The sequence below is a fragment of the Microbacterium testaceum StLB037 genome (genome assembly GCF_008763945.1).
GTDB lineage: Bacteria > Actinomycetota > Actinomycetes > Actinomycetales > Microbacteriaceae > Microbacterium > Microbacterium testaceum_G.
The window spans coordinates 614,488-670,945 of the sequence record NZ_VTQH01000003.1 but is presented as its reverse complement, the minus strand read 5'-3'; the positions used below and the strand labels follow the sequence as shown (position 1 = coordinate 670,945).

Below are 56,458 nucleotides of genomic sequence, written 5' to 3'. Positions count from 1 at the left end.
ATGCCGTGACGACGACCGACCAGCCGTCGCCGAGCAGAGCGCCGACGTGAGCGGTGGCCCCTTCGACATTGCCCTGGAAGGACGGAACGGGGTCGGCCTTGATCCGGTGGGCGGAGTCGTCACCGGTGACGAGACCCTCGTCCGCGGCATCCGCGGCCCCGGAATCGAAGGCACTGAGCCGCCACCAGACGCCGCCGCGACCGCTGGCCTTCTCGCGCAGGTCGTCGAGGGTGACGAAATCGCCCGAGCCGAGGTCGACCGGGGTGTCCGCCCCCGCCGTGGCCGCCGACCAGGCCGCCTCGAGGAACTCGCGGTTGGTGTCTCCGAGCGTCGTGGCACGGGCCAGCGAGCGTTCGGGATCGACGAGGGCGACGGCGCTGCCGCCCGGAAGGTAGTCGATCAGGGTGATGAGGTCGTCGATCAGCACCGGGATGAGGGATTCCATGCCCTCGGCGGGAATGCCCTCGGCCATCTTCTCCAGCAGCTGCCGGAGCCCGGGGTAGCCGTCTCGGAGCTCTGCCGCGCGCTCACGCACCTCGGCCGTGAGCAGCAGCTCGCGGCTGGGTACGAGCGTCACCGCGCTGACCTCACCGGGGAGGGATCGTTGGTCGGCGACCGAGAACGAGCGGATCTGATCGACCTCGTCGCCGAAGAATTCGACGCGATAGGGGTGATCGGCGACCGGAGGGAACACATCGAGGATGCCCCCACGCACGGCGAACTCGCCGCGACGCGACACCATGTCGACCCGGTGGTACGCGAGTTCGACCAGCCGCAGGATGACGGCCTCGAGTTCGAGGCCGCGCCCGCCGACGGCGAGCTCGACCGGTTCGACATCGCCGAGGCCGGGGGCCAAGGGCTGCAGGGCGCTGCGGACCGAGGCGGTCACGACGAGGGGTGCGGTACCGTCCCAGGCCGCGATGCGGCGCAGGACGTCGAGGCGACGGCCGACCGTCTCGGGACTCGGGCTGAGACGCTCGTGCGGCAACGTCTCCCACGCGGGGAAATGCAGAACCTGCGCGCCAGGGAGGACGGCATCCAGAGCCGGTCCGAGGGACTCGGCTCGTCGGCCGGTGGGGGCGATCACCAATACGGCGCCGGGCTCACCCGCCGACCGGCGGCGCTCGACGAGGCCCGCGATGACGGGGGCGTCGAGTCCGTCGACGAGGGAGAGAGACAGGTCGGAAGAAGCCGCCGAAGCGGCTTCACGGTACGACTCAGCCTGCTCGAGGGCGCGAACGATCCCGGGAACTGTCACTCGGAAGAGTTTACGCGGGGCCTCCGACATCGGGTCGGGGTGGACAGACGGCGACCGTCGCGGTGTCTCGTAGGCTGGCCGCATGTCGACCCCGAGCGCTCCGAACGGTCCGGTCTTCGCCGCCCCTCATACGGCGCCGCCCGTCGGAACGCTCCTCGCTCCCCCGGAGTCGACTCGCCGCGGTCGTCCCCTGGGCACCTGGGCGCTCGCGCTCTCGGTCGTCGCCTCGGTGCTGGCATCCGCTGTCGGGGGGTTCGCGGCCTTCCGCTCGGCGCGCGGAGCGGCCCCCGGACTAGACACCATGTCGTCGAACGGCTTCGATTGGCGGGTCCTCTCGCCCGTCCGCGACCTGGTGCTGCTGGGCGAAGTCGCGTTCTGGTCGGGGACGGTGATCGGTCTCACCGCGCTGGTGCTCGGGATCGTCGCCATCGCCCGGCGGTCGGGACGGGGTGCCGGCATCGCCGCGCTCGTCATCGCCGTCGTCGGGCCGGCGATCTTCGCCGGGCTCACGCTCGTCGCCATCGTGGCGGGGCTGGCCGGGGCCGCCACCGGCGGTTCCGCCGTCTGAACCCGCCCCGCACCCCCGCCCGCGATACCGAGTGGACGGGCGGGCGTCCACCCCCCGCCACCACGGCCCAGGGGCTTTCTAGACTCCCGGGACGGCGCGCCGCGCCCATCGACGACCAGAGGAGCACTCCGTGAGCACGACACCGCCGCCCCCCGAGCCCTACCAGCAGCCCGTCACGCGCGGCGACGCCTACGGCGCCGACGCGTACGGCACCACCCCCGCAGGCCAGCCCGCTCCGGCGGCCCCGGCCTACGTCGCCCCGGCTTCCGGAAAGCCGAAGGGCTCGAGAAGGCTCGGACTCATCGCGTTCGTCGTGTCGCTGATCGGCGTGGTCGGCGGCTCGATCATCGCCTTCATCGCGGGTACCCAGAGCGCGAGCCTGGCGCCGTACGCCGACGCCGGCCAGCAGATCGATCCCAACACGCTTCCGCCGGACGTCCAGCAGGCGACGGTGCTGTTCGGCCTGCTGAGCGTCGTCGCGTTCGCCGTCTACGGCATCCTCGGCCTGTGGGGCTTCATCCAGGGCATCGTCGCGGCGATCAAGAACCGCGGCCGCGGCTGGGCGATCGGTGCCATCGCCCTGTCGGTCCTCGGTGGCATCGTCGTCGGTTCCGCCCTGGCGGCGGGAGCCGCGGTCGGCGTGACTTCCGGTATGTGAGCATCCCGCACCGTGCGGCCCTGGTCCCTCGGGACCGGGGCCGTTCGTCGTCCGGGCCCGCGATCACGCTCGTGGCCGGCGCGGACGAGTCGCCGACCCGAGGCGCAGGGCTCAGGCGCGGGGGGCGTGGAACCGCTGCTGTGCGGCCATCAAGCCTTCGCCGACCAGGAGCTCCACCGCGTCCGCGGCATCCGAGACGAGAATCGGCAGGGTCTGACGCTCGGTCGGGCTGAAGGGGTCGAGGACCCAGTCCGCAGGGTCCTGGCGGCCGACCGGTCGGCCGATCCCGACCCGCACCCGCGGGAAATCGGGCGTACCGAGTGCCGTCGCGATGTCGCGCACGCCGTTGTGGCCCCCGTGGCCGCCACCGGTCTTGAGCTTGATCGTGTCGTACGGGATGTCGAGTTCGTCGTGGACGACGATGATGCGCTCGGGATCGGTTCCGTAGAAGCGGGCCAGCCCCGCGGCCGGACCCCCGGAGACGTTCATGAAGCTGTTGGGCTTGGCCAGGACGAGCTTCGCGGCGCCCGGCCGGAGCCAGGTCTCAACCACGCGGGCGTTCGCCTTGTGCGCGCGGAACGCCTCGCGACGACGGGCGGCGAGCTCGTCGACGACCATCTGGCCGATGTTGTGGCGCGTCGCCTCGTAGCGCGGGCCGGGGTTGCCGAGACCCACGATGAGCCAGGTGTCTGCCATGGCATCCATCCTTCCGGGTCCGAGTGCGGACCGTGCACGTCGACGCGGAGCGCCCCGCGGAGAAACGAACGAGGGGACGCGAACCCGCGCCCCCTCGTCGTGAACGGACCGTCGGACGGCCCGCGGGAATTACTTGTCGTCGCCCTCTTCGGTCGACTCGGCCTCTTCGGCCTGCTCCTCGGCGACCTCGGCATCGGCCTCGGCGATCTCCTCGTCGGCGGCGATGGTGTCGAGCGGGATCGAGACGCCCACGATGAGGGTCTCGGCCTCGGTGACGAGGGTCGCGCCCTGGGGCAGCTTCAGGTCACCGGCGGTGATCTGGGTGCCGTCCTCGGCGCCCTCGACGTCGACCTCGATGTTCTGCGGGATGTGCGTGGCCTCGACCTCGAGCGACACCGACGCGGTGTCGAGCATGGCCACGGTGCCCGAGAAGGGCTCGCCGGTGATGATGACGGGAACGTCGACCTGGACCTTCTCGCCCTTCTTCACGACGATGAGGTCGATGTGCTCGATGATCTGGCGCACGGGGTCCTTCTGGACGTCCTTGACCAGGACCAGCTGGCCCTTGCCCGCGATGTCGAGGTCGAGCAGCGCGTTGGCGCGACGGATGAGCAGGGCGACCTGGTGGCCCGGCAGCGCGACGTGCTGGGGCTCGGTGCCGTGACCGTAGATGACGGCCGGGATCTTTCCCGCGGCGCGGAGGCGACGGGCGAAGCCCTTGCCGAAGTTCTCGCGGAGTTCCGCGACGACCTTGTTGTCTTCCGACATGATGTTCTCCTCGCGGGCTCGTGTCCCGCAGCTTATGAGCGGACGGTGTCCGCACTTGTGTGGTCTGGATTCGACTCGAACGCGAGCGCGTGAGGAAAGCCGGGAGCCTGCATCACTGCGTCGATCACGGATGTCCTGCGCGCCGTGCGGCGCACGAGGTGGCATCCCTCGCCGAAGTTCCCCGGAAGTCTACCAGCGCGACCACCTCGAGCACGACCCGGCCCCTCCTGGTGGGCGGAGGCAGCCCCGGGGCGACGGTAGGATCGAACGGTCACAACCCACCCGGAGGATCATCATGGACAGCGGCTTCTTCTCTCACGTCGTGCTCTGGGTCATCGGCGGCATCGCCGCGTTCGGCCTGATCGGCACCGTCGGCGCCCTCTTCTCGATGGGCCGCACCACGAACTACAAGAAGCACTGACGACGGGCCTCCCGGTGAACCGCGGACGGCTCAGCTCGTCGGCGTGAGCAGGCGCATACCTGCGACACGGACCTCGATGCTCTCCCCCGGCTCGATCGCAGCCTGCGAGAACGGCGCGCCCGTCATCACGACGTCGCCCGGTCCGAGCCTGCTCCACCCGGCGACGTAGGCGAGGCACTCCCTCAGGGACACGGGCAGTCGCGCCGACGAGGTCTCGGCGCGCACCGCACCGTCGGCGCTCAGGGACAGCGGAAGATCGTCGTCGAGCGACAGGTCGGTGTCGATCCAGGGGCCGAGAGGCGTATAGCCCGCGCCCGACTTCGACTCGAAGTTGCGCGGGTCGACGCTCGCGCGATCGGGACTCGAGAGGTCGTTGACCGCCGTGATCCCGAGCACGTATTCGTGCGCGTTCTCGGCCGTCAGCCCCGTCGTGTCGCGACCGATCACCACGGCCACCTCCGCCTCGGCGACGGTGACCCCGGCGTCGCGACGCAGCCGCACCGCGGCCTCGGGCCCCACGACGGTGCGGGGGCTCTTGAGCCAGGCCTGCACGGGCGAGACGTGGGCGGGTCCGTTCTGGGCGATGCCCACGAGGACCGTGGGCACGCAGGGCGCGAGCAGGCGTCCGGATACCGGGTCGCCGGCATCCCGAACCGTCTCCGAAGAGGCGAATGCGGCGTAGGGGTCGTCGATCGGCACGAACCGGTCGCCATCGACGCGGACGGTGCGCGGGCCGTCCGCGGTGCGGATGCGGGCGATCAGCATCGGCGGACTCCTGCTCCGGCGCGGCGGGTCATCGGATGGTCCGGACGGTGACGGTCGTGGCATCCACGCCCTCTCCGGCCTCTTCGCGGGACACCTTGATGGCGTCGTCGATGCGGGTGAGGTCGCGGCGCAGCGTCTCGGGGACGAGGAAGGTCGAGGCGGTGGTGATCAGCGCGAGCGTTCCCATGTAGATCGCCAGCAGCAGCCAGTTCGCCCCGCTCACGGCGATGATGTAGGCGCCGAGGACTCCGGCGAGTCCACCCGCGAGCACCGCGGAGATCTCGCGGGCCATCGCGACGCCGAGGTAGCGGTGACGGTTGCCGAACAGCTCGGGGAGCATCGCGCACTGGGGTCCGAGCATCGAGTTCACCGCGACGCCGATGCCGATCGCGATGGCGGCGATGGTGATCGGGTAGCTGCCGAGCGAGATCAACCACCACGCCGGGAAGGTGAAGACGAGCATGAACAGCGCGCCCATGCGGTAGACGGTGCGGCGCCCCATGCGGTCGGACAGCGCCCCGGTCAGCGGAACCGAGAAGATGCCGATGAGCGAGCCGAGCGTGACACCCCAGGTGAGCAGGCTGCGGTCGGCCTGACCGCCCACCGAAGCGACGAAGAAGGTCAGCGCGAGGGTGTTGAACATGTAGGAGCCGCCGTTCTCGGCCATGCGCAGGCCGATTCCGACGATGATGCCCGGGAGGCCCCGCGTGAAGATGTCGCGGACGGGGCGATCGGCGATCTGCTCGTTCTTCTCGAGCTCGATGAAGGTCGGCGTCTCGCGCAGGCGCATGCGGATGAACAACGCCAGGAGGATGAGCACGAATGAGGCCAGGAACGGCACGCGCCAGCCCCAGCTGAGCAGCTGGTCTTCGGGCAGCAGCGAGATCAGGCTGAACACGACGGCGGCGAGGAGGGTTCCCGCCTGGATGCCGATGAAGGGCAGCGCCGAGAAGAAGCCGCGGCGCTTGACCGGCGCGTACTCCGCCATGAGCACGGTCGCCCCGGCCTGCTCGGCTCCGGCACCGAACCCCTGGAGCAGACGCATGATGACGAGCAGGATCGGCGCGAGGATGCCGACGGCCTCGTAGGTGGGCAGCAGACCGATGGCGGTGGACGCTCCGCCCATCAGCAGGATCGTGATGACGAGCACCCACTTGCGCCCCAGCTTGTCGCCGAGGACACCGAAGAACAGCCCACCGAAGGGACGGGCGAGGAAGCCGACGCCGTAGGTGGCGAAAGCGGCGACGGTCGCGAGGGCGGGGTTGTCCTGCGAGAAGAACAGGACGTTGAAGATCAAGGCCGTCGACAGTCCGTAGAGCGCGAAGTCGAAGTACTCCAGCGCGCTGCCGATGCTCGAAGCGAGCGTCGCCCGCCGCAGGTTCGCGGCGTATTCGGGATCATCCGTCGGCTGCGGCGTCGGGGTGGATGAAGTGGTCACGGCCATCTCCTTCGATCGGCTGGGGTCTTGCGACGAAGCCGACTGTACCAACGGAGTGGACAGAGTTCAATATGTTGAACAGCTTTCGGGCGTGGGAATCCCCTCGCCCCGCGAGAGGATCGCGGTCAGGCCCTCCGCGCAGCGCTGAACGGGTTCGTCAGGGCGGTGGCCGCCTCGCGCAGAGCAGCGCCGACGCGCGCGATGCGCTGCGCCGTGGCATCCGCGACCGGGATGCCGACCCCCAGGGCCAGCTGCGGGTCGCCCGGCGCCCAGCCCTCGAGAGGTACGGCGACGCCGACGATGCCGCGGAAGGACTCCTCCTCGTCGACCGACCACCCTCGCTCGCGCGCGGCGCGCAGCTTCGCGATGACCGCGTCGACGTCGACCGTGCTGTGCTCGGTGAGCTTCGGCAGCGGCCGACCGTGCGACAGCAGGGCGCGCACGTCATCGTCGGAACGGGTCATGAGCAGGGCCCGGCCCGTCGCCGACAGCGCCGCGGGAAGGCGCGAGCCGAGCGGTGTGCCCAGCCGCACCGACCGCGACCCCTCGTATCGGGCGAGATAGAGCGCGTCGGCGTCGTCGAGCACCGCGACCTGCACGAGCTCGGTGGCGAGCACGGGTGAGGTCTCGCACACCGCGTAGAACTCGCGGACCTGGTTGAACTGAGCGGCGAACGCACCGCCCAGCTCGGCGGTGCGGATACCGAGGCGATACCCCAGCGGCACGCGCTCGATCATGCGGCCGGCTTCGAGTGACAGGCAGAGGTTCGCCGTCGACGACTTCGCCAACCCGAGACCCGCCGCGAGCTCGGTGAGGGTGAGCGCACGCCCGGCGTCGGCGAGCAGACCGAGAAGCCGGATGCCGCGGCCCACCGCCGGAGCCGGATCCCGTGCGATCGCGCCGTCTTCGTCGTCGCCCACCGCGACCTCCTATCGCGTCGACGTCGCCGCAGCGACCGTGTCAGTAGAACTCGACCGTATCGACAACCGCTCGCATCGGCTCGCCATCGAGCAGGCGCGTGGCGTTCTCGGCGAAGCGGCGCGCGATGCGCTCCTCCTCTTTGCTGCTGAGGGCCGCGGTGTGGGGGCTCACGAGGACGTTCGGATGCCGCCACAGCGGCGAATCCTCGGGCAGCGGCTCCACCTCGAACACGTCGAGAGCGGCGAAGGACACGCGCCCGTCGTCGAGCGCGGCGAGCAGGGCCTGCTCGTCGATGACAGTGCCCCGGCCGACGCTGGCGATGATGACACCCGGCTTGGCGGCCGCGAGCACCTCGGCGCTGATCAGGTGGTGGGTCTGGTCGGTGCCCGGGAGCGTCACCACGATGGCATCCACCGTGCGAACGGCCTCGACGAGGTCGTCGAGCGGGATGAGACGGTCGACGCCCTCGACGGGGGCACCGGAACGCGTGGTCCCCCACACCTCCGCACCGAGCGCGTGGAAGCGTCGCGCGCACTCGGCCCCGATGCCGCCGAGACCGACCACGAGCACCGTCATCTCATCGACCTGGCGCATCTCCCACCGGTCGGTCCAGGCCTTCTCGGCCTGCTGGCGCGCGAGACGCGTGAGGTCTTTCGCCCCGGCGAAAACGCCGAAGACGGCGAACTCCGCCAGCGGCCCACCGTGCACCCCGGCGCTGGTCGTGAAGATCACGCGGTCGAGCGCCGCGCGGTCGAGCCCCGCGGCCTTGACCTGACCGCCCCCGCCCGCGGCGGTCGTCATCACCCACCGCAGCCCGGGATTGGCCGCGACCGTCCGCGCGAGGGCGGCGGGATCGACGTCGGGGATGCCGAAGAGCGCGTCGGCCGAGTCGACCATGGCGTCGAACGCACGCTGCTCGTCGGGGGTGCGTTCGTGCGAAGGATCCCCCGACCAGTCGGCGGGCCCGCGCATGGGGTGGGTCAGCGAGGCGTCCCGCACCACCTCGACGCGCGGTTCGAGGCGTTCGATGAGGCGGCAGTGCTCTTCGCTCAGGGGAACCGCGACCACCGCGCGTAAGCTCTTTGTCGTCGACATCGTCGTCTCTTCCCTTCGCCGCGGGTCGCCGAGCGCCGCGGACTGTTTCAAGTGCTGTTCACCATAGTGAACCCTGTTCAACCTGTTGTCCAGCCGGTAGGATCACCCCATGACTCCGCTCGACGAAGAGACCGGTTCCTCCCCCGCAACGCGCCTGGGCGTCTGGGGCCTCGGCGCGATGGGCGAGCCGATGGCCCGGCACCTGCTCACCGCGCACGGCTCGCTGGTCGTGCACGCGCGGCGCGAGCGTCCCGCTCTGACCGCGGTCGGAGCCCGCTGGGCACCGACCGCGCGAGAGCTCGCTGCCGCGACCGACGCGGTTCTGGTCATGCTGCCCGACCTGCCGCAGCTGGAGGAGCACCTCGACGGGCCCGACGGCTTCCTCGCCGGCGTCGAGGGTCGCGACTACCTCGTCATGATCGGTTCGACATCGTCTCCCGTCGGCGTGCGCGCGTTCGCTGAGCGGCTGCCCGACGGCATCCGGGTCGTCGACTGCCCCGTCTCGGGCGGGGAGGACGGCGCGAAGGCCGGCACGCTCTCGATCATGCTGGGCGGCGCACCCGACGACACCGACCGCGCCGCGGAGCTGCTGAGCCCGTGCGGGCGACCCGTGCGCCTGGGTCCGCTCGGCGCGGGCGAGGTGGCCAAGGCGTGCAATCAGATGGTGGTCGCGGCGACGATCCTCGCGCTCGGCGAGGCGACCGAACTCGCGGCGCGCTCCGACGTGGATCCCGGTGCGCTCTGGGAGCTGCTGGGCGGGGGGTACGCCGGTTCGAACCTGCTGCAGAGCCGCCGCGCGAAGCTCGTCGACGGCGACGACTCCCCCAGCGGGATCGCCGGGTACATGGTCAAAGACCTGGGCTTCGCCGCCGACATCGCGGAGGCGACGGGAACGCGTCCGGCACTCCTGCCGGCCCTTCGCTCCGCCTTCGACGAGATCGTGGAGCGCGGCCTCGGCGAGCGCGACATCGCGGTGACCCGCCGGTTCACGGCGGAGCGCAGCGCGGGCTGAAGACGCGCAACGCCCCGGCGGCCGCCTCGAGGGGCGAACGCCGGGGCGTTCGTCACGTCAGAGCGCGAAGACGACCTTGCCCGAGCGCTGCGAGTCGCGAGCGGCGGCGAAAGCCTCTTCCGCATCCGCCAGCGCGAACTCGTGTGTGAGGGCCGTCTCGATCCCGGGGTCGGCCGCGAGCAGCCGCACGGCGTCGTCGATCTCGTGATGGAAGCGGAACGCGCCGAGGTAGCAGACCTCTTTCGAGATGAAGGGGGCGAGGTTGACCGGCCGCGGGTCGTCGGGGAGCATCCCCACCTGTACGACGGTCCCGCCGGGGCGCACCGCCTTAAGCGCCGTCGAGATCGACACGGGCACGCCCGAGCACTCGAGCACCACGGCGTAGGCGTTGGGTTCGACGGACTCGGTCGAGACGTCGATGGTCGCCGCGGCCCCGAGGGCCAGTGCGCGCTCGAGTGGGCCGGCGAGCACATCGGTCGCGGTGACGCGGGCGCCCGCGGCGACGGCCGCCGCCACCGCCATGAGCCCGATCGGCCCCGACCCGGTCACGAGCACCTCGCGCCCCTCGACATCTCCCGCCTTGCCGAGCGCGTGCAGGGCGACGGCCAGGGGCTCGGCGAGCACGGCGCGACGCACGGGAAGGTTCTCGGGCAGCACGCGCACCATGTCGGCCTCGACGATGAGGTACTCGGATGCCGCGCCCTGGGTGTGCGGCCAGGTCGAGGCGCTGCCGAGGTACGAGCCGCCGGGCCAGAGGTGCGGTGCGTTCTCGATCCCCTCGCGCGGCGTGCCGAAGCGCGCCGGGTGCACGGTGACGGGGGTTCCCGCGGCGAGGGCGCCCGAGGGGTCGAGATCGACCCGCCCCGACAACTCGTGCCCCGGAACGAGCGGTTCGCGCACGACGAAGGCGCCGTTCGCACCCTCGAAGTAGTAGTGCAGGTCGGAGCCGCAGATGCCCACGTACTCGACCCGCAGGCGCATCTGCCCCTCCCCCGGTTCGGGGACGTCCACCTCGTGCACGGCGGCGGTGAGGGCCTTCTCGATCAACAGCCTCTGCATCATCGTTCCTCTCCGCGGTCAGACGACCGCTGTCATCCCGCCGTCGACGAAGATGTTCTGCCCCGAGACGAAGCTCGACGCGTCCGACGCGAGGAACAGCAGGGCTCCGCGCAATTCGTCGAAATCGCCCCAGCGCGCGGCGGGGGTGCGCTGGGTGAGCCAGCGCGTGAAGTCCGGGTCGTCGACCAGAGCGCGGTTCATCTCGGTCGCGAAATAACCCGGGCTGAGGGCATTGACCTGGATGCCGTGACGCGCGAGGTCCGCCGCCATACCCGCGGTCAGCTGGGCGACGCCGCCCTTGGTCGCCGAATACGGAGCGATCGTCTGCCGCGCCAAGCGCGACTGCACCGAGGCGACGTTGACGACCTTGCCGGAGCCGCGCTCGACCATTGCCGGGGTAACGAACCGCGAGACGTAGAAGACGCCCGAGAGGTTCGCCGCGACGATGTCGTCCCAGTCGCTGACCGCGAACTCGTGGATCGGCGCGCGGCGCTGGACGCCGGCGTTGTTGACGAGGATGTCGGGGGTCCCCACCTCTGCGAGCAGCTCGCCGACGGCGCTTTCGACCGCCGAGGCGTCGGTGACGTCGAAGACGACGGCACGGGCGGGGCGACCCGACAGCTCCTCCGCCTCGGCGCGGGTCTGCTCGACGGCTTCGGCATCCCGGCCGTGGACGATCAGACGGGCGCCTCCGCGGGCCAGGGTCAACGCAAGGGCGCGACCCAGACCCCGTGACGAGCCCGTGACCAGCGCGAGGCGGTCGGAGACGTCGAACAGGTCGGCGTTCGAGCCGCTCACAGCAGCGCTCCGATTCCGAAGACGAGCAGCGCCGCGGCGAAGCCGAGCACCGACTCGATGGCCTGCTGGACGGTCCAGGTCTTCAGCGTCGTCTTGACGTCCATGCCCATGAGGCGGCCGACGAGCCAGAAGCCGGAGTCGTTGACGTGGCCGGCGAAGACCGAGCCCGCGGCCGTGGCGATGGTGATCGCGACGACCTGCAGCGGCGAGAAGTCGCCCGCCATGACGGCCGGAGCGGCCAAGCCCGCCGCGGTGACGAGGGCGACCGTGGCCGAGCCCTGCGCGAGACGCAGGATGACCGCGATGATGTACGCCGCCACGATGACGGGGAGCCCGAGGTCGCTCAGGCTGCCGGCGAGGGCGTCGCCGATGCCCGAGGCGCGCAGGACCGCACCGAACATGCCACCGGCACCGGTGATGAGGATGACCGAGCACACCGGCCCGAGGGCCGAGTCGACGACCTTCTCGAGGGCCGTGCCGTTCTCGCCGCGGCGGAAGCCGAACACGATGGTGGCCACCAGCACGGTGATCAGCAGGGCGACGGGCGAGTTGCCGAGGAGGATCAGCACCTGGACGACCGTGTTGTCGGTGTCGACGGCCCCGGCCGAGCCGAGGGTGGTGAGACCGGTGTTGAGGAAGATCAACAGCATCGGAAGCAGCAGCACCGCGATGACGGTGAGGGGCTTGGGCGGGTTCGCCGGCTGGTCGGCGTCGACGTCACCGAAGAGCGCGGGCACCGGCAGCACGATGCGGCGTGCGATGAACTTGCCCCAGAGGTAACCCGAGAAATACCAGATCGGGAACGCGATGATCAGACCGACCAGCAGCACCAGGCCGAGGTTCGCGCCGTAGAGCTCGGTGGCGCTGACCGGTCCGGGGTGCGGCGGCAGGAAGACGTGCATCACCGAGAAGGCGGCGGCGGCGGGCAGGCCGAACAGCAGGACGTTGTTGCCCGAGACGCGCCGCGCGATCGCGAAGATGATCGGCAGCATCATGACGAGGCCGGCGTCGAAGAACATCGGGAACCCGAGGATCAGCGACACGATGCCCAGGGCGAAGGGGGCGCGCTTCTCACCGAACACCCGCACGAACGTCTCGGCGAGGGACTGCGCTCCTCCCGAGTGCTCGATCAACCGGCCGAGCATGGCGCCCAGGGCGACCAACAGGGCGACCGTGCCGAGCGTGCCCCCGAATCCCCCGGTCAGCGTCGACACGATGGCCGACACCGGGATGCCGGCGACGAACGCCGTGACGAGCGACACGATGATGAGGGCGAGGAAGGCGTGCACCTTCAGCCAGATGATGAGCACCAGGATCAGCGCGATCGCGCCCGCCGCGATGGCGAGCAGCGGCGCCGTGCCGAGTGTTTGGGTCCAGTCGTCCAAGAGATCTCCGTTGATTCAGGGTGCGCGGCATCGGGCATGCTGTTCGCGAGCCGCGCCCACGGGTGCAGTCAACGCATCCTCACACAATGATCATATTTTTGACAAGATATGGTCGTACCAAACGACCTAAGGAGGGGTCATGGCCCGCGCCTCGCACGACTCCGTGCTGGATGCCATCGGCATCCGCATCGTCGACGGCGATCTGCCCGCCGGGCGCGTGCTGACCCTGGCCGCCCTCGAGGCGGAGTACGGCGTCTCGCGGACGGTCGTGCGCGAGGCCGTCCGCGTCCTCGAGGCGATGGGGATGCTCGCTCAGCGTCGCCGCGTCGGCATCACGGTGCGCCCCGCCATCGACTGGAGCGCCCTGGATACGCGCCTGATCGGGTGGCAGCTCGCCGGCCGCCGCCGCGACCAGCTCATCGTCAACACCACCGAGCTGCGGGCCGCGATCGAGCCCGTCGCCGCGCGGCTGAGCGCTCGCCGGGCCACCGACCTGCAGCGCGGCGAGATCCTGCGCCTCGCCGAGGAGCTCGAGCGTCTCGGAGCACAGGGCCTCGGGAACTCCCCCGAGTACCTCGCCGCCGACATCGCCTTCCACGACCTGATCCTGATCTCGAGCGGCAACCTCATGCTCGCCGCCGCCCGCGCCCCCATCGCCGCCGCCATCGAAGGCCGCGCGATGCACGGCCTGACCCCGGGCGTCCCCAACCCCGACGCCCTCGACAACCACGTCGCGACGGCCGAGGCGATCGGCCGCGCCGACGCCGACGCCGCCGAAGAGCACACGCGCCGGTACGTCGCCGCGGTTCTCACCGAAGTCCGCCGTTCCATCTGACCGCCCGACCGATCGCTTTCGACGAAGAGAGAAGCCATGACCGCTCCCGTCCCCGTCCTCGTCTTCATGGGCCCCGCCGGCACAGGTAAGTCCACCGTCGCCGGCATGCTCGCCGGCCGTCTCGGCTGGGACTTCCAAGAGGGCGACGACCTGCACCCCGCCGAGAACGTCGCGAAGATGGCATCCGGTCACGCCCTGGGCGACGACGACCGGTGGCCCTGGCTCGATCGCGTCGCCGCGTGGATCGACGGCCGGATCGCGGCGGGCCGCCCGGGCGTCATCACGTGCTCGGCCCTCAAGCGCAGCTACCGCGACGTGCTGCGCCGCGACGACGTGACCTTCGTCCTGCTCATGGGCGATCCGAAACTCGTGCTCGAGCGTCTGCTGCGCCGCCAGGGCCACTACATGCCGCCGTCGCTGCTGACCTCGCAGTTCGAAACCCTCGAGATCCCGGATGCCGATGAGCAGGCGATCCGCGTCGACCTCGACCTGACTCCCCAGGAGCAGGTGCAGGAGGTCATCGACCGTCTCCAGCTCACGCACACCCCCTCCTGAAACACGTCCGGGCCGAGCCGATACAGTGGCACCGGCGGCCCGCGCGAGCCCGCCCACCCCCTTCCTCGCACCTGAATACGGAGCAACGAATGACCTCGACCCCCTCCCCGACCGGACCCTCGAGCGACCAGGACCAGGCCCCGCACGAGGCCGCACAGGTGCACGAGGGTGCGCCCGGCATCGAAGAGGTGGACCGCCCCACCGCCGAGGCCGACTCGCGCCCCGAGGGCGAGGGCGACGGCCGCGCCAACATCGGCGTCGTCGGCCTGGCCGTGATGGGCTCGAACCTGGCCCGCAATCTCGCCAGCCGCGAGGGCAACACGGTCGCGATCTTCAACCGCAGCCAGGACAAGACCGAGCACGTGCTCGAGGCCCACCCCGAGGCGAACTTCGTCGCCTCGTTCTCGTACGAGGACTTCGCGGCGTCGCTGTCGAAGCCGCGCACCGCGATCATCATGGTCAAGGCCGGCCGTCCCACCGACTTCGTCATCGACGAGCTCGTGAAGGTGTTCGAGCCCGGCGACATCATCGTCGACGGCGGGAACGCCCTGTTCACCGACACCATCCGCCGCGAGAAGGCCGTGCGCGAGACCGGCATCAACTTCGTCGGCATGGGCGTCTCGGGCGGCGAAGAGGGTGCCCTCCGCGGCCCCTCGATCATGCCCGGCGGCTCCGACGAGGCGTGGGCCACGCTCGGTCCGATCTTGAAGTCGATCGCCGCGGTCGCCGAGGGCGAGCCGTGCGTCACGCACGTCGGACACGACGGCGCCGGCCACTTCGTCAAGATGGTGCACAACGGCATCGAATACGCCGACATGCAGCTCATCGCCGAGGCCTACGACCTCATCCGTCGCGCAACGGGCAAGACCCCGGCCGAGATCGCCGACGTGTTCGCCGAGTGGAACCGCGGCGAGCTGGAGTCGTACCTCATCGAGATCACCGCCGAGGTGCTGCGCCAGACCGACGCCGACACCGGCAAGCCCCTCGTCGATGTCATCCTCGACCAGGCCGGCGCCAAGGGCACCGGCGCGTGGACCGTGCAGACCGCCCTCGACCTGGGCGTGCCCGTCTCGGGCATCGCCGAGGCCACCTTCGCCCGGTCGCTGTCGAGCCACCCCGAGCAGCGCGAGGTGTCGCGCGAGCTCCCCGGTCCCTCGGGCACCGACGTGCTCTCGGGCGAAGACGCCGACGCGTTCATCGAGCAGGTGCGCCTGGCGCTGTACGCCTCGAAGATCGTCGCGTACTCGCAAGGCTTCGACGAGATCCGCGCGGGTGCCGCGCAGTACGACTGGAAGATCGACCTGGGGGCGGTGTCGAAGATCTGGCGCGGCGGCTGCATCATCCGCGCGCAGTTCCTCAACCGCATCGCCGAGGCGTACGACGCCGAGGCCACCCTGCCGGTGCTGCTGACCGCCCCGTACTTCGTCGAGGCGCTCGGCCGCGCCCAGGACGCGTGGCGCCACATCGTGTCGCTTTCGGCGGCCAGCGGCATCCCGGCCCCCGCCTTAAGCTCGTCGCTGGCGTACTACGACGGCCTGCGCGCCGAGCGTCTGCCCGCCGCCCTCATCCAGGGCCAGCGCGACTTCTTCGGTGCGCACACCTACCGTCGCATCGACAAGGAGGGCACCTTCCACACCCAGTGGTCGGGCGACCGCACCGAGATCGAGGCCGAGGACACGCACTGACCCCCGAGGGATCGAGCATGACGAAGCGGCGGCGGGCATGGCTCGTCGCCGCTTCGTGCGTCTACGCGTTCGGGGTGTGGTGGATGACGCTGCGCCCCTCGATCTACGACGCCGAGGTCGGCGGCATCCTGGGCCGGGTCCTGCACGCTCTGCAGGCCTCTCCCGCCACGGCGTGGATCACCTTCGACGTCGTCGAGTCCGTCTCGAACGTCGTGATGTTCGTGCCACTCGGGCTGCTGGTGACCGCGTGGCGCGGGCGATGGTGGCTCGCCCTCGCGATCGGGTTCGTCCTGAGCTCGGGGATCGAGCTGACCCAGCTGTTCTTCCTGCCCACGCGCGTCGCGGACATCGGCGACGTCGTCGCGAACACCCTCGGAGCCGCGATCGGAGCGGGCGTCGGTGTCGTTCTCAGCCGTCGTATCGCGCGTTCTCAGGATTCCCATAGAGCTCGCCATAGAAAGCTCATAGATACGAGAGCACAATGAGTTCCATGACCGCGACCGCCGCCGCCCCGACCTTCACCCGCCCCGACGGGAGCGCCCTGCGTGTGCTCGTCGTCGACGACGAGCAGATGCTCACCGACCTGTTGTCGATGGCCCTGCGCATGGAGGGATGGGACGTCAAGACCGCCGGGTCGGGTTTCGACGCCCTGCAGTCGGCACGAGAATTCGAACCGGATGCCATGGTGCTCGATATCATGATGCCCGACCTCGACGGCATGGCGGTGCTGCAGCGCCTGCGTCATTCGGGCAACGACGTGCCGGTGCTGTTCCTCACGGCGAAGGACGCCGTGGCGGATCGCGTCGCGGGTCTGACCGCCGGGGGCGACGACTACGTCACCAAGCCTTTCAGCCTCGAAGAGGTCGTCGCGCGCCTGCGGGGTCTCATGCGTCGCGCGGGCACGGCCCTCACCCGCGACTCCGAGCCCATCCTCCGCGTAGGCGACCTCTCGCTCAACGAGGACAGCCACGAGGTCATCCGCGGGGGCAAGGAGATCGAACTGACGGCGACCGAGTTCGAGCTCCTCCGCTTCCTCATGCGCAACCAGCGTCGCGTCGTGTCGAAGGCGCAGATCCTCGATCGCGTGTGGAACTACGACTTCGGCGGCCGCTCCAGCGTCGTCGAGCTGTACATCTCGTACCTGCGCAAGAAGATCGACGCCGGTCAGGACCCCCTCATCCACACCGTGCGCGGTGTCGGCTACATGATCAAAGCCCCTCAGTGAGCATCCCGCCGAGACCTGCTCCTCCCGTTCCCCCCGCCGAGGTCTGGGAGACCGACCCTCCCGCCGACGACGACAACGCGAGCTCGGAACCCCGGCCGAAGCGGGAGCCCCTGTCGAAGAGGCTCCGTCACCCGTGGACGCTCCAGGCGCGTCTGATGACCGCGGTGATCGGCATGGTCGCGTTCATCCTCGTGATGATCGGCATCTCGACCAGCGCGATCCTCAGCCAGGTGCTCTACGTCAATCTCGATGCCCAGGTGACCGAGGACGCCTCGCTCATCCAGGGTCGCGTGTCGTTCCAGAGCTCCGCGCAGCAGGTGCTGCAGTCGGGCTTCTTCGACTCCGGCACACTGCTGGTGATGAACTCGCGCGGCACGGGCATCAGCGGTGCCGTCGTCGGCGACAACGGAGCGCGAGCGCTCTCGAGCGACGACCTCGGGCGCATCGCCGACAGCCTGCAGGCCGCGGCCGACTCGAATGCGCAAACGGTCGACCTCCCGAACCTCGGTGAGTATCTCGTCCGCACGTTCCAGACGCCCGGCGGCGACGGAATCTTCCTCGTGGGGCTCCCGCTCTCGAGCGTCACCAGCACGATCGGCGCGATCCTCACCACCGTCGCGCTGGTCACCGCCGGCGGCCTGCTGCTGCTCGCCGTGATCATCGCGATCGTCATCCGCCTGGGCCTGCGTCCGCTCCGGGCCGTCGCCGACACGGCGACCCGCGTGGCGTCCCTCCCCATGGACCAGGGCGATGTCTCGATCACCGAACGCGTCCCCGGCGATCAGGTCGACGACCACACCGAGATCGGACAGGTCGGCCTGGCCCTCAACACCCTCCTCGACCGCGTCGACGCCTCGCTCAGCGCACGTCAGCGCAACGAAGAACTGATGCGCCGGTTCGTCGCCGATGCCAGCCACGAGCTGCGCACGCCCCTGGCATCCATCCGCGGCTTCTCGGAGCTGTCGCTGCGCGCCATGCGTCAGGCGCAAGACGACGAGAGCCGCCAGCGCATCGCCCTGGCCGTCGAGACCACCGAGCAGTCGCTCGAACGGATCCAGGCGCAGTCGCTGCGCATGACGACCCTGGTCGAAGACCTGCTGCTGCTCGCGCGCCTCGACGAGGGCCAGGAGCTCGTGTACGGCTCGGTCGACCTCACCCGTCTCGCCGTCGAGGCCGTGGGAGACGCGCGCCCCGCCGGCCCCGATCACTCGTGGACGATCGACGTGCCCGACGCCCCCGTCGAGCTCGCGGGAGATGCGGCCCGGCTGCACCAGGTGGTGGCGAACCTCCTCGCCAACGCCCGCACGCACACGCCCGCCGGCAGCGAGGTGAACGTCTCGGTCGCCCACGAGGGCGCGGAGGCCGTGCTGCGGGTGCACGACAACGGCCCCGGGATCGACCCCTCGGTCGCGGCGCAGTTGTTCGAGCGCTTCGCCCGGGCCGACCGCTCGCGCGACCGGAAGACCGGCGGCACGGGCCTCGGCCTGTCCATCGCCCGCGCGATCGTCGACGCCCACCACGGCACCATCACCGTGAAGAGCACGCCGGGCGACACGACCTTCGAGGTGCGCCTTCCGGCGAAGCCGACCGACCCGGTGAGCGCGGAGTGAGACGAGATCCCGGATGCCGGTGATCAGGCGCAGCGCGACCTGACCGCCGTCCGCGCGGCCTCGAGGTCAGGCCCCGGCGCGACCTCGATGTCGGGGGCGAGGGGGCCGTCGTAGACCTGACCGGTGCGGTCGACGTCGAAGGACGTGGTGAGGATGAGGCGGGCGCCGTCGCTGAGCTCTCTCGCCTCGTTTCCGGTCGTCAGCCCCGCCGTCGGCTTGCCGACCCGCACGACATCGGCCTGACCGGCGAAGGCGATCGCGACGATCTCCGCGGAGCTCGCCGTCATGCCGGAGGTGAGTAAAGCGACGGGGGCGTCGATCGTGAAGCCGCCGGGCGTGGAGGTGCCGTCTCCCCCGGGCGTCGAGACCACACCGCCGTCCGAGACCGTCGCCCAGTGCGTCGTGGCGTCGCGCTGCAGCCCGACGACCTCCCCGTCGTCCAAAAGCGGTGCGACCACGGCGAGCATGGGCCACGCGTTGCCTCCGCCGTTCGTGCGCAGGTCGATGATCCAGCCGCAGTCGGTCGTGGCCGCCGCGGCCCGGATCGCCGCGAGCCCCTCCGACTGGTATCGCTCGACCGCCTCGGAAGTCTCCCCCTGGAATCCGGGCAGTGAAAGCACGCTGATGCCGTCGCGTGTGGATACGGTCGGGACGGCGAAGGATGCGTCCGGGGCGTTCTGCCTCTCGATGGAGGACACATCCGCCGGCGTCTGCACCCACGAGTGCACCCCGCCCGCCGCCGCCACCAGCTCCCCCAGGCCCCGGTGGGTCTCGGCGATGGTCGCCTTAGCCTTCAGCTCGGGTTCGGCCCGGGTGACGGCATCCCGGAATTCATCCGTGTCGGCGTGGATGCCGTCGCGCATCTCCGTGATTGCCGCGTCGACATAACGGGCGACCTCGTTCGTCCCGGTACTGGCCGCGCAGCCGCTGAGCGCGACCATCACAGCGATCAGGGTGACAGCTCGTCGAAGAGGGGACATCTCCCCACCCTTCCGGGTCGGGGCCCGCTGCGCCACCTCGGATTCAGTACCCGGCGAAGGCGTCCGTGGTCAGCGACTTCGCCTTCGCGAGCGCGGGGGCGAGGGCCGAGATGAGCCGCGGCGGGCCCGAGACGTACGCCGCGCGCTGCGCGATGTCGGGGACGGTCCGCAGGAGTCCCTCGGCATCCACTCGATCCGGTCCCGCCCACACCCAGCCGGTCGGAAGGTCGAGCGGCTCGTCGCGGGAGAACACCACGACCGGGATGCCGCTGGCGGCGATCTCGTCGCGGAAGGCGAGCTCGGCGGCCTCGGACACGACGTAGACGAGCACCACGTCGCGGTTCTGCCCGGTGGCGACGAGGTGGCGCAGCTGCGAGACGAACGGGGTCACCCCGACGCCGGCGGCGACCAGCAGCACGGGCGAGGTCGGGCGCGAGGGGAGCACGAAGTCGCCCCAGACGCCGGTGACCGCGAGGGTCGATCCGGGCTCGACCGCCGCGAGCGCGCGCTTGTACGACGACTGCGAGCCCTCCTTGAAGGCGATGCGCACCTCGGGCAGGTCTTCGGGAGCGGAGACGATCGAGAACTCGCGACGCGTGCCGCGGGCATCGGGTCGGCGGTGGGGCACATCGAGCTCGAGGTACTGGCCGGGGTGGAAGGAGAAGGGGCGGGCGGCGTGGAACGACAGCTCGCGCACCGTGGGCGTCACCTCGCGGCGCCGCTCCACCCGCAGACGCACGGCCGCGCGCAGGCAGAAGAGGAACGCCAGCAGGTTGCCGACGAGCAGGGCACGCTCCTGGCCGAGGGTGATCGCGCCGAGCGAGAGCGGCCAGCCGACGAGGACGCCGACGAGGATCGCGACGACGTACTGCTGCACGCGACGCGGAGGCAGCGTCAGGGGCTCCGACAGCATGAAGGCGCCGAGGAAGAGGAAGGGCGACGAGAACGCCACCTGGGTCAGCACGCTCGGCACATCGACGGGGAATCCCGCGGCCTGGAACTGCACGCTCGTGCGCAGGAAGGCCACGGCCATCGCGACGGCCCAGAAGACCACCACGATCGGCAGTTTGTCGGTGCGCAACAGCAGCAGAACGCCCAGGATCAGCACGGGGGCCGCGAGCCACGGCGAACCCACCCACCACGCCGAGGAGCCGAGGTCGGGCGCCCAGATGCTCACGATCGTGAGCACCGTCGCCCCGGTGGCCGCGGGATTGAAGATGTGCCGGCCGCGCCACGCGAGCAGGTACTTCGAAGCGGATGCCACGACCCCGGCGAGGGCGAGACCGACAAGGCCGAGCGGCTCCGCCGAGGGGCGCAGCACGAACAGCAGGATCGCGGCCGTGATCAGCGAGGACTCCAGGCGTCGCGGCATCCGGAGCATCGTCTGCGCAACGAGGTCGGTGAGGGCGCACGCGACGGCGAGCACGATCGCGCTCGCGACCAGCTCGAGCGACTTCGGCACCACCACGCCGGCGAACGACAGCACGAGCGAGAGGACGGCGAGAAGACCCAGCGAGGCCAGGACGAGCCGGTACATCGACACGCGTCCGATGAGACCGAGGACCCGGGTCGAACCGGCGGTGAGCGTGGTGCTCATGAGAGAACCCTTCGGGGGGATGGGGGTCAGGAGAAGATCTCGCCCGAGAATCCGGGCGACCACTCGACGCGGCCGTCGGTGCGCATGCGCACCCAGTCTGCGTTCCAGGATGCCGCAAGCTCGGGGCCGCCGTCGAAGAACAGCGCCGTGGCCAGAGCGTCGGCGCGCATCGCGGTCTCGGCCAGCGCCCAGGTCGCCGCGTACGCCCGCACGGGGGCGCCGGTGCGGGCGTCGAGCACGTGGTGGAGACCGTCTCCCCACGCGCGCCGGTTGATCGCCGAGGCGCACAACGCCCCCTCGGCGACCGTGACCACGCCGATCGCGCGCGTCGCGTCGTAGGGGTGCTCGAGCCCGACGCGCACCGGGGTGCCGCGCGCCGCGAGGTCGCCCGAGGCGTCGACGACGAGGTCGCCGTCGACGAAGCCGGACACCGTATCGAGCACGAGGTCGACGAGTCGCCCTTTGCCGAGGGCTCCGACGTCGATCGTCGCGGGCATCGAGACGCTCACGCGGTCGGCATCCCAGGAGAGCACCTCGGTCCACGACGGCGCCGGCTGCGGCTCGCCCCACGGCGCGAGGGTCAGCCGCGCGTCGTACCCGACGCGGGCGAGCGCGTCGCCGACCAGGGGGTTCACGGCGCCGGAGGTCGCCGCGTCGAGTTCGCGGTACAGCGAGAGCATGGCATCCGCATCCTCGGGGGCGGGGACGGATGCCGTGCGCCCCTCGGCGAGCGCGGTCATGAGCGAATCGTCGCGAAAGCGCGACCACTCCCGGTCGAAGCGTTCGACGACGGACGAGACCGCGTCGCGGGCGACCGTCGGCAGCGGGTGCGCCGTATCGATCGCCCACGACGTGCCGATCGCGTCGAAGGCCCAGATCGACCCCGTCGCCATCGGACTGCTCATGTTCGTCAGGCCTTCGCCTCGGACTTGATGGTGTCGACGGCCTTGTTGAAGCCGCCGCTGGTGAGCGAGGAACCGGCGACCTTGCTGACCGAGATCTCGTCGAGCTTCTTGCCCACGACCTCGTCCTGGATGCCGCCGATGAACTCGCCCTGGTAGCGCTTGGACTCCGCGGCCTGCGGGTCGCCCGTCACCGAGACGGCCGTGACGGTGTCGCCGGCGATCGTGAGGGTGACGTCGATGGTCTCGACGCTCTCGGGCGTGGCGTACTGGCCGGTGGCCTCGTACTGGCCGTCCTTGTAGGTTCCCGAGCCGGTGGAGTCGGCGGCGGCTGCGGAGGTGCTGGACGGGGCCGAGCTCGCGGCGGGGGTGGCGGCGGGCGCGGGGGCGGCGTCGCCGGTGGTCGAGCCACCCGCGCACCCGGCGAGGGTCGCGATGCCGGCTACTCCCAGCAGGGCGGTGCCGATGCGGACGGGACGGGGTACGGCTGTGGTGCGGATCATGAGGGTCCTCCTTCGGTCGTGCCTCGCGGCGCGTACGTGCTCACGGTAGGGACACGACCTTGGCCGCTCCCCGGTTCATTCTTTTGAGCGAGCTGTGCGGAGCGGTCCGGGGCGGGACCGCTCGCGGCATCCCGCGCAGACGGACTCAGCCGCCTCCCGCGACGGGAGACGGCTGAGATCGGAGGGCGGGATCGCCTACGCGTCGCCGCCGAACATGCTCGTGACCGAGCCGTCCTCGAAGACCTCTTTGATCGCACGGGCCAGCAGCGGCGCGATCGGCAGGACGGTGAGCCGCTCGAAGCGGCGCTCGGCGGGCAGCGGAACAGTGTCGGTCACCACGACCTGGTCGATCGCGGGATCTTGCAGGCGCTCGGTGGCGGGGTCGCTGAAGATCGCGTGGGTCGCGGCGACGATGACCTTGCGGGCACCCGAGGCCTTGAGGGCCTGCGCGGCCTTCTGGATCGTTCCGCCGGTGTCGATCATATCGTCGACGAGGAGGCACGTGCGGCCCTTCACATCACCGACGATCTCGTGCACCGAGACCTGGTTGGCGACCTTCGGGTCGCGACGCTTGTGGATGATGGCGAGAGGGGCGCCCAGGCTGTCGGACCACGTGTCGGCGACGCGCACACGCCCCATGTCGGGAGAGACGACCGTGAGGGTCTCGCGGTCTTCTCCGGTCAGGCCCTGCTCGAAGTGCTCGAGCAGCACGGGCTTGGCGAAGAGGTGGTCGACCGGGCCGTCGAAGAAGCCCTGGATCTGCGCGGCATGCAGGTCGACGCTCATGATCCGGTCGGCGCCGGCGGTCTTGAGCAGGTCGGCGACGAGACGCGCGCTGATGGGCTCGCGACCGCGGCCCTTCTTGTCTTGACGCGAGTACGGGAAGTACGGCGCCACCACGGTGATCCGCTTGGCCGAGGCGCGCTTGAGCGCGTCGAGCATGATGAGCAGTTCCATGAGCCACTCGTTGACCGGAGGACCGAACGACTGCACGACGAACACGTCGCATCCTCGGATCGACACCTCGAAGCGGGTGTAGATCTCGCCGGAGGCGAAGGTGCGGTGCTCGGTGGGCGCGAGCTCGGTGCCCAGGTGCTGAGCGACCTGCGCTGCGAGCTCGGGGTGCGACCGACCCGAGGCGACGACGAGCCGCTTCTTGGTCTTGGCGACGAGCCCGGGGGCGATGCCGTTGTCGCGGTCGAGGTCTACACGATTCTTCTTACGAGCCATCGGCCGCTTCCTGTTCAGCCCGAGCCCGCGCGGCCACATCGGCCGCTCGGGTGCCCGGTCGGTTCTTCTCGACCCACCCCTCGACGTTGCGCTGGGGTGCCACGCTGAGCGCCAGCGCACCGGCCGGGACGTCCTTACGGATCACCGCGCCGGCGCCCGTCTTGGCGCCCGCTCCAATGGTAACCGGCGCGACGAAGACGTTGTGCGAACCGCTGTGCACCTCGTCGCCGATGACCGTGCGGTGCTTGGCGAGGTCGTCGTAGTTGGCGGTGATGGCGCCGGCGCCGAGGTTGACGCCGCGCCCGATCTCGGTGTCGCCGATGTACGACAGGTGCGGAACCTTGCTGCCCTCGCCGATCGAGGAGTTCTTGACCTCGACGAAGGTGCCGACCTTGCCGTTCACGCCGACGCGGGCGTTGGCGCGGAGGTACGCGAACGGGCCGACCGTGGCTCCGGCCTCGACGACCGCGAGCGTTCCGTCGGTGCGGGTGACCGTGGCGTTCGCGCCCACCTCGCAGTCGACCAGGCTCGTGTCGGGGCCCACGGTCGCGCCCGAGGCGATGACGGTCGCTCCCCGCACGTGCGTGTTGGGGAGGATCGTGACGTCGGGGGCGAGGGTGGCCGTCACGTCGATCCAGGTCGTGGCCGGGTCGACGACGGTGACGCCCTCCAGCTGCCAGCGGCGCACCGTGCGCGCATTCAGGGTGCGCCCCGCCTCCGACAGCTGGACGCGGTCGTTCACCCCGAGGGCGGCGGACGCATCGGCGGTGACGGATGCCGCGACCCCCAGCTGCGCGTCGACGAGCAGCCCGACCACGTCGGTCAGGTACTTCTCGCCCTGCGCGTTGGCGGTGCCCACCTGGGCGAGCTGAGCGCGCAACGGTGCCGCCTGGAAGACGTAGACGCCCACGTTGATCTCGGTCACCGCGGCTTCGTCGGCCGTGGCGTCTTTCTGCTCGACGATGCGGCGCACGCCGTCGGCCTCGTCGCGGAGGATCCGGCCGTAGCCGAAGGGCTGGTCGACCCGCGCGCTCAGGAGCGTGACGGCGGTGCCGCCCGTGCGGTGCGTGGCCAGCAGCTCGGTCAGGGTTCCCGTCTCGAGCAGCGGCACGTCGGCGCTGAGGACGAGGACGTCGCCCTCGAAGCCCTCGAGCGCCTCGAGCGCGGCCTCGACCGCGCGGCCGGTGCCGGGCACCTCGTCCTGGTCGACGATGACGACCCCGGGCGCGAGCTCCGACACGGTCTCGGCGACGAGCTCGCGCTCGTGCCGCACGACCACGACGATGCGAGCGGGATCGAGGGATGCCGCGGTGTCGAGCACGTGACCGACGAGCGGGCGACCGCCGACCGGGTGTAGCACCTTGGGAGTACGGGATCGCATGCGCGTTCCCTGACCCGCAGCGAGGACGACGACGGCCAACTCGGTCGGTGATGTCATGCTCCGCCGCCAGGATTCGAACCTAGACCTAACAGCTCCAAAGGCTGTCGTGCTGCCGTTACACCACGGCGGACCGTGCCCGGGGGCACCGGTCAAGTCTGCCAGACGCGGACGCCGCGCGTTCCGCCCGGGTCGCACGACGTGGGCGCGGACACTCGACATAATGAGACCGTGACCCGGGACAGCGACGAAGTCGACCGCATCGTCGATGCGTGGATGCGACAGCGCCCCGACCTCGATTTCTCCCCCCTCGAGGTGCTCTCGCGTGTCGCCCGCCTCTCGCGTCACCTCGACATCGCGCGCAAAGAGGCGTTCCGCCGCAGCGACATCGAGTCGTGGGAGTGGGACGTGCTCTCGGCCCTGCGCCGCGCGGGCGAGCCGTACCAGCTGAGCCCCAAGCAGCTGCTGCAGCAGACCCTGGTCTCGAGCGGCACCATGACCAACCGCATCGATCGGCTCGTCGCCCGTCGATTCGTGCGCCGCGAAGCGGATCCGGGCGATGGGCGCAGCATCCTGGTGACCCTGACCGAGGACGGACGAGTACGAGTGGATGCCGCGATCACGCGCCTCGTCGACGCCGAGGCCCTGCTGCTCGACGAACTCTCGCGCGGCGACCGCGACCGTCTCGCCATGCTGCTGCGCAAGCTCAGCCTGGGGTTCGACGCGTGAGCGCGCCGGTGGCGCCGCTGTCGCGCTGGGCCCGCGTACGGGCCTGGTTCGGCGTGCGCTTCCGCTCCCCCGCAGCGATCTACGGCCTCATCGTGTTCGCCGCGTTCGTCTCGATCGCCGACGACCACACCGAAGACGCGTGGGAGGTGCTGGCGAGTTCGTCGCTGTCACTGGTGGTGTTCTTCATCGCGCACGTCTTCGCCCACACCCTCACCGAGCACGCCACCCACGGCCTGCGGCACGCCACCCGTGAGGGGATGCGGCACGGTGCGGGCATGCTCTACGCCTCGGTCCCGTCGATCCTCGTGCTGGTGTGGGCCGGAGTCACCGGCGTGTCGGTGAGCGACGCCTACGAGGCGTGCATGTGGGCGACCTTCGCGGTGCTCGCCCTCCTCGGGTACGGCGCGTACGCCCGGCGCAAGGCTCGGATCGTCGTCCGCCTGCTCGGCGCCTTCGCCACCGCGTGCCTGGGCATCTTCATCATCGCCCTGGAGTACGCCGTCCACTGACCCCGCCGGGGCCGCCTCGCGCGCGGCGACCCCGCGTCGGCGCACGCGATCAGTCCTGAGCGGCGGCGCGGCGGCGCGCACGGGCGCGCAGCACGAGTCCGGCGGCCACGGCCAGCACGGCACCGATCCCGGCGACCCCCGCCACCTGCGCCCCCGTGATCGCCAGGTTCGACGCGCTCGCCGCGCCGGGGGCCGGGGTGCTCGAGGCCGAGACGCTCGGGGCCGCCGACGCCGAGGTTCCCGGGTCGATCGAGACCGAGGCGCTCGGCGACGGCGCCGAGGTCGTCGGAGCGGTGGTCGTCGGGGCGGTCGTCGGCGAGGGGCTCGGCCGGCCCGGAACCGACCATCCCGAGGCGTCGAGGGTCACGGCCAGGGTGGCCGCCGGCGCGATCGCGGAGGGGACGCCCGCCGAGAGCGCGAGGCACTCGAGCGTCAGCGTGGCCGCGGTGGCGCCGGAGGGGACGACCGCGGCGAACGACGACCCCATGGGGACGCTCACCGCCGCTCCCCCGCCGACGGGGACGGTCGCCGACACCACGACGGTACTCCCGCCGGTCGTCACCGTCAGGCGCGCGCCGTCCCGCGTCCCCGCGGGGCACCCGTCGGCGAAGGTCGCGGTGGAGAACGACGGGTATGCGGCGGCGTCACCGGAGTACACGGCCGCGCCGCCGGCATCCCTCACGACGAGCGGACTCGCCGCGGACGCGGCCGAGGCGCCGAACGGAACGAGGCCCGCGACGAGGATCGCGGCGGCGAGGGGGATCAAGCGGGTGGGCACGGGCGTCGACGACATGGCAGCTCTCGATCGGGTGGTGAGGACGAACGGACTGTGCCCCACCGTCGGGTCTGCGCGGTGAACGGATGGTGACGTCAACATCACCCCTCGGCCACCCGCCATTCATCCGCGGACCCTACGTTCCCGGCGACCCCTCTCACGAAAGTCTGCGATGCCCTCTCCCTCCTCCTCCGGCTTCTCGCGCCGCACGTTCCTCGCCGCGGCGGCCGCCGCCGTCACGACCGCCTCCGCGGCTTCGTCCTTCGGGCCCGCCGCCGCCTCGAGCGCGACCGCCGCGACGACCGCCGCCGCTGCCGTCACCGATCCGACGGCCCTGCGCTGGCTCGTCTTCGACCACCACGTGCACTCGGTGTACTCGCACGACGCGAAGTACGCGATGACGACGATCCTCGACCAGGCGCAGCGCTTCGGAGTGGATGCCATCGCCTTCACCGAACACAGCAACGTCGGTCACGCGAACGTCGGCGGCGTCTTCAACGCGGCGCGCGAGATCGAGGCGGCGCGCACGGCCCGCCCCGACCTGCTCGTGTTCCAGGGGCTCGAGTGGTACATCCCGGCCGCCGAGCACGGCACCGTGCTCGTGGCACCCGGCCCGCGGGTGACCGAGGTGCTGCGCCGTTTCGAGCTCGACTACGACGGCAAGCTGAACAAATGGGAGAAGCCACGGCCGAACACCAGCGACGCTTCCGACTGGCTGCAGCACGCGGTCGACGGCATCTCGTGGCTCGGCGCGCAGCGCAGGGCGGGCGTGATCGACGACGTGCTGGTGCTCGCCAACCACCCGAGTCGCCTCGGCATCGACTCCCCCGGCGAACTGCGCGCGTGGCAGGACGCCGACCCCGACGTCTTCGTCGGTTTCGAGGGGGCGCCCGGCGCTCAGGCCTCGGGCCTGGCGGCCAACACCACCGACCGCTCGCAGCGCGGAGAGTACGAGAACTCCCGCAGCGACTACTCCTTCCCCGGGTTCCCCGCCGAGGCGTACCGCGCGCACGGCGGCTTCGACTGGATGACCGCCGTCGTCGGCGGCATGTGGGACGCCCTGCTGAGCGAGGGCCGTCGCTGGTGGATCACGACGAACAGCGACCTGCACCTGAAGAACTTCGACAACACGCGCGTGGGCGACTTCCCCACCGGGTCCGGCTGGGACAACGGCGCGACCCTGGCGAACTTCAACCGCGCCGGGCGCCGCCCCGACCCGGTCTCGACGGCGTCGCCGCAGGGCGGCAGCGACCTCTGGCCGGGCGAGTTCAGCCGCACCCATGTCGGAGCCGTCGACCGCTCGCACACCGCCGTCCTCGACGCGGTCCGCGCGGGACGCATGTGGGTCGACCACGGGCACCTCGTCGCCGGGCTCGCGGTCACCCTCCGCGCCGTCGACGACACCGCCAACGCCGCCACGCTCGGCGGGACGCTTCGCGTTCCCGCGGGGACGAAGCTCGAGATCGTGATCGACGTCGAACCGACCGCGCAGCGCAACTCCGCCGGCATCCTGCCCCGTCTGGCCCACCTCGACGTCATCCGCGGCGAGATCACCGGCCCGGTGAGCGACCGCGACACGATGACGGCTCCGCGCACGCGCGTCGTCGAGCTGCGCGACGTCAGCGATCGCAGCGGCTCGGCGTTCCGCATCGTCATCCCGGTGGGCACCGCCGACGTCGACGGCTACGTGCGCGTGCGTGGGTCGGACGGCAAGGTCAACGGCACCGGCCCTCGCGGCGCCGAGGTCGACCCCCGGGCACCGCAGCCGCACGCGGCGGGCCAGGGCAACCCGTGGCTCGACACCTGGCTCTACACGAACCCGATCTTCGTGTCGGTGCGCTGACCCGATCGCGCGAACGGCCCGTCCCTTGTGGGGCGGGCCGTTCGTCGCGGGCGGGATTCAGCCGATGGCCTCGGTGAGCTCGAACCAGGTCAGCTCGAGCTCGTCGCGCTCGCCCTCGAGGCCCGAGATACGCTGCATCTCCTTGCCGAGGCCCTCGTAGTCCGACTGGTCGTGGTCGGCGAGCGCGGCCTTGGCCTTATCGATCTGCTGCTGCAGCTTCTCGATACGCCGCTCGGTCGCCGAGGCCTCCTTCTGCGCGGCGCGCAGCTCGGCGCCCTGCAGACCCGGAGCCGCGCCGGCGCCGCCCGTCGTCGCAGGCCGCGAGGGCTCGGCATCCTGGATCGCTCGAAGACGCAGGTACTCGTCGACGCCGCCGGGGAGGTGGCGGAGCGTGGCGTCGAGGATCGCGTACTGCTGGTCGGTGACGCGCTCGAGGAAGTACCGGTCGTGCGAGACGACGATGAGGGTGCCCGACCACGAGTCGAGCAGGTCTTCCATGGCCGCGAGCATGTCGGTGTCGAGGTCGTTGGTGGGCTCGTCGAGGATGAGCACGTTCGGCTGGTCGAGGATGACGAGCAGCAGCTGCAGGCGGCGCTTCTGCCCACCCGAGAGATCCTTCACCGGGGTGGAGAGCTGCGCGCTCGAGAAGCCGAGGCGCTCGAGCAGCTGGCCCGGGGTGAGCTCCTGCGACTTGGAGCCGGTGCCGAACGCGTAGGTCGTGCGCAGCCCCGCGATGACCGTGCGCACCGGGTCGTTCAGGTGCTGGTCTAGTTCGTCGAGGCGCTGGGTGAGGGTGGCGACCTTGACGGTCTTGCCGCGCTTGACGCGTCCGCTGGTGGGCTCGAGCGAGCCGGTGACGAGGTTCAGAAGGGTCGACTTGCCCGCGCCGTTCACCCCCAGGATGCCGGTGCGCTCCCCCGGCGCGATGCGCCACTCGACGTCCTTGAGCACCGTCTTGTCGCCGAAGGTCACACCGGCGTCGAGCAGGTCGACGACGTCCTTGCCCAGACGCGCGACCGCGAGGGACTGCAGGGCGACCTTGTCGCGGATCTCGGGGACGTCGGCGATGAGCTCGTTCGCCGCATCGATGCGGAACTTCGGCTTCGACGTGCGGGCCGGAGCCCCTCGGCGCAGCCACGCGAGCTCTTTGCGGGCGAGGTTCTGACGACGCTGTTCGATGGATGCCGCCTGACGGTCGCGCTCCACGCGCTGCAGGATGTACGCCGCGTAGCCGCCCTCGAAGGGCTCGACGATCCGGTCGTGCACCTCCCAGGTCGCGGTGCAGATCTCGTCGAGGAACCACCGGTCGTGCGTGACCACGAGCAGGCCGCCCGCGGAGGGAGCCAAGCGCTTCTTGAGGTGCCCCGCGAGCCAGGTGATGGCCTCGACGTCGAGGTGGTTGGTGGGCTCGTCGAGGAACAGCACGTCCCAGTCGCCCGAGAGCAGCTTCGCCAGCGCGACCCGGCGACGCTGACCTCCCGAGAGGTCGCCGAGACGGGCGTCCCACGGCAGGTCGCCGAGCAGACCCGCGATCACGTCGCGCGTGCGGGCGTCTCCCGCCCACTCGTGCTCGGGGCGGTCGCCGACCACCGCGTGGCCGATCGTGTCGTCGTCGTCGAGGGTGTCCTGCTGGTCGAGCACGCCCACCGTGACGCCGCCGCGCACCGTGACGCGCCCGCCGTCGGGTTCGCGGATGCCGGCGAGCATGCCGAGCAGACTCGACTTGCCGTCGCCGTTGCGGCCGACGATGCCGATGCGATCGCCCTCGTTCACGCCCAGCGAGACGGAGTCGAAGACGACCTTGGTCGGGTATTCCAGGTGCAGGGCTTCGCCCCCGAGCAGGTGTGCCATATCCGTCCCAGGCTACGCGGTGCCCGGGGTGTGCGAGCGCGCCGGGGTGCCGGCATCCCGAATCGAGGTCTTCGACCGACGGGACAGGAGCCCTCCGCGCCGAGACAGCGTGTCGCTGACGACACCGGCGCGGCCCGACATCGACACGCCGTCTCGCGGGCGGAGACGACGGCGGGGCCGCCCGGCGAACCGGACGACCCCGCGTGAGGCGACGACTTAGAAGCCGTTGGCCGACAGCCATTCCTTGGCGATGTCGGCGGACGACTTCTGGTCGACCGTCGACTCGACGTTCATCGCAACCAGCGCGTCCTCGGTGAGGGCGGCGCTGACCTTGTTGAGCGTGTCCGAGACCTCGGACGCGATCTTCGAGTTGACCACCGGCACGACGTTCGACGCCAGGAACAGGCCCTTGGGGTCGCTCAGCGTGACCAGGTTGTCGGTCTTGATGCGGGGGTCGGCGGTGTAGACGTTAGCGACCTGGATCGTGCCGGCGACGAGGTCGTCGACCGTGGTCTCGCCGGTGGGCGAGAACTGAACGGTCACGCCATAGGTCGACTGGAGGCCGGTGGGCCCGTAGGGACGCTCGGCGAGCTCGGCGTTGCCACCGAGGGTCAGTCCCGAGGTGACCTTCGCGAGGTCGGCGATCGAGGTGAGGCCGTTGGCGTCGGCGAAGGCCTTCGTGACGGTGTACGAGTCCTGGTCGGTGGCCTGCGACTGGTCGAGGACCTCGAGGCCCTCGGGGAGGGCGGCGGGCAGAGCCGCGTACACGTCGTCCGACGTGCGCGCCGTGGTGTCCTTCTCGAAGAACTGCAGCAGGTTGCCGGTGTACTCGGGGAACACCGAGACGGTGCCGTCCTCGAGCAGCGGGATGTACGCGTCGCGCTGACCGATCTGGAACTGACGCTGGACGGTCTTGCCGGCGCCCTCGAGCGCCTGCGCGTAGATCTCGGCGATGATCTCGTTCGAGTAGTAGGCCTGCGAGCCGACCACGATGGTGTCGCCCGCGGCGCTGGCACCGCCGCCGCCGTTGCTCAGCGGGTCGCTGGAGCCGCCGCTGCAACCGGCGAAGGCGAGCGAGGCGACCGCGAGGCCGGCGAACAGGCCGAGGCCCTTCTTGGTTCGTGCTGTGAACATGGGTGCTCTCTTTTCTGGTGATTCGGGAATCGGGTGGGTCAGGGGGTCGCGGGGGGCGCGGTCGGCGCTCCCACGGCGAGGGCCTCGGCACGACGCTGGCGAGCCGAGCGCCGCTGCGGCTGGGCGGAACCGGCGGCGCGGATGCCACGGGGCACGACCAGGTGCTGGAGCAGGGCGAAGAGCCCGTCGATGACGAGTGCGAGCACGGCGACGAGGATCGCGCCGCCGATGAGGATGTCGAAGCGGCGCAGCGGAATCGCGGCGATGATGTACTGCCCGAGGCCGCCGAGGCCGATGTACGCCGCGATGGTGACCGTGGCGAGCACCTGCAGGGTGGCGGCGCGGATGCCGCCGACGAGCAGCGGCAGGCCCAGCGGAACCTCGATGCGCCAGAGAATCTGCGACTCGGTCATGCCCATCGATCGGCCGGCGTCGATCACGCGACGGTCGATGGCCTCGAACCCGGTGTAGGCGCCGGCCAACAGCGAGGGGATGGCCAGCACCACGAAGGAGATGATCGCCGCCTCGGGCTTGTGCAGGACGCCCAGGAGCAGGGTCAGCAGGATCAGCAGACCGAACGATGGGATGGCGCGGGCGGCTCCCGAGATCGCCACCGCCGTCTCGCGCCCCTTGCCGGTGTGACCGATGTACCACCCGAGGGGGATCGCGATCGCTCCCGCGATGAGGACAGCGATGAGGGTGTAGAGCAGCTGGACGCCGACCGCGACCGGGATGGAGTCGAACTGGCCGGGGTCGCCCGAGAAGATCCAGGCGATCGCGTCGCCGACGAGGTTCATGCCTTCACCAGCGTTCGGTTGGCCTGACGCGAGACGGCGCGGGTGGCACGCGTCCACGGCATGAGCAGGCGGCCCGCGATCACGAGCAGCAGATCGATGACCAGCGCGAGCACCACGACGGCGACGACCCCCGCGAAGACCTCGGGGATGATGCGCCGCTGCAGGCCGTTCGTGAACAGGTAGCCGATGTTCTGGATGCCGACGAGGATGCCGACCGTGGCCAGAGCGATCGTGCTGGCCGAGGCGACACGCAGCCCCGCGAGCACCACGGGTCCTGCGAGCGGGAACTCCACCGCCCAGAAGCGACGGAACGAGCCGTAGCCGATCGCCGTGGAGGCCTGGCGCACCCCGGCATCCACCGAATCGAGACCGTCGGCGACCGCTCGCACGAGGATCGCGACGGCGTAGATGGCGAGGGCGACGATGAGGTTCGTCTCACTCACGATGCTGTACCAGCCCGTGACGACGGGCACGAGGATCAGCAGCGCCAGGGAGGGGATCGTGTAGAGCAGGCCCGTGATGGTGATGACGCCGCTGCGCACCAGGCGATAGCGCCACGCGACCCAGCCGAGCGGGACGCTCAGCACGAAGCCCGCGATCAGCGCGATGATGCTCTGGCGCAGGTGCACCAGCGTCAGCTGCCCGATCAGGTCGAGGTTGTTACCGACCCAGTTCACGGGTGGGAGTCCTCCACGAGGGCGCCCTGCGTGCGTCCCTCGGCGTCGACCACGACCGTGCCGGTCGCCGTCTGCTTCAGGTGCAGCGCGCGCTTGCCCTTGACCGCGCCGATGAAGCTCGCGACGAAGTCGCTCGCCGGGTTCTCGACGATCTCGCTGGGCGTGCCTACCTGGGCGATCTTCGCGCCCTTCTCGAGGATGACGACCTGGTCTCCGAGCAGGAACGCCTCGTCGATGTCGTGCGTGACGAAGACGATGGTCTTGCCGATCTCGCTCTGCAGGCGCAGGAGCTCCTGCTGCAGCTCGTCGCGCACGATCGGGTCGACGGCGCCGAAGGGCTCGTCCATCAGGAGGATGTTGGGGTCGGCGGCGAGACCGCGGGCGACGCCCACACGCTGCTGCTGACCGCCGGAGAGCTGGCTGGGGTAGCGGTCGGCCATCGCCTCGTCCAGACCCACGGTGCGCATGAGCTCGAGCGCGCGAGTGCGCGCGGTCTTGCGGTTCTGCCCCTGCAGGACCGGCACCGTCGCGATGTTGTCGGCCACCGAGAAGTGCGGCAGCAGACCCGAGTTCTGCATGACGTAGCCGATGCTGCGGCGCAACTGCACGGCGGGCTTGCCGCCGATGTCGGCGCCGTCGATCTGGATGGTGCCCGACGAGGGCTCGACCATGCGGTTGATCATGCGCAGCAGCGTCGTCTTGCCGCAACCGGACGATCCGACGAAGACGGTCGTCTTGCGGGAGGGGATGACGAGGTGGAAGTCGTCGACGGCGCGCGTGCCGTCGGGGAAGACCTTGGAGACGGCCGAGAACTCGATCATGTGCTCCCCCGACCTCAGTCGGAGACCACGACCTTCCGGTCGAAGGCGACGTAGCCCGCGAAGTCCTTGCCGACCCGCTCCACCGCACCGGGGTACAGGTCGGGGTACGACCACGCACCGTCGGCCAGCTCGGCACCGTCGAGCGAGACGTTCCAGTACTGGGCCGCACCCTTCCACGGGCAGGTGTACGGCGTAGGGCTCTCGTGCAGAGCACCCTCGCGGACGGACTGCGGCGGGAAGTACCAGTTCCCCTCGATCGAGGCCAGGTCGTCGCGGTCGGCTTCGGCGATCACGACGCCGTCGAGCACTGCCTTCATGGGGACCCCCTTCGTGGCGCCCCGCGGGCACAGCACCCAGCGGTGGCTGACCACCTCGAACGAGGCTAACCAGGTGATCGGCACGAAAAGCGCAGATTGCTCCGTGTGACGACCTCGGCTAAGGTGCGGCGCGGTCAGACCACCCGCGCGCCGGGGACGGGCCCGTGCACGTGGAGGGCGACGAGACCGGCAGCGCTGAGGGTGACCTGCAGGTCGATCGCGGACGATTCGTCGGCGGCGAGGAACGCGAGCGTCGGGCCCGAGCCCGAGACGATTCCCGCCAACGCGCCGGAGCTCTCGCCGCGCTCGAGAACGCGGGCGAGATCGGGGCGCAGGTGCAGGGCGGGGGCCTGCAGATCGTTGCGCAGGCTCGCGGCGAGCATGCCGGCGTCGCCCTGGCGCAGGGCGTGGAGCACGTCGCGATCGACGGCGGGCACCCGGGGAGCCGGTCCGATGTCGACCGCGTGGCGCCGGCGGTGCGCGTCGAGCTCGCCGTAGACCACCGGAGTGGACATGCCGATCTCGTTGGGCACGAGCACCCAGTCGAATCGTCCGCGGGCGAGCGCCGGGCTCAGCTGGTCGCCGCGGCCGGTTCCGACCGCCGTGCCGCCGAGCAGGGAGAAGGGCACGTCCGCACCGAGGCGCGCGGCGAGACGGGCGAGCTCGCTCGTCGGCATCCCGAGACCCCACAGGGCATCACAGGCGACGAGGGCGGCGGCCGCGTCGGCCGATCCCCCGCCCATGCCGCCGGCCACCGGCACGGCCTTGCGGATGGAGAGGTGGGCGCCGCTGTCGATGCCGGCGGTCTGCGCCAGCAGCTTCGCGGCGCGCACGGCGAGGTTCCGGTCATCGGTGGGGACGCCGTCGATCTCGACCGGCCCTCGCGCCGACACCTCGATGGTGACCTCGTCGGCGGGGGTCGCCACCATCTCCTCGTACAGCGACACGGCCTGGAACGCCGTCGCGAGCTCGTGATAGCCGTCGTCCTGGACGTCGCCGACCTCGAGGAAGACGTTGATCTTGCCGGGGGCTCGGACGCGGACGGATGCCGGAGTGTGCACGCTCATCGCTGCCGCCACCGATCCGCGCGACGGGTGCTCTCACGGTGTGGGAGACTGGAACGTCGGCCTGCTCCCCGCCGTCGCTCGCAAGGCGGTACGGGGAGGTCCGGGCCGGAGCGAGCGATCTGAGTCACTCTTCGACAGTAGTGCTCCGCTCCCCGTCGTTCGGCGTCGAGGCCGAAACGTCTTCGTAACCCCGGAACCGTACGGTGACCGGATCCATGCACCTACCCCCGAGGAGGCAGAATGCGCCCGATGGTCCCCCTGTCGATCGACACCGACCCCTGGCGCGCCCTGCTGTCCCGGTCCGATATCCGCATGCACGACGGCATCCTGCACGTCGTCGACGACTCCTCGACCCCCGCGATGGCGGAGCAGGACGACCTGCTCACGGTCGCCTCGGCGATCGAGGCCGCGGGTGTGAAGGTCATGCTCGTGCGCGACGCGAACCGCCGCCCCAAGCTCGTCGTCGACACCGCCGACGCCGCCACCGCCGTCGCGGCGCTGCGCGATCCCGAGCTCGGCCCGATCTACCTCAAGGCCCGCGGCGAGGACCCCGTCCCCGCCCACAGCGTCGACCCGGCCCCCGGCTCGGTCCAGGCCTACGCGGTCTTCCGCCCGCGCACCTCGACCGAGGGCTCGTACCGCTACGGCGCCTCTCTCGCCCCGCGCCTGGAGCTCTGGCGCTTCGGCGACACGACCATCGAGGCCCCGCGTCCGAGCGCCCTCACCCGCCGGACGTTCGCGGCGGCCGACCTCGACCTCGTCGAGGTGGAGCGGTACGGGCGGCGCTGGACGACCGTGTCGGGCATGTTCGACCCGCACCCCAACGAGTTCACCGACGCCGTCGACATGGTCTTCTCGTGGGTCGACGGCTCGTCCAGCGAGTTCCAGCGTCAGCGCGCCGCCCGCATGAAGGGCTACGTCGTGGGCGACGGCGACGACAACGCCGCGCGCTACCGTCAGGTCGACGAGCTGCGCTACGCGCTGCGCAGCGTGCACATGTACGCGCCGTGGGTGCGCCGCATCTTCATCGCGACCGACTCCCCCACCCCCGAGTGGCTCGCCGACCACCCGAAGGTCACGATCGTGCGCAGCGAGGAGTTCTTCGCCGACCCCTCGGTGCTGCCCACGCACAACTCCCACGCCGTCGAGGCGCAGCTGCACCGCATCCCCGGCCTCGCCGAGCACTTCCTCTACAGCAACGACGACATGTTCTTCGGTCGTCCCGTCACCCCCGAGCTGTTCTTCAGCGGCGGGGGCGTGAGCCGATTCGTCGAGAGCGGCGTGCGCATCGGCAGCGGCCCGGCGCACCTCGAGCGCTCGGGCCACGACAACGGCCTGCGCGTGAACCGCGCCCTGCTCAAAGAGCGCTTCGGCCGCGTCACCACCCTCGACCTCGAGCACTGCGCGACGCCGCTGCGCCGCTCGATCGCGTTCGAGCTCGAGCGGGAGTTCGCCGAGGACTACGCCCGGACCGCCGCGAGTCGCTTCCGCGCGGCGACCGACATCTCGGTGACCAACAGCCTGTACCACTACTACGCGCTCGCCACCGGTCGCGCGGTCATCACCACCGAGCCGCGCACGCGCTACGTGCAGACCACGCAGCTCGACTCGTTGCGCACGATGGAGCGTCTCGTCTCGCGCCGCGACACCGACATGTTCTGCCTGAACGACGGCAGCGTGCCCGAGATCCCCGAAGAGGTCCGCGTCCCGGCGCTCCGGGCGTGCCTCGAGCGCTACTTCCCGGTCGCCGCGCCGTGGGAGAAGACCTCGGTCAGCGAAGGATCGGCAGCGGCGTCGTCGGCGGCGACACCGGTCCGCTGAACGCCCGCGACGCCGGCACCACGATGCCGGCGTCGTGCAACCGGCGCTGCGACTCCGCGGCATCCACATACTGCAGGGCCTGGGTCGCCGCGAGCGGAACGACAGAGTGCACCACCGTGTCGTCGTAGACGTGGACGGTGTTGAAGCCCTGGGCCGCGTCCTGCGGGCGGGTTCCGCCCACGGGCACCATGAGGTCCTGCGTGTAGCAGGTGGCGGATGCCACGGACACCGGGATTCCCGCGAAAGTCGCGAACGTGGAGTAGTGCAGGTGACCCGCGAGGATCGCGCGCACGTCGCTCCCCCGCAGCACCGTCGCGAGACGGCGCTGGTCGCGGAGCTCGACCGAGGCGGCGAGATCGAGCACGCTCGGCACCGGCGGGTGGTGCATGGCGAGGATCGTGCCGAGCGGGGCGGGGGTCGCCAGGACCTCGGCGAGCCACTCCAGCTGCTCGGGGGTCACCTCGCCGTGGTGAGCCCCGGGCACCGAGGTGTCGAGGGTCACGATGCGCAGCCCGTCGATCTCGTCGACCCGGTCGACCGGAGCCGTCGCGGCCGCGGTGTCGCCGGGCAGGAGCTCGGCCCGGAACGCCGCGCGGTCGTCGTGATTGCCCATCACCCAGATGACGCGGGTGTCGAGGCGTGCGGCGAGGGGCTCGACCATTCCCCGCACGCGCTCGTAGGCGTCGGCCTCACCGAAGTCGGCCAGGTCGCCCGTGAAGACGAGGGCGTGGGGGCGGATGCCGGAGGCCTCGATCGCCTCGACGGCCCGGGCGAGGTACGCCTCGGAGTCGACGCTGTCGTACAGCGGCGCACCGCCGGCGCGCAGGTGGGTGTCACTCAGGTGCAGCAGCACCCTCTCGGCACGGGGGTACTCGGCGTAGCGCATCTCGTTCCTTCCGGGCCGTCGGGTACGGCCGCGACACCGGCGTGATGCTCCCGGTCAGATCGAAATGTTACCGGCATGTTTCGGGAACGCGGGGTGAACACGGCAGGAATTCACCCCGGCGATGGTTGGCGCGCGCTGAGAACGCGGTCGCGCTCCGGCGCCGCCCTGCGCGCCCCGCCCCCGGGGGGCCGAGCACAACGACGGACTCCGACGCCGACACGCGGCACGACAGACGCAACAACGCGGCGCGTCGCGAAAAGCCCCGCCGTTGTGCACACCGGACCGGATGCCGCCACCCGACGCGGGATCCGAGCACGACGGCGGACTTCGACGCCGACACGCGGCACGACTGGCGACATCACGCGGCGCGGCGGGAAGAGCCCCGCCGTTGTGCACGCGCAGACCGGATGCCGAGACCCGGCGCGGCCGCGTCAGGACGCGGCGGCGATGCGGGCGTAGTCGTCGACCGTGAGCTGCTCCCCGCGGAGGGTGGGGTCGACGCCCGCCGCCTCCAGATGCGCCGACGCCTCGGCGGCCGTGCCGCCCAGCACGCCCGACAACGCCTGCCGGAGCATCTTGCGGCGCTGCTGGAACGCGGCATCCACGATCTGGAAAGTCCGCAGCCGGTGCTCCTCGGTGCCGCGGGGCTCGGGGTCGCGATCGAAACCGACGAGCACGCTGTCGACGTTGGGCACAGGCCAGAAGACCTGCCGCGACACGGTGCCCGCCAGGCGCCACGAGCCGTACCAGGCCGCCTTGACGCTCGGCGCGCCGTACACCTTCGACCCGGGAGGGGCGGCGAGGCGCTCCCCCACCTCGGCTTGCACCATGACGACGCCGCGCTGCAGGTAGGGGAAGGACTCGAGGAAGTGCAGCAGCACCGGAACCGACACGTTGTACGGCAGGTTCGCCACCAGCACGCTCGGCTCACCCGGCAGCTCGGTCACGCGCAGGGCGTCGGCGTCGATCACGGCGAGGCGACCGTCGGGCACCTCGTGGGCGGCGGCGGTGACCGGCAGACGCTCGGCAAGGCGGTGGTCGATCTCGACGGCGACGACCGAGGCACCGGTTTCGAGGATCGCCAGAGTGAGGGAACCGAGACCGGGGCCGATTTCGACCACACGATCGGATGCCGTGACCCGGGCCGCCTGGACGATCTTGCGCACCGTGTTGGCATCGACGACGAAGTTCTGCCCGAGCTTCTTGGTGGGCGTGACGTCGAGGTCGGCGGCGAGCCGGCGGATCTCGGCGGCACCGAGGAGCGAAACGGGCATTGTTCCACTGTAGTCAGGGCGCCGCCAGAACCCTCGCCGCGCGAGGGCCGGGAGTAGCGTAGGACGGTGAGTCAAACGCAGTCCATCCCCTCGAACGCCTTCACCCTCAGAAGCCCCTACGGGCGACGAGCCATCGGCCTCTCGGTCGCGGCCGCGGTGGGCGGTTTCCTCTTCGGCTTCGACTCCTCCGTGATCAACGGTGCGGTCGATGCGATCGAGGGCAATTTCGAACTCAGCCAAGTGCTCACCGGCTTCGTCGTGGCCGTCGCCCTTCTCGGATGCGCGGTCGGCGCCATCGTCGCCGGCGCGCTGTCGGACCGCTGGGGCCGACTCAAGGTCATGCTGCTCGGCGCCGTGCTGTTCTTCGTCTCGTCGATCGGCGCCGCGCTGACCTTCAGCGTGCCCGATCTCATCCTCTGGCGCGTCATGAGCGGCTTAGGTATCGGCATCGCCTCGGTGGTCGCCCCCGCCTACATCGCCGAGGTCGCGCCCCGCCAGATCCGCGGCTCGCTCGCCTCCCTGCAGCAGCTCGCGATCACGCTCGGCATCTTCGGCGCCCTGCTCTCCGACGCGCTGCTGGCCAACACGGCCGGTGGAGCGGCGAACCAGCTGTGGCTGGGGATGGAAGCCTGGCGCTGGATGTTCCTCGTCGGTGTCATCCCCGCCGCCGTCTACGGCATCCTGTCGTTCACCGTTCCCGAGTCGCCGCGCTTCCTGCTCGCGAAGGGCAAGCGCGAGGAGGCGAAGGCGATCTTCGCCCGCCTTGTGCCCCCGGCCGACCTCGACAAGACGATGAACGAGCTGTCGAACACGATCGAGGCCGACCGCAAGAACAAGAACGTCTCGCTGCGCGGGCCCGTGCTGGGTCTGCAGGGGATCGTGTGGACCGGCATCCTGCTGTCGATGTTCCAGCAGTTCGTCGGCATCAACGTGATCTTCTACTACTCCACCACCCTGTGGAGGGCCGTCGGCTTCGACGAGAGCAACTCGCTGCTGATCTCGGTCATCACCTCCGTCACGAACGTCGTCGTGACGTTCGTCGCGATCTTCCTGGTCGACCGGGTCGGCCGAAAGCCAATCCTCATCACCGGCTCGATCCTCATGACCGTGTCGCTGGCCGCCATGGCACTGTCGTTCGCCTTCGCCACCGGCTCGGGTCAGGACGTCTCGCTTCCCGCGCCGTGGGGCGGCGTCGCCCTCGTGGCCGCGAACGTGTTCGTCGTCGGCTTCGGGGCGTCGTGGGGCCCGCTGGTGTGGGTGCTGCTGGGCGAGATCTTCCCGAGCCGTATCCGCGGCAAGGCCCTCGGCGTCGCCGCCGGTGCGCAGTGGATCGCCAACTTCGCCATCACGGTGTCGTTCCCGGCGATGTCGAGCTGGTCGCTTCCGCTCACCTACGGCATGTACGCCCTGTTCGCCGCCCTGTCGTTCGTGTACGTGCTGCTGCGCATCCCCGAGACCAAGGGCATGGAACTCGAGCAGACCGAGACCCTGTTCGTCCGCAAGCCCAAGGATTCGGCGAAAGCCTGATTCCGGATGCCAGAAGGCCGGCGCCCCGCGGGGTGCCGGCCTTCGTCGTGTCGGCGGCGGCGGTGCTGTGTTCCCGCAACCTCCGCGATTCGCGCTGGCTCAGCGGCATCCGGGGCCGTCGGGCTGAGGCTGCGCGGATCACTGACTCTGCGCGACGGGGCGCGGGCCCACGGCACAAGCTCCGCGATCCGCACAGACTCAGCGGCATCCGGCGCCACTCGGCTGAGGCTGAGCGAATCACTGACCCTGCGCGACGGGGCGCGGGCCCCACGGCACAAGCTCCGCGATCCGCACAGACTCAGCGGCATCCGGCGCCATTCGGCTGAGGCTGCGCGGATCACTGACTCTGCGCGACGGGGCGCGGGGCCCCACGGCACAAGTTCCGCGATCCGCACAGACTCAGCGGCATCCGGGGCCATTCGGCTGAGGCTGCGCGAATCACTGACCCTGCGCGACGGGGCGCGGGCCCCACGGCACAAGCTCCGCGATCCGCACAGACTCAGCGGCACCCGCGGCCATCGGGCTGAGGCTGCGCGAATCACTGACCCTGCGCGAACCACCGCGCGCAACCTCCGCGGTCCGCACAAGCACAGCGACACCCCGGACCTCTCCCCCGGGGAGCGCGCGGGGTCAGTCCTCGAACGCGCCGTAGACGCGCAGCGTGTTCGCGGCGACCTGGGCGGCGAGGTCGTCGGCGTCCATCGACAGCTCTGCCGCGAGAAAACGCAACGTCACAGGGATCACGTACGGCGCGTTCGGGCGGCCGCGATACGGCGCGGGGGTCAGGAACGGGGCGTCGGTCTCGACGAGGATGCGGTCGAGCGGCGTGACCGCCAGCGCGTCGCGCAGGTTCTGCGCGTTCTTGAACGTGACGTTTCCCGCGAACGAGAGGTAGTACCCGCGGTCGGCGGCGATGCGCGCCATGTCGGCGTCGCCCGAGAAGCAGTGGAACACCGTCCTGTCGGGGGCGCCGACGCGCTCGAGGGTCTCGAGCACGGCCTCGTGGGCGTCGCGATCGTGGATCTGCATGGCGATCCCGTGCTTCTTCGCCAGCGCGATGTGCGCCTCGAACGAGCGGATCTGAGCCGGGATGCCATCGGCCTCGGTCCGGAAGAAGTCCAGGCCCGTCTCGCCGATCGCCCGCACGCGCGGCTCGGCGGCGAGCTCGTCGATGACCGCGATGGCGGCATCCAACTCTCCCGCCTGCTCGTACGCCGGCGCCTCGTTGGGGTGGATCGCCACGGCCGCGAGCACGCGGGGGTGGGACCGCGCCGCCCACGCCGACCAGCGGGAGGAGTCGACGTCGCCGCCCGCCTGCACGACCCCGTGCACACCGACCGCGAGGGCGCGCTCGAGCTGCTCGTCCAGCGAGAGGCCGGTGTCTCCGTCTTCGATCTCGAGATGGGTGTGATTGTCGTAGACCGGGATGCCGAGGGGCTCCGGCGCCGGCGGGTAGCTGACATCGCGGCGCCCGTCGACCGAGCGTTCGCGGACGTACTGGCTCGGATCTCCGCTTCCGATGGTGTCGCGCGGACGCTCGACCGGGGTCGAGCCGGGGGCGGCGGACCCTCCGACAGGCTCCGGGGCCGCCGCCGCCGGCTCGGCAGGCACCCGCGTCACGCCTGCTCGACGCGCGGGAACAGCGGCGTCAGCGCGGTGACCGTGGCGCCCGCCGGCAGCATGCCCCAGGCCCCCGCTTCGCGGATCGGCTGCTCGACGAGAGCGCCGAGGCCCTCGGCCGCGCCGAGCGCGACCCACAGCTTCTCGGTCGACGACGGCATGACCGGCGACAGCAGCACCGCGAGGGCGCGCAGGCCCTCGGCCGCGGTGTAGAGCACGGTACCGAGGCGCTCGCGCGTCGATTCGTCCTTCGCCAGAGCCCACGGCTCGTTCTCGGTGATGTACCCGTTCAGCGCGTCGACGATCGTCCAGATCGCGGCGATCGCCTCGTCGATGCGGAAGCGCTCCACGGCCGCGTCGGCGGTGGCCGCGGCATCCGCCACGATCTTCTGGATCGTCAGGTCGCCCTCGGTGTACGCGGCCGGCGCTGGCACGACGCCCTCGAAGTACTTCGAGATCATCGCGACCGTGCGCGAGGCCAGGTTGCCGAAGCCGTTGGCGAGTTCGGCCTGGTAGCGGGCCGACAGGTCTTCCCACGAGAAGGAGCCGTCCTGGCCGAACGCGATCGCGGAGAGGAAGTAGAACCGATACGCGTCGGAACCGAAGACGTCGGTGATCTCCGTCGGCGCGATGCCGGTGAGCTTCGACTTCGACATCTTCTCGCCGCCGACCAGCAGCCAGCCGTGTGCGAAGACGCCGCGCGGCACGTCGAGGCCCGCGGCCATGAGCATGGCCGGCCAGATCACGGCGTGGAAGCGCAGGATGTCCTTGCCGACCACGTGGAACGCGGGCCAGCGGCGGGCGAACTCGGCGGTGACCTCGCCGGTCTCGGGGTCGGTGCCGTACCCGACCGCGGTGGCGTAGTTGAGCAGCGCGTCGACCCACACGTAGATGACGTGCGAGGGGTCCCACGGAACCGTGATGCCCCAGTCGAACGCCGAGCGCGAGATCGAGAGGTCTTTCAGACCGCTGCGCACGAACGACACGACCTCGTTGCGCGCCGACTCGGGGCGCACGAAGTCGGGCTCGGTCTTGTAGAGCTCGAGCAGGCGGTCCTGGAACTCGCTGAGCTTGAAGAAGTAGTTCTTCTCCTGCAGCAGCTCGAGGGGCTTGGAGTGGATCGCGCAGACCTTGAGTCCCTCGAAGGGACCGGTTCCGTCGACGATCTCGGCCTCGGGCTTGAACTCCTCGCAGCCGACGCAGTACAGCGCCTCGTATTCGCCCGCGTAGATGTAGCCGCGGTCGAACAGCGCCTGCACGAACTGCTGCACGCGCTCCTCGTGACGGGGCTGCGTCGTGCGGATGAAGTCGTCGTTGGCGACATCGAGGGTCTCGAGCAGAGGGAACCACGATTCCGTCACGAGCTTGTCGACCCACTCCTGCGGGGTCACGCCGTTCGCCGAGGCCGCGCGCAGCATCTTCTGCCCGTGCTCGTCGGTGCCGGTCAGCATCCAGGTGTCGTCCCCCGCCTGGCGATGCCAGCGGGCGAGCGTGTCGACGGCGACGGTCGTGTACCCGTGCCCGATGTGGGGCAGATCGCTCGGGTAGTAGATCGGCGTCGTGATGTAGAAAGAGCGGCCGGAAGTCACCTGGAGATTCTACGGGGAGGCACCGACACGGCCGACCGTGTGACGGGCTCAGCGCTTGACGGCCAGAGCCGCCTGGTACAGCTCGCGCGAGGAGTGCCCCGTCTGCGACGCCACTTCGGCGGCGGCGTCCTTGAGTCGCGTGCCGCCGCGCACGATCTCGAGCACCTGGGTCACGGCATCCGGAAACGCCACCTCGCGTGCGGAGGCTCCGCCCACGACGATCGCGATCTCGCCGCGCACCCCCTCGGCCGCCCAGGCGGCGAGCTCGGCGAGGGTGCCGCGCTTGACCTCCTCGTAGAGCTTCGTGAGTTCCCGGCACACGGCCGCCGGACGATCGGCACCGAAGGTGCTCGCGAGATCGTCGAGAGTGGATGCCAACCGCGACGGCGACTCGAAGAAGACGAGCGTCCGCTCCTCCGACGCGAGCTGCGCGAAGGCCTTGCGACGCTCCCCCGGCTTGCGTCGCGGGAAGCCCTCGAACGCGAAGCGGTCGGTCGGAAGCCCCGCCACCGCGAGGGCGGTGACCACGGCGCTCGGCCCGGGAAGGGCCGTGACGGTGACGCCGGCGGCGGCTGCGGCGGCGACGAGCCCGAAGCCCGGGTCGCTGACGGTGGGCATGCCGGCGTCGCTCAGCACGAGCAGGTCGTCTTCGCGCGCGAGCTCGACCAGTTCGGCCGCGCGCTCCTTCTCGTTGTGGTCGTGCAAGGCGATCAGGCGCGGGCGATTCTCGACCCCGAGGCCCGCCAGCAGGCGCTGGGTCGTGCGAGTGTCTTCGGCCGCCACGATCGAGGCGTTCTCGAGGGCTTCGATCAGCCGCTTCGAGGCGTCACCCAGGTTGCCGATGGGGGTCGCCGCGAGGATGATCACCGTTCCACCTTAGGCTGGGGGCCGTGACCACCGCTGTCCCTCCGCTGCTCCCGCCCGTCGAGCAGACGCGCATCGACCGGTGGCGCGACGCCCTGCTCGCCGACCCCCGCGGAATGCGCCTGTGGCGCTGGCTCGCGCCGGCCCTGGTCACCCTGGTCGCGGCGGTGCTGCGCCTGATCGACATCGGCAATCCGCACCAGCTGGTGTTCGACGAGACCTACTACGTCAAGGACTCGTACAGCCAGTGGGTGCTCGGCTACCCCTCCACCTGGCCCACTGACGCCGACGCCCGCTTCACCGCGGGCGACACCGACATCTACACCGGGATCGGAAGCTACGTCGTCCACCCCCCTCTCGGGCGGATCCTCATCGGCGCCGGCATCGCCCTGTTCGGTCCGGACTCGGCGACCGGCTGGCGCATCTCGGCCGCCGTCTTCGGCACCGCGACGGTGCTCCTCGTGTACCTGCTGGCGTGGCACCTCTCGCACTCGATCGCGTTCTCGAGCGTCGCCTCGGGTCTGATCGCCGTCGACGGGCTCGGCATCGTGATGAGTCGGGTCGCCCTGCTCGACATCTTCTTGACCTTCTTCATCGTGCTCGCGTTCTGGTTCGCCGTCCTCGACCGGCGCCGCACCGGCGATCGCTTGGACGCGGCCTTGGATGCCCGACCGGGAGAGACGCACACCTGGGGGCCGCTGCTGTGGGACCGCCCCTGGCTGTTGGCGGCCGGGGCCGCGGCCGGTGCCGCGACGGCGGTCAAGTGGTCGGGCCTGTACGTGCTCGCCGCGGTCGGCATCTACGCGGTCGTCACCGATGCCCTGGCCCGTCGCCGCGTCGGCATCGTGCAATGGCCGATGGATGCCGTGCGCCAGGGACTCATCTCGTTCGTGGTGCTCGTGCCCATCAGCGTCGTCGTGTACCTCGCGAGCTGGTCGGGATGGCTCTTCACCAACGGCGGCTACAAGCGCGAGGTCCCCGTGGACAGCACCGGTCTCCTCTCGCTGTTGCCCCAGTCCCTGCAGCGCCTGTGGGTCTACCACCAGGAGATGTACGCCTTCCACGTCGGCCTGGTGACCCCGCACAGCTACGCCAGCCCCGCCTGGCAGTGGCCGCTGCTGATCCGACCGACGTCGATGTACTGGCACCAGGATCAGGCGGGGGTCGACGGCTGCACGCTCCCCAGCGGCTGCACCGAGGCGATCTCGAGCATCGCCAACCCCATCATCTGGTGGGCCGGGATCGCGGCATCCATCTATTTGCTCGTCCGCTTCGTGATGGTGCGCGACTGGCGCTTCGCCGTGGTGCTGACCGGGCTCGCGGCGACGTACCTGCCGTGGTTGCTCTACCCGGAGCGCACGATCTTCCAGTTCTACACGGTGGCCATGCTGCCCTTCCTGGTACTGGCCCTGACCTTCGCCCTGCGTGATGTCGCGCGGGGAGTGAAGGGCGCTTCACGTCTGAGCGGCCAGGTGATCGTGCTGGCGTTCCTCGTGCTATGCGTCGGGGTGTCGGCGTTCTGGTACCCAGTGTGGGCGGGCCTGCCGGTGCCGTACGAGTTCTGGCGCCTGCACAACTGGCTGCCGACCTGGATCTGACCATGGCGAGCGGGGAGGAGTGGCTTCACGACCCGCGCCCGGTGCAGCGGGTGAAGGTCTTCCGCGATGCGCCGGTGAACCCGTTCGCGTGGCCGGCGACCATCCCCGCGGTGGCGCAGTTCCTCGAGGTGGCCAGCGGCGACGGGTGGGAGTTCGGACCCGGCGTCACCTTCCTCGTCGGCGAGAACGGATCGGGCAAGTCGACGCTCATCGAGGGCATCGCCGAGGCCGCGGGACTCCCCGCCGAGGGCGGCTCCACCAACGGCGGCGGCGAGACCCGGCGCACCGAGAGTCCGCTCGGCGAGTGGCTGCGCATCGAGCGAAGCCCGAGGGCCCCGCGCTGGGGGTTCTTCCTGCGGGCCGAGACCATGCACGGCTATTACAGCTGGAGAGACGACCTGGGCGGCCCGTCCCCCAGCCTGCACACGATGAGCCACGGCGAGTCTTTCAATGCCCTGCTCGACGAGACGCTCGACCACCCGCAGGACGTCTCGGGGCTGGCCTGCCTCGACGAGCCCGAGGCCGCCCTGTCGTTCTCATCGACGCTTCGCTGGCTGGCCTCGCTCGACCGCATGCGCTCCCGCGGCACCCAGGTCATCTGCGCGACCCACTCCCCCGTGCTCGCGGCCCTGCCCGGCGCGACGATCCTCGAGCTCGGCGACTGGGGCATTCGCGAGAGCGCCTGGGAAGACCTCGAGCTGGTGCGCCTGCAGCGCGGGTTCCTCGAGTCGCCGGGAAGGTATCTGCGGCACCTGTTGGAGTGAGAAGGGTGGATGCCGTGGGGCGGTCGTGTCGTCAGCTCGCAGATTGACGCGAATCTCGCAGGATTCCCCGCGTTGTCTGCAAGAAACGCGACATTCTGCGAGGAACTGGCGCCCGGCAGCGCCGGCCCGACCCCGCAGCCCCGCCTCAGCGCAGCCGACCCGCGTCCGTCGTCGGCAGCGCGCAGGTGAACGCGCGGCAGTCGTAGGCCGTGGCCTCCCCGCCGAGCGCGGTCTTCCCCTCGAACAGCTCGAATCCCGCCTCGGCGAAGGCGACGGCCTGCGCGGGCGACACCACCGCCACCACGTCGGCGGGGATCCGGCGGGCGACGTCGGCGATCTCGGCATCCGCCTCGCCCACCACAACGACCTGCCGGGGCGCCGAGGCCAGGCCGAGCGCCACGTCGAGGATCGCTCCGTGCGCCAGCGGCGACGACAGCGCGGCCTCGGACGCGGCGCGCACGAGCGTCTCGGCGGCGGTGCGGTAGTGCTCCCCCGCGCCCAGGCGCCAGAGGTCGAGGGCGGCGGCGGCGAACACCGACGGGCCCGAGGGCGACGCCCCGTCGGTGGGGACGGCGTGCGACTGCATCCCCTGCCCCACGAGCACGGGGTCGCCACCGCCCGGAGGGTGGATGCCGTCGTCACCGAGGCACAGGTCGACCAGCGCCCGCGCCCGCACGGCGTAGGCGACCTCACCGGTCGCGCGAGCGAGGGCGAGCAGGCCCCGCGCGAGTCCGCCGTAGTCTTCGAGCGTCGCGGGGGCGGCGGAGCGCACCTCGTCGAGCGAGGCGCGACGCGGTGTGCCGTCGTCGGCGACGTTGCTCTCGAGCACGGCGTCGGCGGCCCAGCGCGCGGCCTCGAGGAAGCGCGGGTCGGTGCGGGTTCCGGCGGCGGCGAGCGCCGCGATCGCGTGGCCGTTCCACCCGGTGACGACCTTCGCGTCGAGGGCCGGTGGCTGCAGCCCTGAGCGATCGGTCACTCGGTAATACCCGCCCTCGTTGCGGACCCCGTCGATGATCGACTCGGAGTCCTGAGCTGCGGCGATCCCACCCGAGGGCAGCTGAAGCACGTCGACGAGGAACCGCGCGGCGTCGGTCGCGACGGCGTCGTCGCCCGCGGCGAGCGCGACCTCGACGAGCCCGGCGTTGTCGGTCAGCATGCGTTCGTAGTGCGGCACGCTCCAGTCTCGGCGGGTCGCGTAGCGGAAGAAGCCGCCCTCGACCACGTCGTGCAGGTCGGAGCCGGCCATGGCGGACAGGGCTCGGGATGCCACGTCCGCGGCATCCGGGATCTCCGGAGTCAGAGCCGGGTGCTGCAGGAACCGCAGCACCGGGGTGTTCGGGAACTTCGGGGTCTCGAACGCGGGACCCGCGGCGAAGCCGGCGTACTCGCGGTCCTCGCGCGCGGCGACGGCGCGGGCGGCCGCGGCGAGCTCAGCGAGGGAGGGCGGGGCGTCGGCGGGGGCGCTGGCGGCTGCGGCGAGAGCGTCGCGGAGCGAGGAGCCCGTGGCATCCACTTCGCTTCGGCGTTCGGTCCACGCCTCGCGCACGGCGGCGAGCACCTGGCGGAACGAGGGCTGCGGCGGGCGGGGCGCGGGCGGGAAGTAGGTGCCCGCGTAGAAGACGCGCCCCTCGGGCGAGGCGAAGACGGTGAGGGGCCACCCCAGGTGAGGGGTGAAGGCGCTGGCGGCGTCGAGGTAGGCGGCGTCCACGTCGGGATGCTCTTCGCGGTCGACCTTGATCGAGACGAAGGCCTCGTTCAGGATGCCGGCGGTCTCGGCATCCTGGAACGATTCCCGCGCCATGACGTGGCACCAGTGACAGGTGCTGTAGCCGATCGAGACCATCACGGGGACGTCTCGCTCGGCGGCGAGCGCGAACGCCTCGGCCCCCCAGGGGAACCACGCGACGGGATTGTCGGCGTGGGCCCGCAGGTAGGGGCTCGAGGCGTTCGCGAGGCGGTTCATGCGCGCCGGGTCAGCTCACTCGACGTCGTCGGGGTGCGAGCCGACGCGGCCCGAGCCGTCGCCCGGGTCGACCGCGTCGATCGCGGCCATCTCGTCGGCGGTGAGCTCGAAGTCGAACAGGTCGAAGTTCTCTTCCAGGCGCTCACGGCGCACCGACTTGGGGAAGACGATGAAGCCGTGCTGGATGTGCCAGCGCAGCACCGCCTGAGCCGGACTCTTGCCGTGGGCCTCGGCAGCGTCCTTCACCGCGGGCAGCTCGAACAGGTCGTACTTGCCCTGGCCGAGGGGACCCCACGACTCGATGTGCATGTCGTGCTCCTGGCCCCAGGCCGCGATCTCGCGCTGGCTGAGGGCGGGGTGCAGCTCGATCTGGTTCACCACGGGGGTGACACCGGTCTCGGAGACGATGCGCTCGAGGTGCGGGACGAGGAAGTTCGAGACGCCGATCGAACGGGTCTTGCCGGCTTCGCGGATCTCGATGAGCTTCTGCCACGCGTTGAGGTAGTTGTCGGCCTTGGGGGTCGGCCAGTGCACGAGGTACAGGTCGACCGCGTCGAGGCCGAGCTTCTCGAGGCTCTCGTCGATCGCGGCGTGGGGCTCGTCGCCGTCGTGGCGCGAGTTCCACAGCTTCGTGGTGACGAAGAGCTCGTCGCGCGGGATGCCGCTGGAGGCGATGGCGCGGCCGACACCCTCTTCGTTCTTGTAGATCGCGGCGGTGTCGATGTGGCGATAGCCGACCTCGAGGGCCTCGGACACGGCGCGCTCGGCGTCGTCGGCGGGCACGAGGAACACGCCGTAGCCGAGCTGGGGGATGGAGTTTCCGTCGTTGAGCTGAACTGAAGGAACGGTCATGGATCGAGCCTAGGGACCGTTGGCTCGGAGCGTTCTCGGGGTTGACGCGCGGTTCGGGGGCGCTAAGCCCCGCGTTCTCGCGTCCGGGCGTGGTTGACTACCGAAATGACGCCGCAGCCTCCCACCCGGCACGCTCGACGCGACCCCGCATCGCCCTGGCGCCGCGGCGCGAAGCTCGTCGCGATCGCCGTCACCGTCGTGCTCGTCGCGGCGGTCGCGGTGGGGGGCTTCTACGCCTTCTCGCTCTCGCAACGACTGCAGGAGGCCGCCGTCCCCCTGAAGGACGCCCCGGCCGAGCCGCCCGCGCTGAGCGCGTACAGCGAGCCCTTCTCGGTGCTCGTCGTCGGAACCGACGAGTGCGACGACGAGGTGAAGGAGGCGTTCGGGGCGCGCTGCTCCGACCCGGGCAACGAGGGGGCCCGAAACGACGTGAACATGCTCGTGCACGTCTCGGCGAACCCCCGCCGCGTCACCGTGGTGTCGTTCCCGCGCGACCTGCAGATCGGCATCCCGGAGTGTACGGCGCAGGACGGCTCGACCTCGGGCCCGTCGTACAAGGCGCCGATCAACTCCGCGTACGAGGCGGGCGGGCTCACGTGCGTGGCCGACACGGTGTCGGAGCTGAGCGGGCAGAGCATCCCGTTCGCCGCGAAGGTGAGCTTCGGCAACGTCGTCAACATCACCGATGCCATCGGCGGCGTGGAGGTCTGCATCGGCGGCGACGGCATCGACGACCCCGACGCGGGCATCGACTGGGAGCCGGGCCCGCGCGTGGTGAAGGGCTACGACGCCCTGGCGTTCCTGCGCACGCGCAAGGGCATCGGCGACGGCAGCGACCTCGCCCGCATCGGCAACCAACAGCAGTACCTCTCGCGGCTCATCAACAAGCTGCGCAGCGACGAGGTGCTCTCGAACCCCGGCACGCTCATCGGCCTGGCCAACACGGCGGTCAACAACATCGAGCCGAGCGAGAGCCTCGCCGACCCGATCCGCATCGCGCAGCTGGCCTACACGCTGAAGGACGTACCGTTCAGCGACATCACGTTCGTGCAGTTCCCCGTGGTCGACGACCCGGCCGACAACAACCACGTCGTCCCCGACCAGGCGTCGGCCGCGACCCTGTGGGAAGCGCTGGAGACCAACGCCCCTCTGCAACTGACCGGTGAAGAGGGAGCGAACGGCGGCGTGATCCCCGATCCTTCCGCCCCCACCGAGGCTCCGAGCGAACCCGCCCCCGACGCGAGCACCCCCGCACCGGATGCCACGGACGCCACCGCCGCTCCCGGCGTGGTGGAACTGCCGAGCAACGTCAGCGGCACGAAGGCCAACCAGGCGACCTGCTCCGCCGGCAACGGCTGAGCGCGGACCCCGGGTCGGACGTCAAGACCCGGGAACCGTCCAGAGTCATCGGGGAGCATGAAGACGTGAGAACCGCCACGCGCTCGATGAGCCTCCTCCTGCTCGCGGCCCTGACCCTCACGGCGTGCGCGCCTTCTGCGACGCCCGCGCCCACGGCATCCCCCTCCCCCTCCTCGACCCCCACGCCGATGCCGACCCCCACCGCCACCCCCGACCCGCTGGCCGGGATGAGCCTCGCCGACAAGGTCGGCCAGATGTTCATGGTCGGCACCTCGGTCGAGGGCGCCAACCCCACGACGCTCGCGGCCGTGCGCGACGATCACGTGGGCGGGATCTTCCTGCACGGCAGGTCGGATGCCGGCACCCAGGCCATCGCGGGACTGATCGGGCAATTCACCGCCACGGTCGGAGCGAGCGCTCCCGAGCTGTGGGTGGCGACCGACCAGGAGGGCGGCACGGTCCAGGTGCTGAAGGGCCCGGGCTTCGACCGCATCCCCTCCGCCGTCGACCAGGCGGCCCAAACCGACCCGGCTCTGCACTCCTCCGCCGCGACCTGGGGCGCACAGCTCGCGCAGGCCGGGGTGAACATGAACCTCGCGCCCGTCGCCGACGTCGTCACGAGCCCGGATTTCGCGGCATCCAATCCTCCGATCGGCGCGCTGGGACGCGAGTACGGGTACGACGCAGCGACCGTGGCGGCGAAGGTCGGCGCGTTCGCGGCCGGGATGCGCGACGGCGGGATCATGCCGACCCTCAAGCACTTCCCGGGGCTCGGGCACGTCGACGAGAACACCGACTACTCGGCTCAGGTGACCGACAGCGTCGTCACCGCCGACGGGCCCGACGTCGGGGTGTACTCCACCGTGCTGCCCCAGGGTCCGGCGGTGGTGATGATGTCGACGGCGATCTACGCCGAGATCGACCCCGCCACCCCGGCCGCCTTCTCGCCGACGGTCGTCGGAGTGCTTCGCGACAGGGTCGGCTTCGACGGCGTGGTCACCTGCGACGACCTGTCCGCCGCCGATCAGGTGGGCGGGTACTCTCCGGCCGAGCGAGCGACCCGCGCCGTCGAGGCCGGCGTCGACTTGCTGCTGGTGTCGGCCGACCCCTCGGTCTACCCCGAGATGCACGAGTCCGTGCTGTCGCGGGCGCAGAGCGACCCGGCGTTCGCCGCGAAGGTGGATGCCGCGGCGCGGCGGGTCGTGGAGCAGAAGGCGTCCCTGCCTTAGGCCGGCGCGCTCGCGCGCGGGGCTCCTCACGCGCGAGTCGCCAGGAATTGTCGCCTCCGGCGACGCCCAAGCGACAGAAGTTGGCGACTCGCGCGCCGCACGGGCGATACGCTGGAAGGCTGTGTCTGTCGAACCCGTCATCGTCTACCCGCCCGAGCTGCCCGTCAGCACCGCGCGGGACGAGATCGCGCGCGCCATCCGCGACCACCAGGTCGTGATCGTCGCGGGGGCGACGGGCTCGGGCAAAACCACGCAGCTACCCAAGATCTGCCTCGAGCTCGGGCGCACCTCGATCGCGCACACGCAGCCCCGCCGCATCGCCGCGCGCACGATCGCGGAGCGCATCGCCGAAGAGATGCAGGTGCCGCTGGGCTCGACCGTCGGCTACAAGGTGCGCTTCACCGACAAGGTGTCGGCCGATACGCGCGTGGCGCTGGTGACCGACGGCATCCTGCTCAACGAGATCCACCGCGACCGTCTGCTGCGCCGCTACGACACGATCATCGTCGACGAGGCGCACGAGCGCTCTCTCAACATCGACTTCCTGCTCGGCTACCTGCGCCGCATCCTGCCGAAGCGCCCCGACCTCAAGGTCATCGTCACCTCGGCGACCATCGACCCCGAGAGCTTCGCGCGGCACTTCGCCGCCGCTCCCGCCCACCCCGGCAGCGAGCCGACCCCGGCACCGGTCATCGAGGTGTCGGGCCGGACGTATCCGGTCGAGATCCGGTACCGGCCGGTCGACGGGGCGGATCAGGCTCCGGAGGATTCGGACGATGAGATCCCGGATGCCGACACCCCGGCGCCGCAGCCGAAGAAACCCCGGAGCCCGGCACGGCCCGCCGCCAGGCCCGGCCGTTCCGACGACGATGTCGACGAGGTCGGGGCCGTCGTCGCGGCCCTGCGCGAGCTCGACCGCGAGCCCGCGGGAGACGTCCTCGTCTTCTTCCCCGGCGAGGCCGAGATCCGCGACGCGGCGGACGCCATCCGCGGGGCGTACCAGAAGGACGCCGCTCCCACCGAAGTCCTCCCCCTGTACGGACGTCTCTCGGCCGCCGAGCAGCACCGCGTGTTCGAGCGGTCCACCGTCGCGGGGGTGCGTCGACGCATCATCCTGGCCACGAACGTCGCGGAGACGAGTCTCACCGTTCCCGGCATCCGGTACGTCGTCGACACCGGCACAGCGCGCATCTCGCGCTACAGCAACCGGTCGAAGATCCAGCGCCTGCCGATCGAGGCCGTGTCGCAGGCCTCGGCGCAGCAGCGCTCGGGTCGCGCGGGCCGGACGTCGCCGGGTGTCGCGATCCGGCTTTACTCCGAAGACGACTTCACGCGTCGGCCGGAGTACACCGAACCCGAGATCCTGCGCACGTCGTTGGCATCCGTCATTCTGCAGATGCTGTCGCTCGGGTTCGGCGACATCCAGGCGTTCCCGTTCCTCACCCCGCCGGATTCGCGGGGTGTGAAGGCGGCGTTCGACCTGCTCGTCGAGCTCGGTGCGGTGAAGCTGCCGGCTCCCGGCTCGCGTACCCGCGACGTGCGCGACGACGGCGACCCCTCGCGCGGGCGCGGGCGTCGCGATGACGACGGTCCGCGCCTCACCGAAATCGGCCGCGAGATCGCGCGGCTGCCGATCGACCCGCGCTTCGCCCGCATGCTCATCGAGGCGCGGCGGAACGACGTCTCGAGCGAGGTGCTCGCGATCGTGTCGGGCATGTCGATCCAGGACGTACGGGAGCGCCCCGAGGAGCGGCGCGAGGAGGCTGACCGCTTCCACGCGCGGTTCACCGATCCGACCAGCGACTTCCTCTCGCTACTGAACCTCTGGGATTACCTGCAGGAGAAGCAGGCCGAACTCGGTTCGAGCGCGTTCCGACGCCTGTGCCGCAGCGAGCACCTCAACTACGTGCGCGTGCGCGAGTGGATGGACGTGCACCGACAGCTGCGGTCGCTGGGTGGCGAGCGCTCCGGCGAGCGCGGGCGCGGCGACGGCGGGCGCGGGGCGAAGAACCATGTCCCACTTTCGGCTGGCTCCGCCCCCTCCAGGCCGCACAGATCGGGACGTGCTTCGACAGGATCGGAACATGGTTCGAAGCGCGCCGACCAGACCGCCGCCCCTGAGGGGCACGCCGCCGGCGACGCCATCCACCGCGCGATCCTGTCGGGGTTGCTGTCGCACCTCGGCATCCTGGATCCGCGCACGGTGGCGCAGGCCAAGGACCGCAAGGCTCCGGGCGACGCCCGCCCGGTCAAGGGCGAGTACATCGGCGCGCGGGGCGCGCGGTTCGCGATCTTCCCCGGGTCGGGGCTGAAGAAGAAGCGTCCCTCCGCGGTCATGGCCGCCGAGCTCGTCGAGACCTCGCGCCTGTTCGCCCGCACGGTCGCGGCCGTCGATCCCGCATGGGCGGAAGACCTCGCCCCCGATCTGGTGAAGCGGTCGCTGAGCGAGCCGCACTGGTCGAAGGATGCCGGCTCCGCCGCCGCCTACGAGAAGGTCACCCTCTTCGGGGTCGAGCTCGTCGGGCGTCGTCGGGTGCAGCTCGCGCGCTTCGACCGGCCGCTCGCGCGCGAGATGTTCGTGCGCCACGCCCTCGTCGAGGGCGAGTGGGACCCCTCGGTGCTCGACAAGCGCCTGACAGCGTTCCTCCGCCGCAACCAGGAGCAGCGCCGCCTGCTCGAGAAGATCGAGGAGCGCGAGCGTCGGCGCGACATCCTCATCGGCGACGAGGCCGTCTTCGCGTTCTACAACTCCCGCATCCCGGCCGATGTCACCGACGTGCGCTCGTTCGAGACGTGGTGGAAGGACGCCTCGAACCGCACCCCGCACCTGCTCGACCTGCGCGAGTCCGACCTCACCGGCGACCGCGCCCAGGGCGATGACCGGGCCTTCCCCGCGCGGTGGCGTCAGGGCGATCAGACGCTCAACCTCGCGTACCGCTTCGAGCCCGGGGCCCCCGACGACGGCGTCACGGTGGTCGTACCGCTGCCGCTGCTCGCGCAACTGCGCCCCGACGGGTTCGACTGGCAGGTTCCGGGCATGCGCGACGAGCTCGTCACCGCCCTGCTGCGCGCGCTGCCGAAGACCATCCGCCGCAACGTCGTGCCCGCCGCCGACTGGGCCGAGAAGTTCTCGGCCGAGCTCGCCGAGAAGGGCCCCGAGCACGCGAACGGCCTACCGAAGACGACGCTCGTCGACGCCCTCGCGGCCCTCGTGCAGCGGGTCGCGAATCAGCGGGTGAGCGCCGCCGAC

The 56,458-nt window shown here is 70.8% G+C and carries 51 protein-coding genes and 1 tRNA gene (2 of these 52 running past the window's edge); 20 read left to right on the top strand and 32 right to left on the bottom strand.

The annotated features are described in order from the left end of the window. On the bottom strand, positions 1-1,258 hold the 5' portion of the coding sequence (mfd, locus tag F9B98_RS15540; RefSeq protein ID WP_150959041.1) for a transcription-repair coupling factor. 2,330 nt of this gene lie to the left of the window's left edge; 1,258 of the gene's 3,588 nt are visible here — the first part of the coding sequence; it begins with the start codon at positions 1,256-1,258; the stop codon falls past the left edge of the window. Positions 1,259-1,340: 82 nt separating this feature from the next. Between mfd and F9B98_RS15535 the strand changes: the two genes are divergently transcribed. Both F9B98_RS15535 and F9B98_RS15530 read left to right on the top strand, forming a co-directional pair. Further along, positions 1,341-1,826 carry a hypothetical protein gene (locus F9B98_RS15535; RefSeq protein WP_150959039.1) on the top strand — a complete coding sequence of 162 codons (486 nt, stop codon included), beginning with the start codon at positions 1,341-1,343 and terminating at the stop codon, positions 1,824-1,826. A 130-nt stretch (positions 1,827-1,956) separates the two neighbouring features. Beyond that, the gene (locus F9B98_RS15530) at positions 1,957-2,484 is read left to right on the top strand and encodes a hypothetical protein (protein WP_150959036.1); all 528 of its coding nucleotides are present in this window, start codon (positions 1,957-1,959) and stop codon (positions 2,482-2,484) included. Positions 2,485-2,595: 111 nt separating this feature from the next. Here F9B98_RS15530 and pth read toward each other — a convergent pair whose 3' ends face one another. Together pth and F9B98_RS15520 are read right to left on the bottom strand one after the other, a co-directional pair. After that, positions 2,596-3,180, bottom strand: coding sequence for an aminoacyl-tRNA hydrolase (pth, locus tag F9B98_RS15525; protein ID WP_150959034.1), 585 nt, complete (start codon positions 3,178-3,180; stop codon positions 2,596-2,598). Positions 3,181-3,309: 129 nt separating this feature from the next. Then, positions 3,310-3,948, bottom strand: coding sequence for a 50S ribosomal protein L25/general stress protein Ctc (locus F9B98_RS15520; RefSeq protein ID WP_150959032.1), 639 nt, complete (start codon positions 3,946-3,948; stop codon positions 3,310-3,312). Positions 3,949-4,243: 295 nt separating this feature from the next. Here F9B98_RS15520 and F9B98_RS16250 point away from each other — a divergent pair, with 295 nt between their 5' ends. Further along, positions 4,244-4,369: a hypothetical protein gene (locus F9B98_RS16250; protein WP_263641785.1), complete on the top strand. Its 126-nt coding sequence runs from the start codon at positions 4,244-4,246 to the stop codon at positions 4,367-4,369. A 30-nt stretch (positions 4,370-4,399) separates the two neighbouring features. Here the strand turns inward: F9B98_RS16250 and F9B98_RS15515 are convergent, their stop codons facing one another. The 4 genes from F9B98_RS15515 to F9B98_RS15500 all read right to left on the bottom strand — a co-directional run bounded on the left by F9B98_RS15515 (position 4,400) and on the right by F9B98_RS15500 (position 8,588). Next, positions 4,400-5,134 (bottom strand): fumarylacetoacetate hydrolase family protein, encoded by a 735-nt coding sequence (locus F9B98_RS15515; RefSeq protein ID WP_150959030.1) that lies wholly within the window; start codon positions 5,132-5,134, stop codon positions 4,400-4,402. A 28-nt stretch (positions 5,135-5,162) separates the two neighbouring features. After that, a complete protein-coding gene (locus F9B98_RS15510) occupies positions 5,163-6,578 on the bottom strand; it encodes an MFS transporter (RefSeq protein WP_150959027.1) in 1,416 nt (471 codons plus the stop codon). A 119-nt stretch (positions 6,579-6,697) separates the two neighbouring features. Further along, positions 6,698-7,492: an IclR family transcriptional regulator gene (locus tag F9B98_RS15505; RefSeq protein WP_150959025.1), complete on the bottom strand. Its 795-nt coding sequence runs from the start codon at positions 7,490-7,492 to the stop codon at positions 6,698-6,700. A 40-nt stretch (positions 7,493-7,532) separates the two neighbouring features. Next, positions 7,533-8,588: a D-2-hydroxyacid dehydrogenase gene (locus tag F9B98_RS15500; protein WP_150959023.1), complete on the bottom strand. Its 1,056-nt coding sequence runs from the start codon at positions 8,586-8,588 to the stop codon at positions 7,533-7,535. 109 nt (positions 8,589-8,697) lie between these two features. Between F9B98_RS15500 and F9B98_RS15495 the strand changes: the two genes are divergently transcribed. Beyond that, positions 8,698-9,600, top strand: a complete 903-nt coding sequence (locus tag F9B98_RS15495; RefSeq protein WP_150959021.1) for an NAD(P)-dependent oxidoreductase — start codon at positions 8,698-8,700, stop codon at positions 9,598-9,600. A gap of 57 nt (positions 9,601-9,657) precedes the next feature. Here F9B98_RS15495 and F9B98_RS15490 read toward each other — a convergent pair whose 3' ends face one another. From F9B98_RS15490 to F9B98_RS15480, 3 genes are read right to left on the bottom strand one after another with little or no spacing between them, the layout of a single operon-like run. Beyond that, on the bottom strand, positions 9,658-10,659 hold the full coding sequence (locus F9B98_RS15490) for a zinc-binding dehydrogenase (RefSeq protein ID WP_150959132.1): 1,002 nt from the start codon (positions 10,657-10,659) through the stop codon (positions 9,658-9,660). An 18-nt stretch (positions 10,660-10,677) separates the two neighbouring features. Continuing rightward, the gene (locus F9B98_RS15485; protein ID WP_150959019.1) at positions 10,678-11,457 is read right to left on the bottom strand and encodes an SDR family oxidoreductase; all 780 of its coding nucleotides are present in this window, start codon (positions 11,455-11,457) and stop codon (positions 10,678-10,680) included. Further along, positions 11,454-12,842, bottom strand: coding sequence for a GntP family permease (locus F9B98_RS15480; RefSeq protein ID WP_150959016.1), 1,389 nt, complete (start codon positions 12,840-12,842; stop codon positions 11,454-11,456). The genes F9B98_RS15485 and F9B98_RS15480 overlap by 4 nt, the downstream gene beginning before the upstream one ends. A 139-nt stretch (positions 12,843-12,981) precedes the next feature. Between F9B98_RS15480 and F9B98_RS15475 the strand changes: the two genes are divergently transcribed. The 6 genes from F9B98_RS15475 to F9B98_RS15450 all read left to right on the top strand — a co-directional run bounded on the left by F9B98_RS15475 (position 12,982) and on the right by F9B98_RS15450 (position 18,752). After that, positions 12,982-13,677, top strand: coding sequence for a FadR/GntR family transcriptional regulator (locus F9B98_RS15475; RefSeq protein WP_150959014.1), 696 nt, complete (start codon positions 12,982-12,984; stop codon positions 13,675-13,677). A gap of 36 nt (positions 13,678-13,713) precedes the next feature. Further along, on the top strand, positions 13,714-14,232 hold the full coding sequence (locus F9B98_RS15470) for a gluconokinase (protein WP_150959012.1): 519 nt from the start codon (positions 13,714-13,716) through the stop codon (positions 14,230-14,232). Between the two features lie 89 nt (positions 14,233-14,321). Next, entirely contained in the window at positions 14,322-15,917 is a 1,596-nt protein-coding gene (gene gndA, locus F9B98_RS15465) for an NADP-dependent phosphogluconate dehydrogenase (RefSeq protein WP_150959010.1), read from the top strand. Between the two features lie 17 nt (positions 15,918-15,934). Next, positions 15,935-16,402, top strand: a complete 468-nt coding sequence (locus F9B98_RS15460) for a VanZ family protein (protein ID WP_150959008.1) — start codon at positions 15,935-15,937, stop codon at positions 16,400-16,402. A gap of 5 nt (positions 16,403-16,407) precedes the next feature. Continuing rightward, a complete protein-coding gene (locus tag F9B98_RS15455) occupies positions 16,408-17,142 on the top strand; it encodes a response regulator transcription factor (RefSeq protein WP_150959006.1) in 735 nt (244 codons plus the stop codon). A 155-nt stretch (positions 17,143-17,297) separates the two neighbouring features. Next, positions 17,298-18,752 (top strand): sensor histidine kinase, encoded by a 1,455-nt coding sequence (locus tag F9B98_RS15450; protein WP_150959004.1) that lies wholly within the window; start codon positions 17,298-17,300, stop codon positions 18,750-18,752. Positions 18,753-18,775: 23 nt separating this feature from the next. Here the strand turns inward: F9B98_RS15450 and F9B98_RS15445 are convergent, their stop codons facing one another. The 7 genes from F9B98_RS15445 to F9B98_RS15415 form a co-directional block, all read right to left on the bottom strand. Next, a complete protein-coding gene (locus F9B98_RS15445; protein WP_150959002.1) occupies positions 18,776-19,732 on the bottom strand; it encodes a S41 family peptidase in 957 nt (318 codons plus the stop codon). 43 nt (positions 19,733-19,775) lie between these two features. After that, a complete protein-coding gene (locus F9B98_RS15440; protein WP_150959000.1) occupies positions 19,776-21,329 on the bottom strand; it encodes an FAD-dependent oxidoreductase in 1,554 nt (517 codons plus the stop codon). Positions 21,330-21,355: 26 nt separating this feature from the next. Beyond that, positions 21,356-22,234, bottom strand: a complete 879-nt coding sequence (locus F9B98_RS15435; protein ID WP_150958998.1) for an FAD:protein FMN transferase — start codon at positions 22,232-22,234, stop codon at positions 21,356-21,358. Positions 22,235-22,239: 5 nt separating this feature from the next. Further along, on the bottom strand, positions 22,240-22,734 hold the full coding sequence (locus F9B98_RS15430; RefSeq protein ID WP_150958996.1) for a hypothetical protein: 495 nt from the start codon (positions 22,732-22,734) through the stop codon (positions 22,240-22,242). Between the two features lie 195 nt (positions 22,735-22,929). Beyond that, on the bottom strand, positions 22,930-23,964 hold the full coding sequence (locus F9B98_RS15425) for a ribose-phosphate diphosphokinase (protein ID WP_150958994.1): 1,035 nt from the start codon (positions 23,962-23,964) through the stop codon (positions 22,930-22,932). Further along, positions 23,954-25,402, bottom strand: a complete 1,449-nt coding sequence (gene glmU, locus F9B98_RS15420; protein WP_150958992.1) for a bifunctional UDP-N-acetylglucosamine diphosphorylase/glucosamine-1-phosphate N-acetyltransferase GlmU — start codon at positions 25,400-25,402, stop codon at positions 23,954-23,956. Before glmU ends, F9B98_RS15425 begins: the two co-directional genes overlap by 11 nt. A 1-nt stretch (position 25,403) precedes the next feature. Next, positions 25,404-25,475: transfer RNA gene (locus F9B98_RS15415), tRNA-Gln, on the bottom strand. Positions 25,476-25,618: 143 nt separating this feature from the next. Between F9B98_RS15415 and F9B98_RS15410 the strand changes: the two genes are divergently transcribed. Both F9B98_RS15410 and F9B98_RS15405 read left to right on the top strand, forming a co-directional pair. Continuing rightward, positions 25,619-26,071 carry a MarR family transcriptional regulator gene (locus F9B98_RS15410; RefSeq protein ID WP_191966894.1) on the top strand — a complete coding sequence of 151 codons (453 nt, stop codon included), beginning with the start codon at positions 25,619-25,621 and terminating at the stop codon, positions 26,069-26,071. Beyond that, a complete protein-coding gene (locus F9B98_RS15405) occupies positions 26,068-26,580 on the top strand; it encodes a hypothetical protein (RefSeq protein WP_150958988.1) in 513 nt (170 codons plus the stop codon). Before F9B98_RS15410 ends, F9B98_RS15405 begins: the two co-directional genes overlap by 4 nt. 49 nt (positions 26,581-26,629) lie before the next feature. Here the strand turns inward: F9B98_RS15405 and F9B98_RS15400 are convergent, their stop codons facing one another. Continuing rightward, complete coding sequence (locus tag F9B98_RS15400; protein ID WP_150958986.1) at positions 26,630-27,373, bottom strand: hypothetical protein; 744 nt, start codon at positions 27,371-27,373, stop codon at positions 26,630-26,632. 154 nt (positions 27,374-27,527) lie between these two features. On the opposite strand from F9B98_RS15400, the gene F9B98_RS15395 reads away from it, so the two are divergent. After that, entirely contained in the window at positions 27,528-29,198 is a 1,671-nt protein-coding gene (locus tag F9B98_RS15395) for a PHP domain-containing protein (RefSeq protein ID WP_150958984.1), read from the top strand. A 57-nt stretch (positions 29,199-29,255) separates the two neighbouring features. On the opposite strand, the gene F9B98_RS15390 is transcribed toward F9B98_RS15395, so the two are convergent. The 7 genes from F9B98_RS15390 to F9B98_RS15360 form a co-directional block, all read right to left on the bottom strand. After that, positions 29,256-31,049: an ABC-F family ATP-binding cassette domain-containing protein gene (locus F9B98_RS15390; RefSeq protein ID WP_150958982.1), complete on the bottom strand. Its 1,794-nt coding sequence runs from the start codon at positions 31,047-31,049 to the stop codon at positions 29,256-29,258. Between the two features lie 216 nt (positions 31,050-31,265). Continuing rightward, positions 31,266-32,183, bottom strand: coding sequence for an ABC transporter substrate-binding protein (locus F9B98_RS15385; protein ID WP_150958980.1), 918 nt, complete (start codon positions 32,181-32,183; stop codon positions 31,266-31,268). A 38-nt stretch (positions 32,184-32,221) separates the two neighbouring features. Continuing rightward, positions 32,222-32,980: an ABC transporter permease gene (locus F9B98_RS15380; RefSeq protein ID WP_150958978.1), complete on the bottom strand. Its 759-nt coding sequence runs from the start codon at positions 32,978-32,980 to the stop codon at positions 32,222-32,224. Then, on the bottom strand, positions 32,977-33,657 hold the full coding sequence (locus tag F9B98_RS15375; RefSeq protein ID WP_150958976.1) for an ABC transporter permease: 681 nt from the start codon (positions 33,655-33,657) through the stop codon (positions 32,977-32,979). Before F9B98_RS15375 ends, F9B98_RS15380 begins: the two co-directional genes overlap by 4 nt. Beyond that, positions 33,654-34,478 (bottom strand): ABC transporter ATP-binding protein, encoded by an 825-nt coding sequence (locus F9B98_RS15370; protein ID WP_150958974.1) that lies wholly within the window; start codon positions 34,476-34,478, stop codon positions 33,654-33,656. Before F9B98_RS15370 ends, F9B98_RS15375 begins: the two co-directional genes overlap by 4 nt. A gap of 14 nt (positions 34,479-34,492) precedes the next feature. Continuing rightward, positions 34,493-34,795: a DUF427 domain-containing protein gene (locus F9B98_RS15365; protein WP_150958972.1), complete on the bottom strand. Its 303-nt coding sequence runs from the start codon at positions 34,793-34,795 to the stop codon at positions 34,493-34,495. A gap of 134 nt (positions 34,796-34,929) precedes the next feature. Next, the gene (locus F9B98_RS15360; RefSeq protein WP_150958970.1) at positions 34,930-35,862 is read right to left on the bottom strand and encodes a 4-(cytidine 5'-diphospho)-2-C-methyl-D-erythritol kinase; all 933 of its coding nucleotides are present in this window, start codon (positions 35,860-35,862) and stop codon (positions 34,930-34,932) included. Positions 35,863-36,102: 240 nt separating this feature from the next. Here F9B98_RS15360 and F9B98_RS15355 point away from each other — a divergent pair, with 240 nt between their 5' ends. After that, complete coding sequence (locus tag F9B98_RS15355; RefSeq protein ID WP_150958968.1) at positions 36,103-37,683, top strand: stealth conserved region 3 domain-containing protein; 1,581 nt, start codon at positions 36,103-36,105, stop codon at positions 37,681-37,683. Here the strand turns inward: F9B98_RS15355 and F9B98_RS15350 are convergent. Continuing rightward, entirely contained in the window at positions 37,634-38,569 is a 936-nt protein-coding gene (locus F9B98_RS15350) for a phosphodiesterase (protein ID WP_150958966.1), read from the bottom strand. The genes F9B98_RS15355 and F9B98_RS15350 overlap by 50 nt on opposite strands. A 431-nt stretch (positions 38,570-39,000) precedes the next feature. Then, the gene (rsmA, locus tag F9B98_RS15345) at positions 39,001-39,843 is read right to left on the bottom strand and encodes a 16S rRNA (adenine(1518)-N(6)/adenine(1519)-N(6))-dimethyltransferase RsmA (protein WP_150958964.1); all 843 of its coding nucleotides are present in this window, start codon (positions 39,841-39,843) and stop codon (positions 39,001-39,003) included. Positions 39,844-39,909: 66 nt separating this feature from the next. Here rsmA and F9B98_RS15340 point away from each other — a divergent pair, with 66 nt between their 5' ends. Further along, the gene (locus F9B98_RS15340) at positions 39,910-41,370 is read left to right on the top strand and encodes a sugar porter family MFS transporter (protein ID WP_150958962.1); all 1,461 of its coding nucleotides are present in this window, start codon (positions 39,910-39,912) and stop codon (positions 41,368-41,370) included. A gap of 630 nt (positions 41,371-42,000) precedes the next feature. Here the strand turns inward: F9B98_RS15340 and F9B98_RS15335 are convergent. The 3 genes from F9B98_RS15335 to rsmI all read right to left on the bottom strand — a co-directional run bounded on the left by F9B98_RS15335 (position 42,001) and on the right by rsmI (position 45,446). Continuing rightward, positions 42,001-42,891: a TatD family hydrolase gene (locus F9B98_RS15335; RefSeq protein ID WP_150959131.1), complete on the bottom strand. Its 891-nt coding sequence runs from the start codon at positions 42,889-42,891 to the stop codon at positions 42,001-42,003. A 95-nt stretch (positions 42,892-42,986) separates the two neighbouring features. Continuing rightward, positions 42,987-44,579: a methionine--tRNA ligase gene (gene metG, locus F9B98_RS15330; protein ID WP_150958960.1), complete on the bottom strand. Its 1,593-nt coding sequence runs from the start codon at positions 44,577-44,579 to the stop codon at positions 42,987-42,989. A gap of 48 nt (positions 44,580-44,627) precedes the next feature. Next, positions 44,628-45,446: a 16S rRNA (cytidine(1402)-2'-O)-methyltransferase gene (gene rsmI, locus F9B98_RS15325; RefSeq protein ID WP_150958958.1), complete on the bottom strand. Its 819-nt coding sequence runs from the start codon at positions 45,444-45,446 to the stop codon at positions 44,628-44,630. Positions 45,447-45,469: 23 nt separating this feature from the next. Here rsmI and F9B98_RS15320 point away from each other — a divergent pair, with 23 nt between their 5' ends. Both F9B98_RS15320 and F9B98_RS15315 read left to right on the top strand, forming a co-directional pair. Further along, positions 45,470-47,041: a dolichyl-phosphate-mannose--protein mannosyltransferase gene (locus F9B98_RS15320; RefSeq protein WP_150958956.1), complete on the top strand. Its 1,572-nt coding sequence runs from the start codon at positions 45,470-45,472 to the stop codon at positions 47,039-47,041. Between the two features lie 2 nt (positions 47,042-47,043). Then, a complete protein-coding gene (locus F9B98_RS15315; RefSeq protein WP_150958954.1) occupies positions 47,044-47,805 on the top strand; it encodes an AAA family ATPase in 762 nt (253 codons plus the stop codon). A gap of 145 nt (positions 47,806-47,950) precedes the next feature. Here F9B98_RS15315 and F9B98_RS15310 read toward each other — a convergent pair whose 3' ends face one another. Continuing rightward, positions 47,951-49,768, bottom strand: coding sequence for a thioredoxin domain-containing protein (locus tag F9B98_RS15310; RefSeq protein WP_150958952.1), 1,818 nt, complete (start codon positions 49,766-49,768; stop codon positions 47,951-47,953). A gap of 15 nt (positions 49,769-49,783) precedes the next feature. Further along, on the bottom strand, positions 49,784-50,620 hold the full coding sequence (locus F9B98_RS15305; protein ID WP_150958951.1) for an aldo/keto reductase: 837 nt from the start codon (positions 50,618-50,620) through the stop codon (positions 49,784-49,786). Positions 50,621-50,725: 105 nt separating this feature from the next. On the opposite strand from F9B98_RS15305, the gene F9B98_RS15300 reads away from it, so the two are divergent. From F9B98_RS15300 to F9B98_RS15290, 3 genes are all read left to right on the top strand, one after another. Then, entirely contained in the window at positions 50,726-51,979 is a 1,254-nt protein-coding gene (locus F9B98_RS15300) for an LCP family protein (protein ID WP_150958949.1), read from the top strand. Between the two features lie 65 nt (positions 51,980-52,044). Continuing rightward, the gene (locus F9B98_RS15295) at positions 52,045-53,208 is read left to right on the top strand and encodes a glycoside hydrolase family 3 N-terminal domain-containing protein (RefSeq protein ID WP_150958947.1); all 1,164 of its coding nucleotides are present in this window, start codon (positions 52,045-52,047) and stop codon (positions 53,206-53,208) included. A gap of 121 nt (positions 53,209-53,329) precedes the next feature. Next, positions 53,330-56,458: the 5' portion of a DUF3418 domain-containing protein gene (locus F9B98_RS15290; RefSeq protein WP_150958945.1), read on the top strand. The gene runs 1,068 nt beyond the window's last position; only the first 3,129 of its 4,197 coding nucleotides appear in the window; its start codon is at positions 53,330-53,332; its stop codon lies beyond the right edge, outside the window.

Bases quoted from the DNA above. Each gene is read 5' to 3' on its own strand.
- F9B98_RS15390 (WP_150958982.1), bottom strand. From the start codon at position 31,049: ATGGCACACCTGCTCGGGGGCGAAGCCCTGCACCTGGAATACCCGACC.
- F9B98_RS15500 (WP_150959023.1), bottom strand. From the start codon at position 8,588: ATGTCGACGACAAAGAGCTTACGCGCGGTGGTCGCGGTTCCCCTGAGC.
- F9B98_RS16250 (WP_263641785.1), top strand. From the start codon at position 4,244: ATGGACAGCGGCTTCTTCTCTCACGTCGTGCTCTGGGTCATCGGCGGC.
- F9B98_RS15395 (WP_150958984.1), top strand. From the start codon at position 27,528: ATGCCCTCTCCCTCCTCCTCCGGCTTCTCGCGCCGCACGTTCCTCGCC.
- F9B98_RS15510 (WP_150959027.1), bottom strand. From the start codon at position 6,578: ATGGCCGTGACCACTTCATCCACCCCGACGCCGCAGCCGACGGATGAT.
- F9B98_RS15400 (WP_150958986.1), bottom strand. From the start codon at position 27,373: ATGTCGTCGACGCCCGTGCCCACCCGCTTGATCCCCCTCGCCGCCGCG.
- pth (WP_150959034.1), bottom strand. From the start codon at position 3,180: ATGGCAGACACCTGGCTCATCGTGGGTCTCGGCAACCCCGGCCCGCGC.
- F9B98_RS15430 (WP_150958996.1), bottom strand. From the start codon at position 22,734: ATGATCCGCACCACAGCCGTACCCCGTCCCGTCCGCATCGGCACCGCC.
- F9B98_RS15455 (WP_150959006.1), top strand. From the start codon at position 16,408: ATGACCGCGACCGCCGCCGCCCCGACCTTCACCCGCCCCGACGGGAGC.
- F9B98_RS15365 (WP_150958972.1), bottom strand. From the start codon at position 34,795: ATGAAGGCAGTGCTCGACGGCGTCGTGATCGCCGAAGCCGACCGCGAC.
- F9B98_RS15445 (WP_150959002.1), bottom strand. From the start codon at position 19,732: ATGTCCCCTCTTCGACGAGCTGTCACCCTGATCGCTGTGATGGTCGCG.
- F9B98_RS15440 (WP_150959000.1), bottom strand. From the start codon at position 21,329: ATGAGCACCACGCTCACCGCCGGTTCGACCCGGGTCCTCGGTCTCATC.
- F9B98_RS15435 (WP_150958998.1), bottom strand. From the start codon at position 22,234: ATGAGCAGTCCGATGGCGACGGGGTCGATCTGGGCCTTCGACGCGATC.
- F9B98_RS15495 (WP_150959021.1), top strand. From the start codon at position 8,698: ATGACTCCGCTCGACGAAGAGACCGGTTCCTCCCCCGCAACGCGCCTG.
- F9B98_RS15490 (WP_150959132.1), bottom strand. From the start codon at position 10,659: ATGCAGAGGCTGTTGATCGAGAAGGCCCTCACCGCCGCCGTGCACGAG.
- F9B98_RS15385 (WP_150958980.1), bottom strand. From the start codon at position 32,183: ATGTTCACAGCACGAACCAAGAAGGGCCTCGGCCTGTTCGCCGGCCTC.
- rsmA (WP_150958964.1), bottom strand. From the start codon at position 39,843: ATGCCCGTTTCGCTCCTCGGTGCCGCCGAGATCCGCCGGCTCGCCGCC.
- F9B98_RS15310 (WP_150958952.1), bottom strand. From the start codon at position 49,768: ATGAACCGCCTCGCGAACGCCTCGAGCCCCTACCTGCGGGCCCACGCC.
- F9B98_RS15360 (WP_150958970.1), bottom strand. From the start codon at position 35,862: ATGAGCGTGCACACTCCGGCATCCGTCCGCGTCCGAGCCCCCGGCAAG.
- gndA (WP_150959010.1), top strand. From the start codon at position 14,322: ATGACCTCGACCCCCTCCCCGACCGGACCCTCGAGCGACCAGGACCAG.
- F9B98_RS15460 (WP_150959008.1), top strand. From the start codon at position 15,935: ATGACGAAGCGGCGGCGGGCATGGCTCGTCGCCGCTTCGTGCGTCTAC.
- F9B98_RS15355 (WP_150958968.1), top strand. From the start codon at position 36,103: ATGCGCCCGATGGTCCCCCTGTCGATCGACACCGACCCCTGGCGCGCC.
- F9B98_RS15410 (WP_191966894.1), top strand. From the start codon at position 25,619: ATGCGACAGCGCCCCGACCTCGATTTCTCCCCCCTCGAGGTGCTCTCG.
- F9B98_RS15370 (WP_150958974.1), bottom strand. From the start codon at position 34,478: ATGATCGAGTTCTCGGCCGTCTCCAAGGTCTTCCCCGACGGCACGCGC.
- glmU (WP_150958992.1), bottom strand. From the start codon at position 25,402: ATGACATCACCGACCGAGTTGGCCGTCGTCGTCCTCGCTGCGGGTCAG.
- F9B98_RS15475 (WP_150959014.1), top strand. From the start codon at position 12,982: ATGGCCCGCGCCTCGCACGACTCCGTGCTGGATGCCATCGGCATCCGC.
- F9B98_RS15380 (WP_150958978.1), bottom strand. From the start codon at position 32,980: ATGAACCTCGTCGGCGACGCGATCGCCTGGATCTTCTCGGGCGACCCC.
- F9B98_RS15535 (WP_150959039.1), top strand. From the start codon at position 1,341: ATGTCGACCCCGAGCGCTCCGAACGGTCCGGTCTTCGCCGCCCCTCAT.
- F9B98_RS15315 (WP_150958954.1), top strand. From the start codon at position 47,044: ATGGCGAGCGGGGAGGAGTGGCTTCACGACCCGCGCCCGGTGCAGCGG.
- F9B98_RS15300 (WP_150958949.1), top strand. From the start codon at position 50,726: ATGACGCCGCAGCCTCCCACCCGGCACGCTCGACGCGACCCCGCATCG.
- F9B98_RS15350 (WP_150958966.1), bottom strand. From the start codon at position 38,569: ATGCGCTACGCCGAGTACCCCCGTGCCGAGAGGGTGCTGCTGCACCTG.
- F9B98_RS15450 (WP_150959004.1), top strand. From the start codon at position 17,298: ATGACCGCGGTGATCGGCATGGTCGCGTTCATCCTCGTGATGATCGGC.
- F9B98_RS15520 (WP_150959032.1), bottom strand. From the start codon at position 3,948: ATGTCGGAAGACAACAAGGTCGTCGCGGAACTCCGCGAGAACTTCGGC.
- F9B98_RS15425 (WP_150958994.1), bottom strand. From the start codon at position 23,964: ATGGCTCGTAAGAAGAATCGTGTAGACCTCGACCGCGACAACGGCATC.
- F9B98_RS15470 (WP_150959012.1), top strand. From the start codon at position 13,714: ATGACCGCTCCCGTCCCCGTCCTCGTCTTCATGGGCCCCGCCGGCACA.
- F9B98_RS15305 (WP_150958951.1), bottom strand. From the start codon at position 50,620: ATGACCGTTCCTTCAGTTCAGCTCAACGACGGAAACTCCATCCCCCAG.
- F9B98_RS15515 (WP_150959030.1), bottom strand. From the start codon at position 5,134: ATGCTGATCGCCCGCATCCGCACCGCGGACGGCCCGCGCACCGTCCGC.